Source organism: Campylobacter sp. 2018MI34 (assembly GCF_016598975.1).
GTDB lineage: Bacteria > Campylobacterota > Campylobacteria > Campylobacterales > Campylobacteraceae > Campylobacter_D.
Map to the genome: position 1 here is coordinate 1 of NZ_JAENKS010000011.1, position 51423 is coordinate 51423.

The window sequence follows — 51423 nt, forward strand, 5'->3', positions numbered from 1 at the left end:
AAATATTACAGGACATTATTTGCCTTTGCAAGCAAAATTAACTCTTTTTTTAGAAAATCAAGAATTAAAATATGAACTTAATCCTTTTTCTAAAAACAATGTTTTAAAAGGAATATTAGTGCAAAATATTAGTGATTTTATTATAAAAGATAATGATAAAGGATTTAAAGTAAAGCTTTGTTCATCGCAAGATGATAAGAATTTATGTTTGGAAAAATTTTTATATCAATGAAAAAAGCTTATATATTAATCAGTGTTGTTTTTTTAATTACTTTAGTTTCTTTTCTTATAAATTTAAGTTTTAATATTTCAAGTTATATACCAAGAATGTTAAGAGATGAATATTATTATATTCAAGCTAGAATTTTAAGTCTTAATGCAAAAGAACTTTCTAAATATTTTTTATATAAAGCTAAGCAAGAAGGTAAAGAATGTATTGATTTTGTAAAATTTAATTATCCAAAATATAATGACATAGTAAGAATTGATTATTTTTATCCTATTGCTGAGTGTGATAATTTTAAATTTAAAAATATCAATCAAGATGCCAATCTATCAAAAGATGGAGTTATTATTATAAATATTAGTATTCTTTTAAATTCAAATCAAGCAGTTAATGAGGAAATTTTTATCAATAAAAAAGAGTTAATTTATACAAACCAAGACTTTTGGAAGTCTTGGTAAATATTATAAACCTTCAAAAGGGTTTTCTTTAACTTGTTTTCTATCTACTATATAAGGGATAAGAGCCACGTGTCTTGCACGTTTAATTGCAACTTCAACCATTTCTTGGTATTTTTTGCTTGTTCCAGTTAAACGACGTGGCATAATTTTAAATCTTTCAGATAAAGCGTGTTTTAACATTGCAGTATCTTTATAGTCGATAAATTCAACTTTTGCTTCTGTATATTTACAATATTTACGTGAGTATTTTCTTTTTTCTGCCATAATTTTTTCCTTTAAAATGGTAAATCTGTATCATCGCTTTCGTAAGCGTCAATATCTATTTCTTTAATTTTTTCTTGGTTTTGGCTAGGACTTTGTTTTTGTGGAGCATTTTGTGGAGCATTTTTTCTAAAATTATCACTCATATAAGGATCATAGCTTTGACTCTCATAATTGTTGTTATAATTTCCATTATAGTTACTTGTATTATTGAAATTTCCATTTTGCTGTGGAGCATTTCCACCTAGCATTTCCATATTTTCAACCTGAACACTATGTTTAGAGCGATTTTGACCATTTTGATCACTCCATTGTTCAAATCTCAAACGACCTTCTATAAGAATTTTGCTACCTTTAGAGAGATATTGATTAGCTATTTCAGCCATTCTTCCATAGAAGGTAATATCAATAAAACAAGTTTCTTCTCTTTTTTCTCCATTTGTTGTAAATCTTCTAGTTACAGCAATAGCTGAAGCTCCTATAGCATTACCACTTTGTGCATAACGCATATCTATATCTCTAGTAAGATTTCCTACCAAAACAACTTTATTAAACATTTTTTTCCTTATTGAATTTCTGGAGCCTCTATAGGTTTAATTTCTTTTTTTGATTGCTTAATACCTTGGCTAAGCTTTTCCCATGCTGCAATTTCTTTTTTATTTTCATATTTTACAATTAAAAATCTTATCACTTCTTCAGTAATTCTTAAAACCCTTTCAAGTTCTTTGATTAAATTTGTAGGAGCTTTAAAATAAATTACAAAATAAGTTCCTCTTTCATATTTTTTAATTTTATATGCAAGTTTTCTAGTTCCCATTGGAACAGTTGTTTCGATGCTTGCACCATTTTTTGTAAGGACTTCTTTAATGAATTCCAACTTAGTATTTACTTCCTCTTCTGTTAAAGTAGGCTTTAAAATAAATAAAACCTCATAATGTTTCATTGTTTTCTCCTTGTGGATATTAAGCCTTAAAGATTATCTCTTGTAGGCAAGGAACTTAACATTATATCAAAAAATACTTAATATATACTTTTTAAAATTATTACAAAAAGTTACAAAATTTTAAACATTGATAATAAATTTTTAATATATGATTAATATTGATTTATTTTTAGTTATTATTTATTTCAAATTAATTAAAAAAGGTTTTATTATGTCAAATAATAAACAGCCTATTCGTTGGCTTACTTTTATTGTTTTGGTTATGGGTGGAGGGACTGTATTTAAACTTTCTTCATTAAAAGATGCTTTTTATGTACCTATGCAAGAATTTATGAGTCTTAGTAATACTCAAATTGGTCTTGCTCTATCTGTTTATGGTATAGTTCAAACAATCGGAAATTTTGCTTCTATTTATATTGCTGATAGATTTTCTAAAAAAATTCTTATCCCTTTATCGTTAATTTGTGTTGGACTTATTGGAATTTATATTTCAACCTTTCCTTCTTTTTATGGAATTTTAATTGCTTGGGGATTACTTTCTTTATTTGGAGAAGTGATTTATTGGCCTGTGTTATTAAAAGCTATCCGTTTGCTTGGAGACTCTACACAACAAGGAAGACTTTTTGGATTTTTAGAAGCAGGACGCGGAGTTATTGATACTATAGTTGCTTTTAGTGCTTTAGGAATTTTCTTATTTTTGGGTTCAGGCGCTGGTGGTTTAAGAGCTGCTATACTTTTTTATAGTGCTTGTGTAATTGTAGCTGGAATTTTGGCTTATTTTTTACTTGAAGATGATAAAATAAATACCAAAGATGAAAAAGGTAATGAGATTAGTAAAAATAAAGCTGCTTGGAATGGAGTATTAAAAGCGGTTAAAACACCAGAAATTTGGGTAGTATCATTAACTATTTTTACCATTTATTCAGTTTATTGCGGGCTTACTTATTTTATCCCTTTTTTAAAAGATATTTATGGTATGCCAGTAGCTTTAGTAGGTGCTTATGGAATCATTAATCAATATACTTTAAAATTGGTTGGCGGACCTATTGGGGGATATTTAGCAGATAAAAAATTTCACTCATCTACTAAATATTTACGTTTTGCTCTTATTTTGGCCGTTATTGCAATTTTGATTTTTATTTTTATGCCTCATCACAGTTTAAATATCTATTTTGGAATGAGCTTAACTCTAGGTTTTGCAGCTTTAGTTTTTACAATGAGAGCAACATTTTTTGCTCCAGTAGATGAAATTCAAATCCCAAGAGAAATTAGCGGAGCAGCTATGAGTATAGCTTGTATATTTGGATATTCTCCGCAACTTTTTTGCTTTGCACTTTATGGTTTTATTATTGATAAATTTCAAGGTTTGTTTGGATATCAAATTGTTTTTGGGCTTATGGGATTTTTTGCAATTTGTGGAGTTATTGTAACTTCGATTTTACTTAAAATGATAGCTAAGAAAAAATTACAAGGAGTAATTCAATGAAAATAGGTTTAGAGACAGAAAGTATGCATCTTTGGTTTCAAAATGGTAAAATGGATATATTTTCTTATATAGATTTTGCTAAAAATTTAGGATGTGATGGTGTTATTATAAATATTATTAAAGATTTTGGATTAGATGAAGAGTGGGGATGTTTAGGAAGTGATGATGAAAAACATCTTTTAAAGATAAAGGCTAAGCTTGATGAATATAAAATGTATTGTGAAATTGATGCTAAAGGTTTTGATTTAAACAAATTTGAAAAAATCAGTAAAGTTTGTAAAATTTTAAATGCAGATATTATAAGATCTTATGTGCCTTTAACTGATAACACCAAAAAGGTAAAAAATGCAAGTGATGGGGCTTTTGATGATTCTAAAATTACTGCAAGATTTAATAAAGAAGAATTTTTAAGCGTAGCCAGTGAGATTAAAGCTTTAATTCCACTTCTAGAAAAAAATAACTTAAAACTTGCAATTGAAAATCACGAGTATCAAACATCTACTGAATTGCTTGAGCTTTTAAATTTAATCAATCATCCTAATATCGGCTTTTTGTATGATTTTGGAAATTCGATGATGGCTTATGAAGATCCAATTGTTGCTTGTAAAAATATGGCTAAATATACTTTTAGTACTCATTGTAAAGATCATATTGTTTTTATAGAAGATGATACTGCATATGTTTGTGGAGTTCCTTTGGGTGATGGTAATTTAGATATAAAAACTTGTATTAAGATTTTAAAAGATCAAGGTTTAGAAAGGATAAATATAGAGCAATGTTTTCCATATTGTGCTACTTTTAAAAGAGAAAAAGGTACAGGTGGAGTAAAAGAATTAGGTAGTGGAGCTTTTAAAATAGAACAACCTTTGTTTAATGATTTAAAAGCGATGCAGTATTATTATCCTCAAGAAGTTTCAAATGAATATTTAGAAAAACTTTTAAAACTTCAAAAACAAGGTTGTGAAAAAAGTATTAAATATTTAAAAAGCATTATTTAGACAAAATTTGATTTAAATTTTGTCTAATTTCTTTAAACATAATAAAACGTTTTTTATATATAGAGCGTTTATTGCTAGGTATTTCTTCTAGACTTTTTTGTTCGTGTGAAAGCTCATAATATTTGTGATTATTTATTTTAACGAGCTTTCCTCCATTTTCAAGCCAAATTTTTTTATAATTAACAAAATAACCTTTATCATATCCCTTTTGAGATCTGATTTGGTTTTTTTCATAAACTCCAAGTGTAACGTTAAGTTTTAAACATTTGCAAAGTATTTTAACACATTCTATAAGTAAAGCTATAGGACGTGATCCATGACATTTTTTGGTAAAGATTTTATTTATATCTAAAGCATTAAAATTAGCGTGTTTATAACCTTGAATGCAAGAAATTAAAAGATTGTTTTCCAAAGTAAAACAAAAACAACATTGTTCAATAATATGCTTTTGATATTTAAGAGAAAAAGCCCAAAAACCTTCTTCGTGGACATGATGATTTTTTCCTAAATAAAGTTCAAAATCTTCACCAAAATTAAAGATAAGTTGATCTTTGGGTAAAAATTTAAAATTTTTAAGTCCTTGATTTGCGTCATAGATTAAAGTTTTGACACGCTCATTTGCATTAAAACTTTTATCACAAAATCTTCTTATGGCGTTATAGCAAATTTCTGGTTTATTAAAAAAATTTTTTAAATGTTTGTTTTCTTCTATATTTAGTGTTTTTTCGAGAAATCTAATTTGAGGATAATATAAAAGTTTTCTTAAATAAAAACGTATGCGACGTCTAAAGCTAATCATTTTACTTTTATCATCAAATTTTGGCGTAGGGAATTTAAATTGATTCATTGTATTATTCTTTTAATATCATTAAATGTTGCAAAAAGCATTAAGGCTAATAAAATAGCCATACCACCATAGCTTAAATATTCAAAAACTTTTTGTGGAACCTTACGTTTAAAAATCATTTCATATAAATTAAAAAGTATGTGCCCTCCATCAAGCATAGGTATAGGCAAGAGATTTAAAATTCCAAGATTAATGGAGATTAAAGCTGTAATAATTAAAAGCATCGAAATACCATTATGCGCTGCTTTAGAAGTTATATCGACCATAGTGATAATGCCACCTAAATTTTTTGCATCAATTTCAGAACTTAAAAGTTTTGCTATACCTTTTATGATAAGTGTTGAAGCATTTAAACTTTCATCATAGGCATATTTTAAAGCACTAAAACCTTTATAATATATAGTACTTAGCTCTCCATTTGGTGAAATTCCAATCAATGGCTTTTGAATTGGCTGTAAAAATTCATTATAAGAAGATGCTATTTTTGGTGTTAGTTCTATTTGTATTTTTTCATTATTTCTTTGGATTAAAATTTGTAATTTTTCATTTTTAACTAGTTTAGAAATTTCATCAAAACTTTTAATTTTATGATTATTGATCTCTAAAATTGTATCATTTTTTTGTATTCCTGCGTGAAAAGCAGCAGAATCTAAAGCTACATTTCCAACTATAGGAGAAAATTTTTGTATGCCTAAATTTGCGATTATGATATAAAGTAAAAAAGCTAAAAATATATTAAAAAATGGTCCTGCAAAAAGTATGTAAATTTTTTTTATAGGATTTAAAATGCTATAGCTATCTTTATCTAAATTTTCAACCCCTGGTCTCATATCATCTTGTCCTTTGAGTTTTACATAACCTCCAAGTGGCAAGGTGCTTAATCTATAAATTGTTCCTTTAAAGTTATATTCTAAAAGACTTTTTCCAAATCCTATGCTAAAAATTTCAACCTTTACTCCTAAAGATTTTGCTGCCAAAAAATGTCCAAGTTCGTGGAAAAAAATTAAAAATGAAATAACCAATAAAGTAACAAGAAAATTAATAGAATAAAATTTAAATCCTATTATAAGAATTAAAGCTAAAAATAATAAAGATCTCATTTTCTTCCTTTTATATAAGCATAAATATATTCATAGCCAGAATAAAGAGTAAGGATTAAAGCAATATAAAGCAAAATTTGTGCGAAGGGCCACTGCATTATTAAAAACCCAATAGCTACCATTTGAAATCCGGTTTTTAATTTTCCAGCAAATGATGCACTAATATCTAAATTTTCACTTACCATAACGACGCGAAATCCTGTGATAAAAAATTCTCTTACCAAGATAATATAAATAATCCACTCATTAGCTCTGCCCATCATTAAAAGTCCAATAAATGCTGCTAAAATGAGCATTTTATCAGCTAAAGGATCTAGAATTGATCCAAGTTTTGTTATTTGTCCCCAAGTCCTAGCAATATATCCATCAAAAAAATCACTTAAAGCAGCTAAAGAAAAAGTTAAAGCCGCAAAATAATTAATCCAACTTTGATGAATTTCTTCAAAAGAATGAGTAAGTAGAAAAAATAATAAGGGTGCAAATATAATTCTTAAAGATGCTAAAGCATTTGGCAAATTCATAAAAAACCTTAAAATAATAAAATTAATTATATTTTATAAAAATAAGACAAAAACTTGGTAAAAATTTTTAAAAAATAAGAATAAAATTTTTATAACAATTAAAATTTTCTCAATATTATATATTTTAATTTATTACTTAAAGTAATTTAAATCTTTGTCAATTCTTTTTTAAATACTAGTTATAACATACTATGAAAGTAAAAAAATATTAAAATTCAAAGATTTCTGGTTTTAATTTAAGCATTAAGCAAAAGGCCCCTAAAACTGCTTGTTCTTTTACAAATTCCCTATCTCCTTTAAGATAGAGTATTTCTTGTATATAGGTTCCATCTTTAAACATTGCTCCAATGTAAATTGTTCCTGCTTTATGTTCTTTAATATCTTCTTTATCTGCTATACCACTGATTGCTAAAGCAAAATCTGGTTTAGCAGTTTTAAAAATACCTTTTAACATAAAATAAATACATTTTTCACTATATGCTCCATTATTTTCTAAAATATCTTCGCTTATCCCAAGCCATTCGTGTTTAATACGATTAGAATAGCTTACAATAGAACCTTCAAAGATTTGACTAATTCCTGGAATTTGAGTAATTGTTGATGCACAAAGCCCTCCAGTACAACTTTCAGCGAAAGAAATTTTCATATTTTTTTCTAAGAGTTTTTTACTTATAAATTCAATAGGATCTTTTCCTAGGAAAAATTTTTGTCCGAATAAATTTTGAACACTTTTTAAAAAACTTTCAAGTTTTCCATATTGAGAACTTGAGACTCTAATAAGATTTATATGTTCTAAAAGCTGAGTAACTTTGATTTTTACTTCATAAGATTTTGTTAGAGTTTCAAGCAGTAAGCTTGCACTTTCACTATCTATACCAAAAAGACAAAAATATTTAAAATTTAGTGTTATTTCTCCGATTAAATTTGGGATTGTATGATTTGTTTGAATTTTTAAAACATTAATTTTACAATTTGCAAATTTAATCATAAAGCTATCTTTTTCGTAAAGAGATTTACTTGGAACAAGAGTATTTTCTTCTAAAACAAGATTATCTTCATTTAAAGTTGCAAGAATTTTTGCTACAGTAGGATAATATTCAAAGCTAGAAAATATAGTAATAAAATCGTATTTTTGCATTAAATTTTCAAGTAAAAATGGTAAATCTTTATCAGTTTTATTTTGGATCTTAATTTCATTTATCTCTTTAAATTTTTTTTCATAAACTCTATAAATATAATTTTTATAATTTGTATTGGCAATAATCTCATCTCCTAAAATAAAAAGCAAATGTTTCATTATATATTTCCTTGATATTTATACTAATTTAATATTATATCTAAAAACAAAGGCTAAATTAAAGCTATTTAGAGTAAAATTACATTATTTTTTAGGTGGATTTATGGATTATAAAAATACTTTACTTTTGCCAGATACAAGTTTTCCCATGAGGGCTAATTTAGGTGAAAATGAAAAGCAACGTTTTTATAAATGGTTTGATAAAAATTATGCTTATGAAAAAATAAAACAAAAACGTAAAAATGCAAATAAAAGTTTTACTTTACACGATGGTCCTCCTTATGCAAATGGTCATATCCATATAGGACATGCTTTAAATAAAATTTTAAAAGAAACTATTATAAAACTTCATTATTTTCAAGGCGAAAAAGTTCGTTTTACTCCAGGTTGGGATTGTCACGGACTTCCTATAGAACAACAAGTAGAGATAAAAATTCAAGATAAAAAACATTTGCTTAGTAAAAATCAAATTAGAGAATTATGTCGTGAGCACGCTAAGGAATTTGTTAATATTCAAAAGCAAGAATTTAAAGACTTAGGCATCATTGCTGATTGGGATAAACCTTATCTTACAATGGATTTTACTTTTGAGGCAAATATCTATAGAACTTTATGTCAGATTGCTAAAAAAGGTCTTTTGCTAGAAAGATCTAAGCCTGTTTTTTGGAGTTGGGCTGCAAAGTCTGCTTTAGCGGAAGCTGAGGTAGAGTATCAAGATAAAGAAGATTATTCTGTTTTTGTAAGTTTTGATTTGGATCAAATTTCTTGTGAAAAATTAGGGGTAAAAAAAGCTAGTGCAGTAATTTGGACTACCACACCTTGGACTTTGCTTGCAAATCAAGCTATTGCCTTAAATCCTGATGAAATTTATGTTTTAACAAAAGAAGGATTTATTTTTGCCAAAGCTTTGCTTAAAAACATGGTAGAAAAAAATCTTACAACAGGAGAGATAGAAAAAGAATTTCAGGCTAAAGATTTAGAAAAATTAGAAGCAATCAATCCTTTAAATTCAAGAAAGTCTATTTTAATTCTTGCAAATCATGTTTTAATGGAAGGTGGAAGCGGGCTTGTGCATACAGCTCCAGGACACGGAGAAGATGATTATTATGCTTGTTTGAAATATGATATTGAAACCATAATGCCGGTAGATGATAGTGGTTGTTATGATGAAACTTTAAGACTTAAAAAACTTTTACCACAAGATTTATTAGATGAATTTATCGGACTTCACGTTTTTAAAGCAAATGAAAGAATTTTAGAACTTTTAGGAGAGCATCTTTTGCATTCTTCTAAATTTATACATTCTTATCCATTTTGCTGGAGAACACATAAGCCAGTAATTTATAGAGCGACTAAGCAGTGGTTTATAGTAATGGATGAACTTAAAAATGGAAATACTTTAAGAGAGTGCGCTAAAGAGCAAATTGCTAAAGTAAAATTTTACCCTCAAAGTGGTATTAAAAGAATTGGCTCTATGATTGAAAATCGTCCTGATTGGTGTATATCAAGACAAAGGGTTTGGGGAACTCCTATAGCCTTTTTTAGAGATAAAAATTCAAAAGAAGTAATTTTGGATGATGAAATTTTAGAATTTATTGCAGATATTTTTGAAAAACAGGGTTCTGATGCTTGGTGGAGTCTTGAAATAAAAGATTTATTACCGCCTAATTCAAAATATGAAGCACAAAATTTAGAAAAGATCAATGATATACTTGATGTTTGGTTTGATAGTGGAAGTACTTGGAATGCTGTTTTAAAATCTTGTAATTATGATGCAGGAGAATTACCTGCTGATATGTTTTTAGAAGGAAGCGATCAGCATAGAGGATGGTTTCAAAGCTCTTTGCTTACAAGTGTTGCTATTAATAATCAAAATCCATTTAAGAGTATTTTAACACACGGATTTAGCATTGATGAAAAGGGGCAAAAAATGTCTAAGTCCAAAGGTAATGTAATAGCTCCAAATTATGTTGCTAAAACTTATGGAGTAGAGATTTTAAGATTATGGGTTTTATTAAGTGATTATTCAAGTGATTTAAAAATTTCAGATAATATTCTAAAACAAGTTAGCGAACAATATAGAAAAATTAGAAATACCATAAGATTTTTACTTGCAAATATTAATGATTTAAATGATTTAAATGTTAAAGAATTTTCTTTTATAGATCAATGGATACTTTCTAAAGCTAAAATGGTATTTAAAAATACTAAAGAATCTTTTAAAAATTATGAATTTGCAAAAGGTTTTAACTATCTTCTAAATTTTTTAAGCTCTTATTTAAGTGGAATTTACTTAGATATTAGCAAAGATAGACTTTATTGTGAGCAAAAAGATAGCTTAAAAAGAAGAAGTACTCAGGTAGCTATGGCTTTAATTACTAAAGAATTATTTAATATTTTAGCACCTTTTTTTACTTATACCATTGATGAAGCTTTAGAGCATAGTAATAAAATTATAAAAAATAATGATATAGTAGATGTATTTGATCTTAGTTTTAATGAAGAATTAAATATAGCTTTTGATATAGAAGATAAATTTTTGTTAGAAGCAAGAGAAAAATTCTTTGAAAAAATAGATATTTTGAAAAAAGATAAAATTATTAGATCTACTTTAGAACTTAAGCTTTATACCACTTCATCTTTTATTTTAAATTTAGATAAAGATGAAATGATTGATTGGTTTATAGTAAGTGATATAAGCATAGATGAAAATAATGAAATTCTAAGCGAATTTGAAGTTAATAATGAAAAATTTATTATTTCGAAAGCTAAAGAGTATAAATGCCCAAGATGTTGGAGATTTAAAGCTATAAAAGAAGAATGTTTATGTGATCGTTGCTCTAAGGTATTGGATTTATAATGTTTTTAGAACCTATGCCTTTTAGTATTATAATTGCAACGATTGTTATTGTTTTGCTTTTAAGTGCCTTGGCTGTATTTTTTATAAAATTAACAAAGGATAAGAAATGATTACTTTAAAAGAAGCTTTGACATATTCTAAAGAAGAACTTGCAAATTTAAAAAAAGAATTAAATGAAAAAGCAAAAAAGCAAAAGCAAATTGGTGCCTTTGTTGAACAATTTCTAGATAAAGATTTAACAGATAGTATAAAAGGTATTCCAGTTGCTATTAAAGATAATATTTGTGTAAAAGATTGGGAGCTTACTTGTGCTTCAAAAATTTTACAAGGTTATGTTTCTCCTTATGATGCAAGTGCTATAAAAAAATTAAAAGAAAATGGTTTTTCACCTTTTGGACGCACTAATATGGATGAATTTGCTATGGGAAGTTCTACTGCAAATTCTTATTATGGTAAAACTTTAAATCCTTTAGATTTTAGTAAGGTTCCAGGTGGAAGTAGTGGTGGAAGTGCCGCTGCAGTTTCTAGTGGTTTAGCTTTAGCAAGCTTAGGAACAGATACAGGTGGATCAGTAAGGCAACCCGCTGCTTTTTGTGGATGTGTAGGTTTTAAGCCAAGTTATGGCCGCATTAGTCGTTATGGTTTGGTAACTTATTCTTCAAGTCTTGATCAAATTGGTGTTTTAACTCAAAATGTAGAAGATGCTGCTTTACTTTATGATGCGATCGCAGGATATGATGAATTAGATAGCACGAGTGCTAAAATAGAATTTACCAAAACAGCACCAAATTTAAATTCTGATAAAAAATTAACTATAGCTGTTATACAAAATTATATTGATGAGGCAAGTACTGAAGTAAAACAAACTCTTTTAAAAACTATAGAATTATTAAAATCATATGGACATAATATTATTTATAAAAATTTACTTGATTCTAAATTTGATATAGCAGCGTATTATATTATCGCTGCAGCTGAAGCAAGTACAAATTTAAGTCGTTATGATGGAGTGAGATTTGGGCGAAGAAGTGAAAAACAAGATAGCTTAAATGAAATGTATATCAATACAAGAAATGAAGGATTTGGAGATGAGGTTAAGCGTCGTATTTTATTAGGAACTTTTGTTTTGAGTAGTGGGTATTATGATGCTTATTATATAAAAGCTTTAAAAGCAAGAACTTTTATCAAAAATAAATACAAAGATATTTTACAAGATTGTGATCTTATTTTTATGCCAGTTACCCCAACTACTGCTTTTTCTTTTGATACTCAAAAAACTCCTATGCAAAATTATTTAGAAGATGTTTATACGATTTCAGTGAATTTAGCAGGACTTGGAGGTATTAGTATTCCTGTAGGAAAAGATAAAAATAATCTTAATATTTCGGCTCAGCTAATATGTAAGCAATTTGATGAGCAAACTCTTTTAGATGGTGCATTAAATTTAGAAAAAATTATAAAAAATAAATAGGGATTATTATGAAAATCATTAAACGTGCCTTAACTTTTGAAGATGTGCTTTTGTGTCCAGGATATTCTGAGGTTTTACCTAAAGAGGTAAAAATTGATACAAAATTAACCAAAAATATCACTTTAAATATTCCTTTAGTATCTGCAGCTATGGATACAGTAACTGAACACAGAGCAGCTATTATGATGGCAAGACTTGGCGGTATTGGAGTAATCCATAAAAATATGGATATAGCTTCACAAGCTAGAGAAGTTAAAAGGGTAAAAAAAAGTGAAAGTGGTGTAATTTATGATCCTATTTATATAGGTGCTAAAGCTAGTGTTAAAGAAGCTTTAGAACTTATGGCAGAGTATAGAATTTCTGGCGTTCCTGTTGTTGATGAAAATAAAAAATTAATAGGAATTTTAACTAATCGTGATTTAAGATTTGAAAGTAATTTAGATAATTTAGTTGAAAATGTAATGACTAAACCACCTTTAATCACAGCTCCAAAAGGTTGTACTTTGGATGATGCAGAGAAAATTTTTAGTACTAATAAGGTTGAAAAACTTCCTATAGTAGATGAGAAAGGATATCTTGAAGGTCTTATTACTATAAAAGATCTTAAAAAGAGAAAAGAATATCCTAATGCAAATAAAGATAAATTAGGAAGATTGCGTGTAGCAGCTGCAATTGGAGTGGGTCAAATGGATAGGGCTAAAGCTTTAATTGAAGCAGGTGTTGATGCTATAGTTCTTGATTCAGCTCATGGGCATTCAAAAGGAATTATGGATACTATAAAAGAACTTAAAAAAACTTATTCTAATGTAGATATAATAGCTGGTAATATAGCTACTGCAAAAGCTACTAAAGCTTTATGTGAATTAGGTGTTGATGCTATTAAAGTAGGTATTGGACCTGGGAGTATTTGTACAACAAGGATCGTTTCAGGAGTTGGAGTTCCTCAAATTTCAGCTATTGATGAGTGTGCTTTAGAAGCTGCTAAATTTAATGTTCCTGTTATAGCAGATGGTGGGATAAAATATTCTGGAGATATTGCCAAAGCTTTAGCTGCTGGGGCAAGTTCTGTGATGATAGGTTCATTGCTTGCTGGAACAAATGAAAGCCCAGGAGAGCTTTTTACTTATCAAGGAAGACAATATAAAACTTATAGAGGTATGGGTTCTCTTGGTGCTATGCAAAAAGGGAGCTCTGATAGATACTTTCAAGAAGGAACAGCACAAGAGAAACTAGTTCCAGAAGGTATAGAAGGACGCGTGCCTTATGTTGGAAGTATTAAAGATGTGGTTCATCAGCTTTTAGGGGGTTTGAGATCTTCTATGGGTTATGTAGGAGCAAAGGATATACAAGAATTTAAAGAAAAAGCTGAATTTGTAGAAATTACTAGTGCAGGTTTAAAAGAAAGTCACGTTCATGATGTAACTATCACACACGAAGCACCAAATTATAAGGTAAATAATCAATGAGTTTTGAGGAAAAATTAGAAAAAGCTAATGAAGCTTTAGAGAAATTAAACAATGATGAATTAACTTTAAATGAAAGTGTTAAAATTTACAAAATTGGTTTAGAAAATATCAAAAAAGCTAGAATGGAATTAGATAAAGCAAAATTAGAGGTGGAAAAAATCAATGAGTAAAATAGCTGCTTTACAATTTCCTACTTTGGCTTTAAGTGAGTCAAGACTTGATTATTATTTGCAAGCTTCAAAAGAAAGTGGTGCAAATTTAGTTATACTTGGAGAATATGTTATCAATAGTTTTTTTACAGAATTGCTTTCTATGCCAAAAAGTATGATTAAAGAACAAAGCGAAGTTAAAAAAGAAAGTCTTATAAAACTTTCTAAAAAATATGATTTAGAAATTATTGCACCTTTTATCAGCGTGGAAACTAAGGGATATAAAAAAACCTGTCTTAAAGTTTCACCTAAGATGATTAAAATTTATGAACAACAAATTTTAATGCCCTATACTCATTGGAATGAAAAGGCTTTTTTTAACAATAAAGAACAAGACGAGCTTAAACTTTTTCATTTTAGCTATGAAGGATTAAAGTGTGCATTAATTTTTGGTTTTGAGGCTCATTTTGATATTTTTTGGAAAAAAATTATGGAAAAAAAGATTGATCTTGTTATTATTCCTACTGCTTCTACATTTGAAAGTAAAAAACGTTGGGAAGAGCTTTTAAAAATAAGAGCCTTTTTAAATCATACTAGTGTTTTAAGGGTTAATCGTATAGGGACTTCAAAACATAGTGAAGAATGGAATTTTTATGGCGATACTATGTTTATTAATGCTTTTGGGGAGATAGAAGAAAAGCTTGGAAATGAAGAAGAAATGCTTATTGTAGAACCAAAAAAAGCTAACGAAGCAAGAAATTTATGGGGATTTGATAAAATTATAAAAAATAAAATTTGATATTTCTTAGGATTAAATGTGGATATTTTTTTTAAAAATATAGAAAGTTTAAAGATCTCAAATTATGATCTTGCTTCAAAAATCTTAACCTTTTTAAATGAGTCGAAATTAAGCTTTAGAATAGATGAAAATTTAAATATTTATGATTCTCAAAAAAGGTATTTATATGAAAATAAGGAGCAAATGAATCAATTTATCAGTTCTATTTTCAATGAAAGTAAAAATTATCCTTTTATTTTTATCTATGGTATAGCTAATGGGGAATTGATTAAAAATTTAAGTTATAAATATAAACATATTTTTGTTTTTGAAAGTGAAATTGAACTTTTAATTTTAGCTTTAAATATTGTAGATATCAGCGAAGAATTAAAAAATTATAAAATTATTTTATTTGATCCTAATGCTTTTGATTTTGAAATTCAAGTTGCTATGTTTTTCGATCATCAAGATATACTTGAATATTTAAGTTTATATAAGCTTTTTATTAGTTCTTTATATTATAAAGATTTTTTTAATAACGAGATATTAAAAGTTAATGAGATATGTATAAAAACAGCTGATGTAGCTATAAGAAATGCTGATAGAACTTGCTATCTTCCTCTTTTAACTTATAAACAATTTCTTTGTAATATCCCTACAATGTTAGAAAATATTCCTTTTCAAAGACTTATAGCTCAAAGAAAAAATGCTTTTGATACAGCTATAGTAGTTTCAGCAGGACCTTCACTTGCCAAGCAATTACCTTTACTTAAAAAATATCAAAATAAAGCTTTTATTTTTTGCGCTGATGGAGCTTTAAACATCTTGCTTAAAGAAGATATCAAGCCTGATTATGTAACAAATTTAGATTATAATGATTATCCAATTAAATTTTTTGAAAATAAATCTAGTTTAAATAATACATTAATAATGCTTGAATGTGCAACATCGCCAAATGTTGTTGATTTTTTAAAAAAAGAAAAAATTATTCTTTGTATTAGAAATAAATCTTTGTATATGCGTTATCATTTAAATGATTTTGGCTATATAGATACAGGAACTCACGTAAGTCATTTCTCTTATACTCTAGCTCTTGCCTTAGGATTTAAAAATATCATTATGATAGGACAAGATTTAGCCTATGATGAGAAAGGAAATTCTCATTCAAAAAATTTTGCTTATGGGGTAGATTGTGATAGTGTAGATAATATTCAAAAGTTAAAATGTTTTACTTATGGAGGAAAAGGTGAGGTTTTAACTCACGTGCTTTGGAATGATTATCGTATCAAATTAGAATACCTTTTTGCTTGCAATAAAGAAGTAAATTTTTATAATGCTACAGAGGGTGGAGCAAGGATAAATTTTACCAAAGAAGTATCTTTTAAAAATGCTTGCGAAACTTTACTTCATAAAGAAAAACCTAAATTTGAAAATTTAAAACCCTTAACTAAAAATAGAAGTGCTAAACTCATTGCTAAATTCTTTGAAAAATTAAAACAAGATAAAGAAACTTGTGAAAATTTATTAAATGATGCTAAAGCTTTAAAAGATGCATTAGACAATATTTTAAGTAAAGATATCATCTTGCCACAAGAATTTTTACAAAATGTTTATCAAAATATAAGTAACTTTAATAATATTTTGGCAAATGATGAGTTTGTACAAGATGAAACCTTAAGAGGTAATTTTGTTTATCGTGGCTATTTGATTTCTTGCGCTATAAGAGATAAGAATGATGAGAGAGAATATTTGTTTGCTTATATAAAAGCTTATAAAGAATGGTTGCAAGAATTTTTAGAAAAATTAAATACTAAGTATGAAAATATCCTTGAAGCTTTAAGTATAAAGCAATATAAATAAATTTTAATTTTATAAAGTGATTTTTATCTAAGAAATTTAAAATTTTTTTAGATATTTTTTATCAAGATTTTTAGGGGTATTTTAGTGAAAAAGTGTTAGAATTTTTACTTTTGATTTCTTAAGATATTTGAGGCAAAGATGCAAAAAATTCATTTTATAGGTATAGGTGGCATAGGTATTTCAGCATTAGCAAGATTTTTAAAAGAGAAAGGTTTTATAATCAGCGGGAGTGATTTAAAAGAGAGTAAAATCACTAAAAAGCTTGAGAGTGAAGGTGTATGCGTATCAATCCCACACAATAAAGAAAATATTATCGGAAAAGATTTAATAATCTATTCAGCTGCTATAAAAGAAGAAAATCCTGAATTTAAATATGCTAAAGAATTAGGTATAAAAACTCTTTCGCGTAAAGAAGCTCTACCTTTGATTTTGCAAGATAAACGTGTTTTTGCAGTTGCTGGAGCGCATGGAAAAAGCACTACTTCAAGTATTTTAGCTTCTTTAATACCAAATTCATCAGTTATTATCGGTGCTATTTTAAAAGAATTTGGATCAAATATGATTTATAAAGAAAGCGAGAATCTTATTTTTGAGGCTGATGAAAGTGATAGTTCATTTTTAAATTCAAACCCTCATTTAGCCATAGTTACAAATGCAGAAGCAGAGCATTTAGATCATTATGGTAATGAAATTTCAAGGCTTCATCACGCTTATACTAGTTTTTTAGAAAATGCTAAGATTCGCGTTATTAATGCAGAAGATGAATTTTTAAAAGATTATAAAGGTGAAGCTTTGCGTCTTTATCCTAGTAAGGATATTAAAAATTGTGTTATGGAGATTGAAAATTTTAGACCTAAAACAAGTTTTGAGCTTAAAAATTTAGGACGTTTTAGTGTATTTGGTATGGGTTATCATCTAGCCATTGATGCTTCTTTAGCAATTTTAGCGGCATTAAATTATGAAAATATAGAGCAAATTAGATTAAATTTAAAAAAATATCAAGGTATTAAAAAAAGATTTGATATTTTATATGCTGATGAGGATTTAGCTTTAATTGATGATTATGGTCATCATCCAACAGAGATTAAAGCTACTTTAAATGCTGCTAGAGAATATACAAAATTAGCAGGATATAAAAAAATTACTGCCATTTTTGAACCCCATCGTTATACGCGTTTGGCTGCAAATTTAAAAGAATTTGTTTTAGCATTTGATGATATAGATGAACTTGTGATTTTACCTGTTTATGCCGCAGGAGAAGAAAAAATCGAAATTGACTTAAAAAAGTATTTTGATAAGGCTTTATTTATTAATGATATTAAAAGAGAAGGTAAATTTTTAGTCACAGATAAAGGAAGAGTCTTTGATAAAGGTTTGATTATAGGTTTTGGAGCAGGAGATATTAGCAATAAATTAAGGCAAAATAATGAGTAAAATTTTATTTTATCTTTTAATTATTTTAATTTTACTTTTAATCACTCTTATGTTGCGTAAAAAACTAGGATCTAAAACCAAACCTTTTTTTGTAATTTTACTTTTAGCTACTATTATTTTTTCTGTATTTTTTGAAATACAAAATATTAAAAAAGCAGAAAAAAATCGTGAAATTCTTACAGCTTTTAATCAAGGTAAAAGCATCATTTGTAAAGATTTAAATATTTCTAATGATTATTTTAATTATGAATTTGGCACAGCGAGTTTTATTTCTAAGGATAACAATCTTAGCTTTAAATCTTTAATTATTGATATCAATCATTGCAGGTTAAAAAATGATTGAAAGCAAAGAAGAGCTTATATCAAAACTTGATTTAGGCAGTTATTTAGAAGAATTTAAAGCTCTTTTTTCAAGAGATAAAGATATATTTTTACAAGGTGATTCTTCGCTTCATCTAAAACGAATCGATGAGCTTTGTAAAATCAACTTTCCACAAATTCCAGAAGTTTTAAATTTGGATAAAGCTTTAATGCATTTAAGTAAGCAAGGAATTTTGCATTTAGATGAAATTTATGAGTTTGTAAAAATTATTTGCTATTTTGAAAAGCTTAAAAAAATTAATTTTGGATCCAATCTAAACTCTTGGCTTGAAAAAATTCAACTTTCAAAAGAAATTTTAGAACTTACTTTAAAATTTAACGATAAAGGAGAGCTAAAAGAAAGTTTAGATGAAAGACTTATAAATTTAAATACAGCTTTAAAACTTAAAAATGAAGCCATAAGAGCTGAATTCAAAAAGCTTATTTATACTAAATCGCTTAGCCCTTATTTAATCGATACGCAAATTCATTTTATAAATGGCTTTGAAGCATTACTTGTAAGAGGAGGGTTTAATCACACTTTAAAAGCTAAAATTATAGCTAGAAGTAGTGGAGGGGGTTTTTATATCATTCCTTTAAATGTTGAAAATTTGCAAGATGATATAGAAAAAATTAAAAATCAAAAAGAAGAGATTTACTATGAATATGCTAAAAATTTTTCTATTTTCTTAGCTAAAAATATACCTTTTTTAAAATTTATTAATAATGCTTTTGATTTATTTGATCATTATAGTGCTAGGGTTTTGCTTGCAAAAAAGAAAGATTATGGATTTATTTTATGTGAGAATTCAAATGAAATTATACTTAAAGATTTTGCTCATCCAGCTCTTGATAATCCAAAAAGCATTTCTCTTGATTTTAAAAAGCAAGTTTTAATCATCACAGGAGTAAATGCAGGCGGAAAATCTATGCTATTAAAATCTTTACTCGCTGCTGCTTTTTTAGCCAAACATCTTTTACCTATGAAAATAAAAGCAAATGAAAGCAAAATAGGCTCTTTTAAAGAATTTGATGCTATTATTGAAGATCCTCAAAATGTTAAAAACAATATCTCAACCTTTGCAGGCAGGATGCTTCAAATCTCCAAACTTTTTACTAAAAAGAATTTATTATTAGGAATTGATGAGATAGAACTTGGAACAGATTTTGAAGAAGCTGCTTGTTTATATAGTGTTATTATTTCTCATCTTATAAAAAATAAACTTAAAATCATCATTACAACACACCATAAGCGTCTTGCTATGCTTTTAGCACAAAATGAAGAAGTTGAACTTATCGCTGCTTTATATGATGAAGAAATTTCAAAACCAAAGTATGAATTTCTAAAAGGTACTATAGGAAAATCTTATGCTTTTGAAACAGCTTTGCGTTATCAAATTCCAGCTAATTTAGTAGGAGAGGCCAAAAAGCTTTATGGCGAAGATAAAGAGAATTTAGAAGTAATGGTGAGTAAAAATATCAATCTTGAACTAGAGCTTAAATCTAAGCTTCAAAATATACATAAAAAAGAGCAAATTGCTGATGAGATTTTACAAAATCTAAAAGAACAAAGGCAAAAACAAGAAGAAAAATTTAAAAATACTCTAAGAGAATTAGAATTTAAATTTTATAAAGCCATAGAAGAAGCTAAAAAAACTATAAATTTAAAAGATATTAAAGAAAAACAAAGAAGTTTAAATAAAGCCAATGAGCTAAAAAAAGAAATTATCTTACCAAGCATAAAACAAAATGAAGAGCTAAGGGTAGGGGATTTTGTAAAATATGAAAAAATTAAAGGAGTGATTAAAGCTATTTCTAAAAATGAAGCTTTAATAGAATGTGAAGGTCTTAATCTAAGAGTAGGACTTAATTTGCTTAAAAAAAGCGTAGCGCTTCCTAAAAAAAGTCCTAAAACAAATATAAGTATTACTAAGCCAAGCAATTTAAATATCACTTTAGATTTACACGGACTTAGAAGCGATGAAGCCATTTCTAGGCTTGATAAATTTATTTCAGATGCCTTGCTTGCTGGATTTGATGAAGTTTTAATATATCATGGCATAGGAACAGGAAAGCTTGCTTTTGCGGTAAAAGAATTTTTAAAAGCACATAAAAGTGTAAAAAGTTTTAGTGATGCACCGATCAATCAAGGTGGTTTTGGCGCTAAGGTAGTGAGGTTTTAAGGATAGAGATGATCACAAAAGATAATTTAAAGGAAATTTTAGAGAGTTTAAATTTTTTAGAGCAAGATGGAATTTATATAAAAAGAATTGGCAAATATACACTTTCTATAGATTTTAAAAATAAAAATATTATTTACCCAAAAGAAATTAAGATTCACGATAAAACTACTTCTAATTTTTCACACCCTGAAAATTTTGTAGTTTTTGAATGTGTGCATAGACTTTTAGAAAAAGGCTACAAGGCTGAACATTTAGAGTTAGAGCCAAAATGGAATATTGGCAGGGATAAAAAAGGTGGTAAGGCTGATATTTTAGTAAAGGATAATGAAAACAATCCTTATTTAATTATAGAATGTAAAACCACAGATTTTAAAAATAGTGAGTTTATAAAAGAATGGAATAGAATGCAAGAAGATGGTGGGCAGCTTTTTTCTTATTTTCAGCAAGAAAAAGGTGTAAAATATCTTTGTCTTTATACAAGTGATTTTAGCGATAAGTTAGAATATAAAAATTACATCATACAAGCTTACGATAACGAAGAATATCTAAAAGAAAAAGAATTACAAAATTCTTATAAAAAATCTAATAACAATATAGAACTTTTTAAAGCTTGGAAAGAAAGTTATGAACTGCAATATTTTAAACAAGGTATTTTTGAAGCAAATGTCAATGCTTATAAAATTTTAGAAATTACTCCAACTTTTGATAATCTTAAAGAACTTAAAGAAGAAGGCAAATATCACGAATTTGCAAAAATTTTACGCAAGCATAATATATCAGGCAAGGAAAATGCATTTGATAAACTTGTAAATATTTTTCTTTGCAAAATTTATGATGAAACTTTTAATAAAAACAATCTCAAATTTGGATATTTTGGTGTAATGGCAGATACTTATGCAAATATGCAAGATAGATTAATGTGGCTTTATAAAGAAGCTATGAAAGAATTCTTAGGAGAAAAAATTACCTTTGTATCTAATGAAGATATAGAAAAAGACTTTAAACAATTAAAGATAAAAACTTTAAAAGAGGTAATGCAAAATTACATCAAAGAATTGAAATTTTATTCAAATAATGATTTTGCATTTTTAGAAGTGCATAATAAAGAATTATTCTTAAAAAACGCACTTGTATTAAAAGAAATAGTAGAGCTTTTTGCAAATTATAAGCTTACTCAAAATTCTACCAATCAATTTTTAGGCAATCTTTTTGAACTTTTTTTGCAAAAAGGTATGAAGCAAGATGAGGGCCAGTTTTTTACGCCTATACAAATTTGTGAATTTATCGTGTATTCTTTACCACTTCAAACAATGTTAAGCGAAAATTCTAAAGCTTTAAAAGTGATTGATTATGCTTGTGGTGCTGGACATTTTTTAAATACCTATGCTAATGAGCTTAAGCGATATTTAACAGAAGAAGAATTAAAAGAGCATTATAAAAATATTTATGGTATTGAAAAAGAATATCGTTTAAGTAAGGTTTCTAAGGTTTCAAGTGCAATGTATGGACAAAATGAAATTAATATTTTATACGCTGATGCACTTGCTTCTTTTGAACTAGCAAATACGAACAACCTAGAAGGAGAAAAAGCAAAACCGCAAATAGAATCAAATAGTTTTGATTTACTTATAGCAAATCCACCTTATTCTGTAAAAGGATTTTTAGAAACCTTAAGTAATAAATCTAAAAACACTTATAAACTTTTTAATGATGATATAAACATAGAAACAAATAATGCTATTGAATGTTTTTTCATAGAAAGAGCAAATCAAATTTTAAAAGATAATGCAAAAGCTGCAATTATTTTGCCAAGCTCTATTTTAAATAAGGATTCTATTTATAAAAATACAAGAGAAATATTGTTTCAAAATTTTGATTTTATTGCTATTGTTGAGCTTGGAAGCTGTACTTTTGGAGCGACTGGGACAAATACAATTATTTTATTTTTACGTAAAAAAGAAACTTTTAAGCAAGAAAACGAATCAATTTCTCAAGATTATAGCTTAATCAAAGAGCGTATAGAAGCTGAAAATTTAAAAGACAATGAAAACTTTTCTCAAAATTATCTAGCTGCGTATTGTGATTTTAGAAAATTTAATAAAGAGCTTTATAACAATTTTTTAAATGGCAGCTTAGATTCTAATCTTGCAGAGTTAGAAGTCTTTAAAGATTATCGCAATGCATTTAGGCAAACAAGTGATTATAAAAAACTTAAAGAATCTAAAATTTATAAAGAAAGTAAAGATAAGCAAGATTTAGAAGATAAAGCCTTTTTAGCTTATGCTCAGGCAATTGAAAAGGATAAATTGCTTTATTTTTGCTTAAGTCTTAATCAAGAAGTCTTAATCATAAAATCCCCAAGTGATATAAAAGAACAAAAGAAATTTTTAGGTTATGAGTGGAGCAATAGAAAAGGCGATGAAGGTTTAAAAGAATTGCATGAGCCTTATCTTAGCCCACTTTTTGAAAGAGATAATCCGCAAAATGAGACTAAGCTTAATACTTTAATCTACAAATCTTTTTTAAATACGCTTGATGTTATCCCGCAAGAATTACAGACTTATGCTACAAAAGCAAGGCTTGTTGATATGATGGATTTTGAAAAAGTGGAATTTAATAAAGCTATAAATTTAAACGTAAAATCAAGAGATGAGTTAAATCCTTTTAAGAATTCTAAGTATGAGTTGGTGAGATTAGGGGAAGTGTGCGATTTATTTAATGGCTATGCATTTAAGAAAACAGATTATGTTGAAAAGTCAAACACACTGCTCATTAGAATGGGAAATATAAGACCAAATGGTGAATTTGATGCGGAACACAAAATTCAATATTTACCCGACAATTTTAATAATAAATATAAAGACTACCTACTTAATGACGGCGATGTTATTATAGCTATGACTGATATGGGTAATGCTATGAATATTTTAGGTGTTCCTACTATTGTAAAAAATAAAAATAATAGAAATTTTTTGTTAAATCAGAGAGTGGGTAAACTTTTTAATTTTAGTGAAAAAATAATAGTTCAATATTTAAAATATGCATTATCAAGCAATGAAGTAAAAAAACAATTTAAATTACAGGGATATGGTGGCTTGCAGATTAATTTAGGTAAGACACAAATATTAAATACTAAAATCCCGCTTCCACCGCTTGAAATTCAAAAACAAATCGTAGCAGAGTGTGAAAAGGTAGAAGAGCAGTATAACACAATAAGAATGAGTATAGAAGAGTATCAAAACCTAATCAAAGCAATGCTTCAAAAATGCGGTATTATAGAGGATAATGGAGAATATGAGTTAAATTCTATTTTGAGTAAAATTAATAACTTGTGTGAAATAAATTTAGATAATGAATTTTTATTAGCATTTAACAAAACAATTAAAGAGTATTCTTTATCAAATCCAATTTTTAAATTAAGCATTGGAAAAAGAATTTTAAATAGTGATTTACTTGAAAATGGGAAAATTCCTGTTTATAGTGCGAATGTGTTAGAGGTATTTGGGTTTATTGATAAAGAAATCTTGCCAGATTATGATAGTGATTCTGTTTTATGGGGTATAGATGGAGATTGGATGGTGGGTTTTATGCCAAAAAATAGAAAGTTTTATCCAACTGATCATTGTGGGGTATTAAGGGTTGATGATACAAAAATAAATGTTAAATACATAAGTTTTGTTTTAAATGAAGCTGGTAAAAAACAAGGATTTTCAAGAAAACTTAGAGCTTCAATAGATAGAATAAGAGCATTAAGAGTTAAACTCCCTTCTCTAGATTTTCAAGATCAAATAGCAGATATAATTGATAAGATTGAGAAAAAAGTCAATGAAGATAAAATAGAGCTTAGTAGATTAGAAAAAGAAAAAGAAAAAATCTTGCAAAAATATTTATTTTCTTAAAGCATTTTTCGCTAAACTTCATAAATTTTATAAGGTTTAGCGATGAAAAACATTATGATATTAAGCGGAGCAGGGCTATCTGCTCCAAGTGGGCTTAAAACTTTTAGAGACAATGGCGGGCTTTGGGATGAGTATGATGTGATGGAAATTTGCTCTGCAACAGGCTTTAGAAAAAATCCCAAAAAAGTGCTTGATTTTTATGATGCAAGACGCCTAGAGCTTGCAAATGTAAAACCAAATTATGCCCATAAACAAATTGCTAAATTAAAAGAAAAATGGGGTAAAAATCTTTTTGTTTTAACGCAAAATGTTGATGATTTGCTCGAGCGTGCAGGGTGTAAAGAAGTCATTCATTTACATGGCTTTTTGCCTGAACTTCGTTGTTTAAAATGTGGTGAAATTTTTAATATAGCTTATAATTTAATGGCAAATAAAAAATGCCCTAAATGCAAAAGTGAAAATTTAAGACACAATATCGTTATGTTTGAGGAAGCAGCCCCAGCTTATAACACACTTTATTCTCTTTTAAGTCAAACTTCACTTTTTATAAGCATAGGGACAAGTGGAGCTGTTTTGCCCGTGGGTGAGTATGCAAGAATGTGTGAAAAAAGTATTTTAAATATCTATGAAAAGGATGAAAATTTAGAGTTATTTTTTGATAAAATTTATATAGAAAATATTTTAAGTGCCATTGAGAAAATAGCACAAGATATAGATGAATTTATGAAAGATAGCTAATGTTTGATTCTTTGTTAAATGGGATGATTTTGGGTTTTGGGGTAAGTGTTCCTTTTGGACCTGTAAATATTTTGATCTTAACTTATGCTCTTAGAGTTTTTAAAAATTCTTTAGCTGTAGGCCTTGGTGCTTTTAGTGTTGATATGCTTTATTTCTTTCTTTTAAAATTTGGACTTATTGGCTTTTTAGATAATGCAATATTTATGAAGGTTTTAGCTGTATTTGGATTTGTTTTTTTAAGCTATATGGCTTTTTTGATGCTTGTGAAAAAAAATAAAGATTTAAATTTAAAAAATGTAGAATTTAAAGAAAATTTGTTTAAAAGTTATTTAAAGGGTGTATTTTTAAATGGTTTAAATCCTTTTGTAATAGGATTTTGGCTTAGTGTTGCAGGTATTGCCATAAAAGAAAGTCATCCTAATGCTATGGTAATTGGTCTTATTGTGGCTATACTTTCTTGGATCTTTGCTCTATCTTTTTTTGTGGCAAGATATAAGGATTTTTTTAGTGCAAAGATTATTAAAATTATTAATATTATTTCAGCTTTAATCATAGAGTATTTTGCTATAAATTTACTTTATAAAACTTTTATAGGATGAAAAATGAATGCAAAAGAATTTTTAATAGAGCTTTTAAAATTTAAATCTATTACACCAAAAGATGATGGAGCTTTAAATTTTATTGCCTTAGAATTAAGTGAGTTTGAAGCTTTTTTTATAGAAAAAGAAGGCATCAAAAATCTTTTGCTTACAAAAAAATTTAAAGATGAAGGTGAGCATTTAGCTTTTTGTGGGCATATAGATGTAGTTCCTGCAGGAGAAGGTTGGCAAAGCGATCCTTTTAAACCTATAGAAAAAGATGGTTTTATCTATGCAAGAGGAGCACAAGATATGAAAAGTGGCGTGGCTGCTTTTGTATATGCTTTAAAAGAAGCTAGATTTAATGGTTCAAGACTTTCTTTAATGCTTACAAGCGATGAAGAAGGTGAAGCAAAATATGGCACTTTAGAGCTTCTTAACTTTATGAAGGAGAAAAATCTTTTGCCTGATTTTGCTTTAGTGGGTGAGCCAACAAGTGATAAACATTTTGGCGATACTATTAAAATAGGGCGTCGTGGATCCATTAATGCGACACTTATTATAAAAGGCAAACAAGGACATGTAGCTTACCCTGAAAAATGTATTAATCCTATACACGATTTTGCTCCAGTTTTAAAATTTTTAGCCGGATTTGATCTGGATCCTGGAAGTGCTGAATTTGATCCTTCAAAGATTGTTATTACAGATATTAGAGGGGGGCTAGAAGTTAGTAATGTAACGGCTAATGATTTAAAAATTATGTTTAATGTTAGAAATTCATTAGATACAAGCATAGATGATGTTAAAGCTTATGTAGAAAAAATTTGTGAAGGGTTAAACTATGAGCTTAAGATAAGTCAAAGCTCTAAACCTTTTTTAACCAAAAGTGATAATAAAATAGTTCAAAAAATTAATCAAAGCGTTCAAAAAATCACTTCTCAAGTTCCAAAATTTAATACCAAAGGTGGTACAAGTGATGCGAGATTTTTAGCTGAGTTTGGTGTAAGCGTATGTGAATTTGGCGTGTGTAATGATACAATCCATGCTGTAAATGAAAGAGTAAGTGTAGAAGAATTTGAAAAGCTTTGTTTAGTTTATAAAGATTTCGTAGAAAATTTTTAAATAATATTTATTTTTTAATATTAAGAATTAAAAGAGTTAAAATGATTATAAATGGACAAAAATTTGATCTTAAAGAGCTTAAATTTATAGATTTTTTAAAAGAAAAAAATTTAAAAATAGAATTTATTGCCTTAGAATTAAATGGAAGAATAGTATCCAAAAGCGAATTTGAAAATTTAATTTTAAAAGAAAATGATAAAGCTGAAATTGTAAGCTTTGTAGGGGGAGGTTGATGAGAGTAAAATTTAATGGTGAGTTTTTGGAAACAGAGTATAAAAATACTTTAGATTTTTTTCAAAGTGTGAGTAAAAATGAAAGTGATGTATGGATAGTAAATGGCTTTGCAACAAAGGAAAATATAAATTTAAATGAAAATGATGAGCTTTTTTGTATAGAAAAAAATGTTATGCCACCTAAAGATGCTTTAGACGCCATGATGAGATCACGCCATACTCCAAAGCTTCATGATAAACTTAAAAAAGCAAGTGTAGCAGTATGTGGGCTTGGCGGACTTGGATCACATATAGCTATAATGCTTGCACGTAGTGGTATAGGGCATTTAAAACTTATAGATTTTGATGTAGTAGAACCTAGCAATCTTAATCGTCAAGCTTATCGTGTAAGTGATCTGGGTAAATTTAAGACCGAAGCTTTAAAAGAGCAAATTAATGAGATAAATCCTTATATTAGTATTGAAATTTGCACTTTGAAGATAGATGAAAATAATTTAAAGCTTTTATTTAAAGATATAAATATAGTTTGTGAGGCTTTTGATACTGCACTTGCAAAAGCTATGATAGCACAAAATTTTCATAAATATTTTCCAGATAAAACTTTAATTTGTGCTTCAGGTCTTGCAGGATATGGAGATAGTAATAGCATACAAACAAGAAAAATAGCACAAAATTTCTATGTTTGTGGAGATTTGATAAATGGGGCAAAAGTAGGAAATGGACTTATGGCTCCACGTGTAAATATTTGCGCAGCTCATCAGGCTAATTTAGTTTTAGAACTTCTAGCGAGAAATAATGATGAATGATATTTTAAAGATAGGAAAATATGAATTTCAAAGTCGTTTTATATTAGGCTCAGGTAAATTTTCACTCGATCTTATAAAATCAGCTATTGATGAGGCAAAAGTAGAAATTATTACCTTAGCTTTAAGAAGAGCTTATACAGGGAATGTTGAAAATATACTTGATTTTATTCCTAAAAATATCACGCTTTTACCCAATACCTCAGGCGCAAGAAACGCTAATGAAGCTTTGCGTATAGCAAGACTTTCAAGAGAACTTGGTTGTGGAGAGCTTATAAAGATAGAAGTAATAAGTGATAGTAAGTATTTATTGCCTGATAATTATGAAACAATTAAAGCTTGCGAGCTTTTAGCTAAAGAGGGTTTTACACCTTTACCTTATATGCATGCTGATCTTTATGCGGCTAGAGCTATGAGAGATGCAGGAGCTGCGGCTATTATGCCTTTAGCTGCACCTATTGGGAGTAATAAAGGCCTGTGTGCTAAGGAATTTATACAAATTTTACTTAATGAGATTGATTTACCAATTATTGTTGATGCAGGCATTGGAACCCCTGCACAAGCTTGTGAAGCCATGCAAATGGGAGTAAGTGCAGTGATGATAAATACAGCCATAGCTGAAGCAAAAGATATCGCTTTAATGGCAAAAGCTTTTTCTTTGGCAACTCAGGCAGGAAGAGTGGGATATTTAGCAGGCTTAGTAAGTGTAAGTGAAGCTAAAGCAAGTTCTCCATTAACAGGCTTTTTAAGGGATTGATTGATGCAAGATTGTATGGAGTACTTACCTCATATGCGAAAGATAGAAAGTGAAATTTTAACCAAGGTTTTAAGCGAGGTTCAAGCTTATGATGAGAATAAATATAGTGCTAAAGATGTTAAAAATGCATTAAATTCCGTGCATTTAAGCATAGAAAATCTAAAAGCCTTGTTTTCAAGTGCAGCAGAAGACTTTATAGAGGAGCTTGCTTTAAAATCTGCCAAAATTAAGCAAAAATATTTTGGAAATGCGATTTCGCTTTTTACTCCACTTTATTTGTCAAATTATTGTAATTCAAAATGTGTTTATTGTGGTTTTCAAAAAGGAAATAAAATTACAAGAGCAAAACTTAATGAAGATGAAATTCATAAAGAAATGCAAGCAATTGCTAAAAGTGGATTACAAGAAATTTTATTATTAACAGGTGAAGGCAGAGAATTTGCAAGCGTAGAATATATTGCTCGTGCTTGTAAAATAGCTAGAGAATATTTTAAGGTTGTAGGAGTTGAAATTTATGCTTTAAATGAAGATGAGTATAAAATTTTACATGAAAATGGCTGTGATTATGTAACTATTTTTCAAGAAACTTATAATCCTTTAAAATATTCTAAAATTCATTTAGATGGTGAAAAACGTATTTTTCCTTATCGTTTTAATGCACAAGAAAGAGCTTTAAGAGCAGGTATGAGAGGAGTTGCTTTTGGGGCACTTTTAGGAATTGATGATTTTAGAAAAGATGCACTTGCTACAGCTCTCCATGCACATTTTTTACAACAAAGATATCCGTGGGCTGAAATTTCTCTTTCGATTCCGCGTTTAAGACCTATAATTAATAATGCTAAAATAGATTCAAAAGATGTCAGCGAAAAAAGACTTTTTCAAGTTCTTTGTGCTTATAGGATTTTTTTGCCTTATGCAACAATTGTTATTTCAAGTCGTGAAAGAAAAGGCTTTAGAGATGAGGTAGTGAAATTTGGAGCAAACAAAATGAGTGCTGGAGTAAGCGTGGGGATAGGTGAGCATCAGGGTAATAAAAAAGGAGATGAGCAATTTGAGATTTCAGATAAAAGAAGTATAAATGAAATTTTAACTATGCTTAAAAAATCAAATTTACAGGCTGTGATGAGTGATAGTATCTATGTGGGATAAAAAAATTATTGCTATTAGTGATAGAAAATGTATTGAGGGTGATTTTTTAAAATATATCGAAAAACTTGCAAAAGCTAAAATTGATGCCATAGTTTTAAGAGAAAAAGATCTTAGTGAATTTGAGTATTACGATTTAGCTAAAGAAGTTTTAGCTATTTGTGCTAAAGAAAAAGTTACTTGTTTTTTGCATTTTTTTGATAGAGAGTGTTTAAAATTAGGGCATAGATATTTTCATACCCCGCTTAGCTTATTAAGAAAAGATCCAAAAATTGTAAGATATTTTCATATTTTAGGAACTTCTGTGCATAGTAAAGAAGAACTTTTAGAGGCTATGAATTTTAAAGTAAATTATGCCTTTGTAGGACATATTTTTGAAAGTTCTTGTAAAATCGAACTTGCTCCTAGGGGCTTGGAATTTTTAAAAGATTTGCTTGAATTTAGTAAAATTCCTCTTTATGCTATAGGAGGTATTAATCTTAATAATATTTCTGAATTTAAGAATTTAAATATAGCTGGTATTTGTATGAGAGAAGCTCTTATAAAAGAAGATAATCTTAAAAAATATATAAAAGAATGTAGAGAAAAACTATCAATTAGATAAATGATTTTATTTGATTTATAAAAATAAAATGAAGTTAAAATTAATCTTTATATTTAGATATTAAAATACTTATTTTATAGTTTATTTTTTAAAAATTTATTTTATATTTTTTAAAAATTTAACTTTATTTAAGCATTATTACTATAATATTGATATCAATTATCATTTATATAGGAAGTCATTATGAATCTTAATGAGTTAAAAGATGGTCAAAAGGCTATTGTCAAAAATATAAATGCCGATAAAGAGTTATTAAATAGACTTTTGAGTTTTGGATTTACAAAAAATAAGAATCTTACTAAGATACGATCTTCTTTGAAGAATGCTACTATTATGATAGAACTTGAAACAACTTGTGTAATTTTACGTTCAAGTGAAGCAGAAACAATCGAGGTACAATTAGCATGAAACAAATAAAAGTTGCTTTGGTAGGACAACCAAATGTTGGAAAAAGTTTGCTTATTAATAAGCTTTGTAAAGCAAATATGAAGGTGGCAAATTTTAGTGGAGTTACTATAGAAAAGGCGAGTGCAAAAACTTTCTATAAAGATTATGAAATTGAAATTATAGATTTGCCTGGTACTTATGCTCTTGATGGTTATAGTGAAGAAGAAAAAATTACACGCTATTTTTTAGATCATGAGCAATATGATATTATAATAAATGTTTTAGATGCTACAAATTTGGAAAGAAATCTTATTTTAAGTTCTGAGCTTTTATTGTTAAATAAAAAAATGCTTCTTGCATTAAATATGTGCGATGAAGCAAAAAAAGAAGGCATTGAGATTGATATTAAAAAACTTAATTTATTATTTAAAATACCAGCTTTACAAGTAAGTGCTAAAACTAAGGAAAATTTAGATCTTTTACTTGAAAAAGTTGTATTGCTTTATGAGAGTAAATTTAGAGTTAAGAGTGATTTTTATTCACATTTTTGTCAAAATGGCATACAAAAAGAAAATTTAATACAATATGCAAGTAATGTATATTCTCAAATTATAGTAAAATCTTCAAATTTTAGTCCTTTAAGTAAAAAAATAGATAAAATTTTAATTCATCACTTTTTTGGATTACCTATATTTTTATTTTTAATGTGGTTTTTATTTCAACTTACATTTACTTTAGGGCAAATTCCTATGGATTATATTGAAGAAGGTTTTGGTATGTTGGGTGATTTTTGTAAAGAACATATATCCAATCCTTTACTCGCTTCAGCTTTAAGTGATGGAGTTATAAATGGAGTAGGCGCTGTTGTATTATTTTTACCTAATATTATTATTTTATTTTTAGGAATTGGACTTTTAGAAACAACTGGTTATATGGCTAGAGTTGCTTTTTTACTTGATGGTATTTTGTATAAATTTGGCTTACATGGAAAAAGTTTTATTCCGCTTATCACAGGTTTTGGTTGTTCTGTGCCCGCTTTTATGGCAACTAGAACATTAAAAAATAAAAAAGATAGACTTTTAACTCTTTTTGTTATTAATTTTATGAGTTGCGGGGCACGTTTGCCTGTATATGTTTTATTTATAGGAGCCTTTTTTTCAAGTGATAAGGCTGGAAATTATTTATTTGGAATTTATATTTTGGGTGCTATTTTAGGTCTTTTTGCAGCAAAACTTTTAAGAATTACCGCTTTTAAAGGATTAAATGAACCTTTTGTTATGGAAGTACCAAAATATCGTATGCCAAATTGGAGTTTGGTTGCTTTTATGGTTATTAATAAAGCTAAAGCTTATCTTAAAAAAGCAGGAACCTTTATACTTTTGGCATCTTTATTTATATGGTTTGCTAGTAATTTTCCAAGAGAAAGGGTTCAAGGTTTAGATGAAGAACGAAATGAAGCAGTTGTTGAGCAAAGTTATCTTGGTCAATTTGGTAAAGCAATAGAGCCTGTTTTTACTCCTTTAGATTTTGATTGGAGACTTAGTGTTGCTCTAGTGAGTGGTTTAGCTGCTAAAGAAACTATGATTTCTACAATGGGAGTTCTTTATTCTTTAGGGGATGATATTGATGAAAATAGTCAAGATTTAAGAAGTATTATTTCTAAAAGTGTCTCTTTTCCTAGTGCTGTAGCTTTTATTTTATTTGTAATGATTTACAATCCTTGTTTTGCTGCAACTATAGTATTTTCAAAAGAAAGTGGAAAAACAAAATATACAATTTATTTATTTCTCTTTACTTGTATAAGTGCTTATATAGTAGCTTTAATAGGATTAAATATAGCAAAACTATTATGAAATTTTATCTTTGCTTAAAATAAGCAAAGATAAATTATTTTATTTCTTTTAAAATTTTAATATTTATAATCTTATCTCCTTGTTTAATAGAGTCTAAGACTTTTAAACTTTCTTTATCATCTTTATCAATTTGTCCAAAAATAGTATGTACTCCATCTAAATGAGGTTGTGGGCTATGGCAAATAAAAAATTGTGATCCACCTGTATCACGCCCAGCGTGAGCCATAGATAAGCTCCCTCTTTCGTGTTTATGTTTTTGATTATCGCATTCGCAAGCTATCTCATATCCAGGTCCGCCTGTACCTGTACCATTAGGACAACCCCCCTGTATAACAAAATCTGATATTACGCGATGAAAAGTTAAATCTTTATAAAAATTTTCATTTGCTAAATTTGCAAAATTACAAACTGTTTGAGGAGTCTCATCTCCAAAAAGCTTAAGTTTCATTACCCCTTTTTCGGTTTTTATAAGAGCAAATTTATATTCTTCAACTTTGCTTGTATCTATTGTTTTAAGCATTTTCTCTCCTTATTCTATATTTGTATATACAGCTTGAACATCATCATCATCATCAAGTTTATCAAGAAGTTTTTCTATATCTAAAAGTTGTTCTTCGCTAAAAGCTATAGGATTATTTGGGATATACTCAAGTCCTGCTTTTTTAAGAGTTAAACCTTTAGCTTCTATAGCAGTACTTAACTCTCCAAAAGAGGTGTAATCTCCACTGATTACTAATTCTTCATCATTTTGTTCAAGTTCTTCAAGTCCAGAATCTATTAAATCAAGTTCAAGTTCTTCCAAATCACCACTAAATTTTTCAAGATGAAATACTGCTTTTCTAGAAAACATAAAACCTAAAGACCCATTTTGTAAAATTTCTCCACCATTTTTACTAAAAATTGCTTTAACATTTGCAACCGTTCTAGTAGGATTATCACTCATACATTCAACTATAACTAAAGCCCCGTGAGGAGCTTTGCCTTCATAGTGGATATTTTTAATATCAGCGCTATCTTTACCGCTCGCTCTTTTAATTGCTGCATCAATATTATCTTTTGGCATATTATTGGCTTTTGCTGTAGCAATAGCACTTCTTAATTTAGGATTCATATCAGGATCTATTCCACCTTCTTTTGCGGCAACTTGTATTGCTTTTGCTAACTTAGGAAAAAGTTTGCTCATTTTATCCCATCTTGCTTCTTTTGAAGCTCTGCGGTATTCAAATGCTCGTCCCATAATTCTCGCTTTCTTATATTTTTTTAAAGATAAAAGTATAAACTAATATCTCTAAATTTGTTTTTAAAAGGTTAAGAATGATTCGCAAGGCTAAAAAAGAAGAGGCAAGAAAAGTTATAATTTTATTAGCAAAAGCTATGGATGATATGATATATCATTTAAGTGGTTGTAATGATTATGATCAAGCTATTAATACGCTTTGTAAATTTTATGAGAAAGAAAATAATCGTTTAAGCTATAAAAATATTTATATATATGAGCTAAATAAAGAAATTTTAGCAGCACTTTGTTGCTATGATGGAGCTTTAGCCGATGAACTTGATAAACCTTTAAATGAGAATTTAAATCCTTTAAATAAAAAGGTCTTAAAAGAATGTGAAAATGAATTTTATCTTGATAGTATAAGCGTAGAAGAAAAAGCAAGAGGCAGGGGTATAGCTAAAGAACTTATAGAATACGCTTATAAGAAAGCTTTAGAAAAAAATAAAAAACTTTCTTTAATTGTTGAAGAACATAATAAAAAGGCAAAAAGTCTTTATGAAAAAATGGGTTTTAAGACTATAAAAGTTAAAACTTTATATGGTCATATTTATAATTATATGGAAAAATAAGGAGAAAAATGAAAGAATATCTTTTACATAAGCCATTATTAAAAACAAATTTTTGTTCTCACACTCACGAGCATAATCATGAGCATCACTCTCATTTTGATGCAAGAAATACAGATAAAAAAATTTTAATGATTTCTTTGTTTATGACAGGTTCTATGATGATTGTGCAATTTATCTATTCGTTGCTTTCAAATTCTTTAGCACTTTTAAGCGATACTTTGCATATGTTTTCTGATGTTTTTGCTTTATTTCTTAGTTATATAGCTATCATTGCTGTTCAAAATTTTAAAAACAAGCAAAAAACATTTGGATATTTTAGACTTGAAATTTTAGTAGCATTTATTAATGCTTTAAGTATTATTTTTTCAGCAATTTTTATTATATATGAAGCTATAAATAAACTTTTAAATCCAGTAGAAATTGATGCAAAAACTATGATTATAGTAGCATTTATTGGACTTTTGGTCAATGCGATTAATGGTTTTATGATGTTTAAATACGCAAATTTGGATAATATCAATATGAAATCAGCTTTTTTGCATATGCTAAGTGATTTATTTGGGTCTTTATGTGTTGTAATCGGTGGAATTATAGTTTATTTTACAGGGATTGTTTATATTGATACGATTTTGGCTATAATATTATCTTTATTGCTTTTAAAATGGTCTATTTCCTTATTAAAACAAAGTATTAATATTTTGCTTGAAAGCTCTCCTGTAGATATAAAAGATGTTGAAACAACTTTATTAGAATATAATGAAATTTTAGAAGTGGTAGATTTGCATATTATAGAAATTACAAATGAAATGTTTGTTGCTTTTATGCATTTAAAACTTTCTATAAATAATTTAGATGAATTTGAAGAAATTTATAAAAAAATATCTAAAATTCTTTTAGAAAAATTTAAAATAGGACATATTACTATACAACCATTAAGGAGTTAAAATGAAATTTAAAGTTGCTAATATCAATTGTCAAAATTGTGCAAATTTAATTAAAAATTCTTTAGAGGATGAATTTGGAAAAATAGAAGTTGATTTAAATGTTACACCAAGAGTTGTTGTAGTTAATATCAATAAAGAAAAAATAGAAGATTTTAAAAAAGAAATGAAAGATTTAGGTTTTGAGATTTTAGAGGAGCTTTAATGCAAGAATTAAAAATCAAAATAGGAAAAATGACTTGTGTTAATTGTGCTAATTCTATTGAAAAGATAAGTAAAAAAATCGAAGGTATTAAAGATGCAAGTATTTCTTATGTAAATTCAAGTGGTGTTTTTCTGATTGAAAATGAAAAAGTAAAAAATGAACTTTTTAAAAAAATAAAAAATTTAGGATATGAAATTTTAGATGAAGAACAAGATTTAGAGAAATATAAACTTAAGCAATTTTCTAAAATGAAACTTAATTTCTTTTTAAGTGCAATTTTGAGTATTTTGATTATGTATTTTGAAATGTTTGTAAAGAATTCTTTTTTTAAAGATATGCAATTGTTAATTAGTATTTTTGCTATTTTTTATTGCGGGAGAGTTTTTTTTATCAATGCCATTAAAGGATTAAAATATAAAAATTTAGATATGAATACTTTAGTAGCTTTGGGTTCTTTTATGGCATTTGTGTATTCTTTGCTCGTATATTTTAAGATTTTTGAAAAAGATGAACATCTGTATTTTAGTGGTGCAAGCATGATTATAAGTTTTGTTTTGTTTGGAAAACTTTTAGAAGAATATGTAAAATTTAAAGCTCAAGATTATCAAAAAAAAATTAATAGTCTCAGTATAAAAAAAGCTAAAATTTTAATTAATGATGAACTTAAAGAAATTTCAAGTTCTTTTGTTAAAGTTGATGATATTCTTATAGTAAAAGAAGGTGAAAGTATAGTTGCTGATGGTGTAGTTATAGAAGGTAAAGCTGAGCTTGATGCAAGTTTTTTAACAGGAGAATTTTTACCAGTTTTAAAACAAAAAGATAGCGAAGTTAGTGCAGGAAGTATAGTTTTAAATGGTTTTTTAAAAATTAGGGTAAGCAAAAAGGCTATGGATAGCACTTTAGAACAAATTAAAGATCTTATTTTTAAAGCAGGCAATATTAAAACACCTATTGCGACTTTAGTTGATAAAATTTCAGCTTATTTTGTGGGTTTTATTATAATTATCGCAAGTATAGTTTTTATTTTTTGGAGTTTAAAATCAGGTTTTAATGAAGCTTTTTTATATGCTTGTGCTGTTATTTTAATCTCTTGTCCTTGTGCTTTAGGACTTGCAACACCTATTGCTATAGTGGTAGCTTTAGCAAATGCTGCTAAAAAATCTATTTTGATTAAAAATCCTAGTGCTTTAGAGAATTTAAATCAAATTAAAGAGATAGTTTTTGATAAAACAGGCACTTTAACTGAAGATAAACTTAAAATTTATAAGCATAATCTTAGTGAAGAAAATTTTAATTTACTTGCACAAATAGAAAGTTTTAGTTCTCATCCTATAGCAAAAGCTATTTCTAAAAATTTAAATTTAAACACTTGCTTAAAAGGTGAAGTTAAAATGCATATTGGAAAAGGTTTAGAGTATCAAGGAGAAGATGCTATTTATTTCGCAGGAAATGAAGAATTTTTACAAGAAAAGGGTGTTGATATATCTAAAACTAAAGAATTTTTTGAAAAATTTTTAGATAAAGCACCTGTTTATGTGTATTTTGCTAAAGATAAAGAATGTTTAGGCGGAGTGTGTTTAAGCAACACTTTAAAACAGGAGGCAAAAGAACTTATATTATCTTTAAAACAGAAAAAAATTCATAGCATTATTTTAAGTGGGGATAATGAAAAAAGTGTTAAACAAATAGCTAAAGAATTAAGCATTGACGAATTTTATGCAAGTTTAAAACCAGATGAAAAGCTTAATTTTATACAAAAAAAACAAAACAAAAATCCTATAGTTTTTGTTGGAGATGGTATAAATGATGCTCCATCTTTAAATTTAGCGGATATTGGCATTAGTTTTGCTAAAGCAAATGATTTGGCAAAAGAATCAGGAGATTTTATTTTAATAAAAGATGATTTAAGATTAATTAATTATTGTTTTAAAATTTCTCATAAAACTAGAAATATAATCAAACTTAATCTTTTTTGGGCCTTTTTTTATAATTCTCTTTGTATTCCTATAGCAGCTGGTTTTGTGCCTTATATCACTTTAAACCCTCATCTTGCAGCTCTTGCTATGTGCTTTAGTTCTATAGCTGTTGTTTTAAACTCTTTAAGATTAAAAAATATTTAGCTTTAAGGCTAAATATAAATTTTATTATTTTTTATTTTTGAGAAAATTTAAATAATATAAGAGATTTTTTTATTGTAAAATATAAATTAATTCTCTATTTTAGGTTCTCCAAAACAATCTCTTAAAGCATTTTTAGTATCCTCTAAAGGATCAAATTTTTTAGCGTCTTTTTTAAATTCATCAAATTGCGAATTAATATCTATTTTTTTATTTTGTGAATTTGATAAATCTTGAGTAATAGGTTGAAGCTTGCTTTCATCTATAAAAATTTCTTTTTGTACAGAAATCTTAGCATTTGCTCCAAATTTAGTTTTAAAAAGCTCTTGTATAAGTTTAAAACCCTTATTAAGCTTATCTCTATCTTCTCCTTGTGCGTTTGAAGTAATGGCTAAAATTTCATTTTCATAATTTATAAATTTCGTATTTTTTTTAAAGCATTCTCCAAGATCATAATCTCTATCATAGATAAGATCGGTTAATATTTCATAAGGGTTTTTATGATTGTTGTCTTGTTCTATAGAGCTTTTATTTTCTTGCATGGAACTTTTTAAGTAATTATTTTCTTCTTTTTTATTATCAATTTTAAATTCATTAATTTTTTCATCAATTTCTTTTAAATAGCTTGCTTCCATCATCATAAAAGCCATAACACAAAGTGTAAATCCATCATCATCACTAGTTATACTTTTAGCACGTGAGAGTATCCTAAAGAATCTTTCATAAATTAAAGTAGAAAATTCAGTGCTTTTTGAAAAAAAACTTTCCTTAAGATAAAAAAGCATTTCATCAATAACATTTGAGGCTTCATAATCTTGAAATTCTTTTAAAAATTCAAAAACTTTTCCTTCATCTTTTTTCAAAATGCTATTATAAAATTCTTTTATTTTTAAAGGATCCAAAAGACCTAGCATATCAGTAATTTTAGTAACACTGATATTATTTTCACAAAAGATAATAGCTTGATCAAGTAAAGTTAAAGTATCTCTCAAAGAACCATTACCACTTCTTGCTATAAATTTTAAAGCTTCATCTTCGTAATTTACATTTTCCTTCATAAGAATTTCTTTAAGATGATTAAAGATATCATTTTGAGAAATTTGTTTAAAGCGAAAATGTTGAGTTCTTGAAAGAACAGTTGCTGGTAATTTTAAAGGATCCGTTGTTGCTAAAATAAATTTTATATAGCTTGGAGGTTCTTCTAGGGTTTTTAGTAGTGCATTTGCAGCTTGAGAAGTAAGCATATGAACTTCATCGATAATGAAAATCTTAAACCTTGCCATTGACGGGGTGTATTTAGTTTGTTCAATTAAAGCTTGAATATCTTCTAAGCCACGATTGCTTGCTGCATCCATTTCTATAATATCAATATGCTTACCCTCAAGTGCAGCTAAACATTGCTTACAAATTCCACAAGGATTTGAACTTGGCCCTTGATCACAAACTAAAGCACGCGAAAAAATTCTTGCACTTGAAGTTTTTCCACTTCCACGTAAGCCGGAAAATAGATAAGCGTGAGCAAGTCTTTGATTGTCAAGTGCGTATTTTAAACTAGTGCTAACAGTTTTTTGCCCTATAAGTTCATCAAAAGTTTTTGGTCTATATTTAATAGCTAAAGCTTGAAGCATTTTTCTCTCTTTATAAAACCTTTTTTTGCTATCATATTATGTATTATTTTTTGATTTATAATAAAATTTTGTTTCTTTTTTAAAGCTAAAAATTTATAATTTATTTTAATATTAAATAAAAAAATAAGATAGGCATATAATAAATACATATTTGACTTAAAAAATACCTATTTTTTTCATTACTTGTTTTTCTTTTAAACTATTCATTCATTATAGATAAAAGTTCAATGTTATTTTTTGTTTTTAACATTTTAGAATATAAAAATTTAAGAGCTTCAATATCATCCATTTGTGAAATAGCGGAACGAATAGCCCAAATTTTTTGTAAATCACTTGGATTTTGTAGTAATTCTTCTTTTCTTGTTCCTGATTTTATAATATTAATTGCTGGATAAATTCTTCTATCTGAAATATTTCTATCTAATACAATTTCACTATTTCCTGTTCCTTTAAATTCTTCAAAAATTACATCATCCATTCTTGAACCCGTATCGATTAAAGCAGTAGCTACTATAGTTAAAGATCCTCCTTTTTCTATATTTCTAGCTGCTCCAAAAAAACGTTTTGGTTTATGTAAAGCATTGGCATCAACTCCTCCGCTTAAAACTTTTCCTGAGCTAGGAGTAGCAGTATTGTAAGCTCTTGCAAGTCTTGTAATGCTATCAAGTAAAATGATCACATCCCTACCCATTTCAACCATTCTTTTAGCTTTTTCTATCACAAGTTCAGCTACGCGTACGTGATTATAAGCAGGTAAATCAAAAGTAGAGCTAAAAACTTCTCCTTTTACGCATCTTTGCATATCAGTTACTTCTTCAGGTCTTTCATCAACTAGTAAAACAATTAAATGCATATCGGGATGATTTTTAGCAATAGCTGCTGCTAATTCTTTCATAAGTTCTGTTTTACCTGTTCTAGGAGGTGCTACTATAAGTCCGCGTTGTCCTTTTCCTATCGGGGTAAAAAGATCTAAAACACGCCCTGTTAATTTCATACTATCGTATTCTAATTTTATTTTTTCTGTTGGAAAAATAGGAGTAAGATTATCAAAAAGAGGTCTTTCTTTAGCCTCTTGTAAAGGCATATAGTTTATAGCTTCAATTTTTAATAAAGCATAATACTTTTCTTGATCTTTAGGTTCTCTTACCTGTCCTGTAACTATATCTCCAACACGAAGAGCGAATTTGCGAATTTGTGAATTTGAAACATAAGCATCATTAACACTATCACTTAGATCTCCATCCATTCCACGTAAAAAACCATAACCTTCAGAAGATATTTCTAAAATACCTGTAAAAAGAATAAAACCACCTTTTTTGGTTTGTGCTTTTAAAATTTCAAACATAAGTTCTTGACGACGAAATTCGCGTGGATTTTCTATTTCGCATTCATTGGCTATTTTAACAAGACTTTCAAGATCAAGTAGTTTTAGATCTTCAATTTTATATCCTTCTACAGGAATATGCGTTCTTTGATGCTGTTTTTTTTCTTTTTCCATAAGCCCTCGTAGATTTTAAGAAGAATTTTTGTAAAGCATGATTTTAATAAAAAAATATACTTTTTGTCAAATTTGTTTATAATAACAAAACTAAATTTTATGAAAGAATAGCTATGAAATGTGCACATTGTAGATTAAATTTTCAAGAAAATCAAATGATAAAAAAAAACGATCTCTTTTTTTGCTGCAAAGGTTGTCAAAGTGTTTATGAAATTTTATATGAGAATGGTTTAGATGAATTTTATAAAAAATTAGGAGATAAAACTTTAAAACCAGTTTCAAATCAAAATGGCTTTAAAAGTTATGATGAGTTTATTAATAAAACCAAAGAAGGTTTTAGCGAGGTTTATCTTGTATTATATGGAATAGAATGTGCAGCTTGCATTTGGCTTAATGAAAAAATTTTAATTAAGCAACAAGGAATTTTAGAACTTGATATTAATCATTTTACTCATAAGGCTAGAATTGTTTTTGATCAAGATATTATTAATTTAAAAGATATTTTAAATTTAATAGAAAGTATAGGTTATAAAGCAAGTACTTACGATCCTACTAAAACAGAACAAAAAGCAAATTTAATAAAGAGGGAATTTTATTCTAAACTTATTGTGGCTATTGCTTGTGTTATGAATATTATGTGGATAGCTATAGCAAAATATGCAGGATTTTTTACAGGAATGGATAAGGATATAAAAGATATTTTAAATTTTGCTGAGTTTATTCTTTGTTTTCCTGTTCTTTTTTATACAGGTTCAAGTTTTTATCAAAATGCTTTTAGAGCAATTAAAAATAAAAAAGTTAATATGGATACTTTAGTAATTAGTGGAGCAAGTTTAGCTTTTTTGTATTCATTGTGGGCTATGTTTTTTAGAGTGGGCGAGGTTTATTTTGATTCTGTTGCTATGATTGTTTGTTTTGTTTTTATTGGGAAATATCTTCAAGTATTGAGTAAAAAAATAGCCTTAGATACTATAGATGGTTTAAATGCATTTTTGAAAAATGAAGTTTTAGTTTTTAATGGTAAAGAGTTTAAACCAAAATCAGCCAATGAGGTTAAACTTAATGATATTATTTTGATTAGAAGCGGTGATAAAATTTTAATTGATGGTGTTTGCATTAGAGGTGAAGCAAGTCTTGATACTTCTTCTTTAAATGGTGAAAATACTCCTTTGCTAATAAGACAAAATGATGAGTTAAATTCTGCTTGTATAGTGCTTGATGGTAGCATAGAATATAGAGCAACTAAACTTTATAAAGATTCTAAGCTTGCAATTATTATAAAACTTCTTGAATTAGCTAGTACTAAAAAGGCTAAACTTGAAAGCTTAGTGTCTAAAATTTCTGGATATTTTTCACCTGTTATTTTGTTTTTTTCTTTTGCTTGTTTTTGTTTTTGGTTTTTTTTAAAAGATACTAATATAGAGTTAAGCCTTGTAAATGCTATATCAGTTTTAATTATAGCTTGCCCTTGTGCTTTGGCTTTAGCAACTCCTGTTAGCACACTTGTTGCTTTAGGAAAATCTTTAAAAGAGCATATTATTTTTAAACATTCTAGCACTATTGAAGATCTTAGTAAAATTAATATGGCTGTTTTTGATAAAACAGGAACTTTAACAAATAATGAATTAAAAATTAGTAATTTTTATTTAGATGATAAAATAGATAAAGAGGAATTTTATAGCTTTATAAAGCTTTCTAATCATCCTGTATCAAAAAGTATTGCTAAATTTTTTGAAGCTCAAGGTATTGTTTATAAAAAATTAGATTTTAAAGAACTTTTTAATATCCAAGCAAGAGGATTAAAAGCAAATTTGAATAATGATTTATTTTTAGGGGGAAATTATTATTTTTTAAGAGAAAATGGTATTGAAGTTAAAGAGTTTAAAAATACTCATTTTATTTTTGCTAAAAATCAAAAAATATTTGCTTATTTTGAATTTGAAAATATTTTAAGAGAAGGGACTAAAGAACTTATAGCTTATTTATATGATCATAAGATTGAAACGATGATATTAAGTGGAGATAATCATTATGCAGTGGAAAAAATCGCCAAAGAGCTTAAAATAACTAATTACAAAGCTTCTTGTTTGCCTGAAGATAAAATGAAAGTTATTGAAAATTTAAATCAAAAATATAAAGTTTTATTTGTTGGAGATGGTATTAACGATGCTTTAGCATTAAAAAACGCTAGTGTTTCTATTGCTTTAAAACAAGGAAGTGATTTAGCAATTCAAAGCAGTGATGTGCTTTTATTAAAAAATGATTTATTTTCCTTAATAAAAGCCTTAAAGCTTTCTAAAAATACCTATAAAATTATAAAACAAAATCTATTTTTTTCTTTATTTTATAATGCTTTAACTATTCCTTTAGCTTTTTTAGGGCTTATTAATCCTTTAATCGCAGCACTTTCTATGTCTTTTAGTAGTATAATAGTTATATTAAATGCTTTAAGGATTAAATAATGAGTAATGTAATAACATTAATGATAGGAGTCTCTTTGCTAACCTTTTTTATAATTCTTGCCACTTTTTTATGGGCAATAAAAAATAAACAATTTGACGATGAGTATAAATTTATTACTTTAAACGATGATGAAGAAGCTTTAAACGATATAATAAATTTACAAAAAAGAAAAGAAGAAGCTTTAAGAAAGCAAAAAAAGCTTTCTTAAAAAATTATGCAGATTATTTTAAAGTATCAATATATTTATCAATAGCTTCAAGATCAGCTTCACTTAAACCTTTTAATTGAAGCTTCATAATAGCACCTTGTCCAAATTTATTTCTTGTTCCTGCTTGATATTCTTTTAAAGCTTGTGATCTTTCCTCATAGCTTAAAGATGTAAGAGCTGGAACTTTTCCTAAGTAAACTTTATCAGCTTTTGCTCCGTGACAAACAGCACATTTTTTAAAGAGTGTAGCACCATCAGCTGCATAAGCAGAAACCCCAAGACACACTAAAGTAGAAATTGCTAGCAATTTTTTCATTTTAACTCCTTGTTATTTTAGGTAAGGAATATTATATCTTTAATTTTTAATAAATTTCTTAAAGATTTTATAAAATAAATGTTTATTTTAAAAAAGCTATATTATAATGCTTTTTATGAAAAGAAAAGCGTTGTTTTTAGATAGAGATGGTGTTATTAATGTAGATAAAAAATATGTTCATAAGATAGAAGATTTTGAATTTTATAATGAAATTTTTGATCTTTGTAAGTATTTTTTTTTAAAGGATTATTTAATTTTTATAATAACTAATCAATCAGGTATTGCAAGGGGTTATTATAAGGAAGAAGATTTTTTAAAGCTTTGTAATTTTGTTTTAGAGGAATTCATTAAGCAAGATATAAAAATTTCAAAAATATATTATTGTCCACATTTGGAAAATTGCGAATGTAGAAAACCAAAACCAGGTATGCTTTTAAAAGCTAAAGATGAATTTGATATAGATATGGAAAATTCCATTTTTATAGGAGATAATCTTAGCGATATGCAAGCGGGAGTAAATGCAGGAGTTAAAAATTTATTTCTTGTAAATGAACATATATTAAAACAAGATTATTTTAAAAGTTTTTTTTCTTTAAAAGAACTTTTAAATTTTTTAAAACAAAATTTCTAAGGATAAATTAATGAAAATAGTTATTACAGGTGGAGCAGGATTTATTGGTTCAGCATTGGCTCTTTTTTTACAAGAAAATCACGAAGTTTTAATTATAGATAAAATGAGAAGTAATGCTGTTTTTGAAAATGGAAATTTAGAATGTTTGGGACATTTTAAAAATTTGTTAGGTTTTAAGGGCGAGTTATATGTCGCAGATATAAATGAAGAAAAAACTTTAAAAATAATAAAAGATTTTAAACCAGAAGTTATATTTCATAAAGCAGCTATTTCTGATACTACAATTTATGATCAAAATAAGGTTTTAAGTGTAAATTTAAATACTTTTAAAGAATTTATAAAACTTAGTATTGAACTTAATGCAAAACTAATTTATGCAAGTTCTGCTTCTGTTTATGGTGATGCTCCTAGTCCTCAGATTGTAGGAGTTAATGAAAATCCTAAGAATCCTTATGCTTTTTCAAAACTTATGATGGATAATTTAGCACAAAAATACTACAATAAAGCTCATTTAATAGGACTTAGGTACTTCAATGTTTATGGAAAAGGTGAATTTTATAAAGGTAAAACTTCTTCTATGATTATACAATTTGCTCATCAAATTTTAGCAGGGAAAAATCCTTGTTTATTTGAAGGAAGTGATAAAATTTATAGAGATTTTGTTTATATAAAAGATTGTTTGGAAGCTAATATTAAAGCTATAGAAGCAAAAAATGGGGTTTATAATGTAGGTAGTGGAAAAGCAAGAACTTTTCAAGATATTGTAGATATATTACAAAAAGAACTAAATACAAATTTATCTTGCAAATATATTAAAAATCCTTATGAAAAATTTTATCAATTTCATACACAAGCAAAATTAGATGAAAATTTTGCCTATTGTCCAAAGTATAGTCTTGAAGAAGGTATAAAAGATTATTTGCCAGAAATTTTAAGACTATTTGAAAAGGAAGTAAATGTTTAATTTTTTAGCAAAACAAAAGCCTAAAATTCTTGTCATAGGTGATTTTATGGTAGATTGTTATATTTGGTGCAATAGTACACGTATTAGTCCTGAAGCACCTGTTATGATAATGAAATCTAATGAACAAGAAAAACGTTTAGGCGGTGGTGCTAATGTTTATGCAAATTTAAAAGCTTTAGGAGCAGATGTTTTTGCGCTTGGCGTTGTTGGAGATGATGAAAATGGAATTTTCTTAAAAGAAAAATTAAATTCTTGTTTTTTAGTGCAAAAAGGGCGCAAAACTTCTCTTAAAAGTCGTATTATTGCTCATAATCAACAAGTTTTAAGATTAGATGATGAAGATGATGAAGATATTAAACTTGAGCAAGAATTAATCACAGAATTTAAAAAAATTTTTAGGAATTTTAATGCTATTTTACTCAGTGATTATGCAAAAGGAGTTTTAACTCCAAAAATTTGTCAAAATATTATTCAAAGTGCAAATGAATTTAATATACCTGTTTTAGTGGATCCTAAAGGAGATGATTTTAGTAAGTATAAGGGTGCTACTTTATTAACTCCAAATAAGCAAGAGGCTTTAAAAGCTTTAAAAATTAATAATTTAGAAGGAGAAAATCTTCAATATGGTATAGAGAAGCTTAAAAATGATTTTAATTTAAAATATTCTATTATCACTCTTTCTGAAGATGGTATAGCACTTTTTGATGAAAAATTGCATATTATTCCTGCTAAAGCATTAGAGGTTTATGATGTAACAGGAGCAGGGGATAGTGTAATTGCAACTTTAGCCTTTTCTTTAGCTTGTAATATACCTATTTTAAAAGCTTGTGAATTAGCTAATGAAGCTGCAGCTGTAGTTGTAGGAAAAATAGGAAGTGTGAGTGTTAGCTTAGATGAGATTAAAAATTTTAATAAAAACAATTTTGAAAATAAGATAAAAAGCAAAGAAGAGCTTTTAAAGATGCTTAAAATGAAAAATAAAAAAATAGTTTTTACTAATGGCTGTTTTGATATAGTGCATTTTGGACATATTAAGTATCTAGAAAAAGCTAAAAAATTAGGTGATATTTTAATCGTTGGATTAAATTCTGACGCGAGTATAAAAAGACTTAAAGGTAAAAATCGTCCTATAAATTCAGAATTTCATAGAGCTTGTATGTTAGCAGCTTTTTATTTTGTAGATTTTGTTGTGATTTTTGATGAGGATACACCTTTAGAATTGATATCATTTTTAAAGCCTGATGTTTTAGTTAAGGGAGCTGATTATCAAAATAAAGAAGTTATAGGAGAAAAATTAGTTTCAAAAGTTGAGTTAATTGATTTTGAAGAAGGTTTTAGCACAAGCAATATAATAAATAAAATCAACAATCAAGTTTTAAATTAGTATGCAAAAGCTCTTCTAAAACAGTTGTAGCATAAGATCCTTTTTGAAGAAAAAATTCTAAAACAATATGAGCTTTTTCTTCATTATAATGAAATTTTGCATTTTCCATATAACTCCACATAAAACGTCTAGATCCTTGCAATTGCTGTTTAAATTCTAAAAGTTCTTTGAAAATTTCATCTTCTAATTCTTTAACAAAACCTAAGCTTTCAAAAGCTTTTTTACCTACCAATAAACCTAAGGCAGAAATATCTCTTTTTAAAAATCTTTCCTGCTCTTGAATTAAATCTTCGCAAATAAAGCATTTTCCATAAGGATAATGTCCCAGTACATCTCCTTTTAAAATTTTAAAAAAATTTTTTTGTTTTTTAAGAATTTGCAATTCTTCTTTACTTAAAGGATAAAGTTGCATTAATTCTTTAATATTAAAATCTTTAATAAAATGAGAGAATTCTATTCTTTTGCTAAGATAACGATTGAAAAATTCACTTTGAAGAGCTGAAATTAAAAAATTTTTAAGTTTTGGATTTTTTACTTTTTTGCCTTTTAAAATTTCAATTCCTTCTAAATAATTATCTCCAAATTTTCCAAAGCGTTGATAACCAAAATAATTTGCAAAACCTTGTGAATTTAGTGTAGTAAAAACTTCTTTGAGTTTTAAAGCATTGCTAGGAGAAACTTTTTTTAAACGTATAAAAAAAGAATTACCTTTTAAATGACCTATTTTTAATTTATTATGATGAGTGAAATATTCTAAAATTTTTAATTTTGGATGAGAAAAATTATTAAAGCGTTCTTGAAATTTTTTAAGTACAGAAACATATTGAAAAGTAAAGCCTTGTTTATCCTTAAGGCCTGCGTAGCCGAAATCTCTTATTTTAATCCCGCTTGTTTCACTTAAAATTTGCAAAGCCTCATTTGTGCTTAAATCTTTTTTGCAAATGTGCATAATTAAATGTTCACCTTGATTGGAAAATTCATAAAGAGGTTTTTCTCTTACAACAAAATCATCGCTATTTTTACTAAAATAAACATTAATTGCACTATGTTTTAAACTATAAAGAGGTTTAAAAGTGGTGTTCTTTTCCAATAAATTCATATTTTCCTTTCACAGCTTTACCAAAAATATTAAGCTTTACTTTATGTTTTTTAGCGCTTTGTTTTATAAAGTTTTCATCTTTTGGATTAAAGGCAAATAAAATTTCATACTCTTCTCCACTATATAACTCATAAAAATTAAGATTTTTATACCAAGAAATTCCTAGATTATTGATCTTAAGCAAGCGTGATAAATCTTTGCTTAATCCATCTGAAATATCCATAGCACAACTAAGCTTTTGAGCAATTTCATAAAAAAAATCTTTTCTTATTTTAGGCTTAATAAAGCGATGATTAGGGCTTAATTTTTTACCTTGTTTTAAAAGTTCTAAGCCTTTTAAGCTTTGGCCTAAATTTCCACTAAAGGCTATCAAATCCCCTAATTTTAAACCTTTTCTTAAAACAGGTTTTTTATAAATTTTAGAAATAAGAGTAATGCTTATATCAATTTTATGATTGCTTATTGTATCGCCACCTATAATTTTTATATTAAATTTTTTAGCAGTATTTAAAAATCCTTTTTGCAAAGCTTTAATTTCAATATCACTTAAATTTTTTGGTAAAGCAAGTCCTAAAAGAGCATATTTTGGTTTAGCATTCATTACTATAGCATCAGAAATATTTACAAGCATAGCTTTGCTAGCAATTTGCTCTAGACTCATCCAAGATCTTTTAAAATGAATATCTTCAAAAAATAAATCTTTACTAAAACACCAATTATCAATTATAGCGCCATCATCACCATTTATAGAATTTAAAAAGGCTTTGATGATAAATTGCTCTTTATCCATAAAATTATTTTATAAAATTTCATTTTAAATAACACTTTGTTTTATAGATATTTTTAAGAAATTTTTATATAATTTAAAAAAGGAAATTAAAATGAAAGATTTAGAACTTAGAATTTTTAGATTTGACAATAGACAAGATTATGAGGCATATTATAAACCTTATGTTTATAATAATTATGAAAATTTTGCTTCTCTTTATGATTTGCTTTTACAAGTTAATGATGATGATATATATTTTGAATTTGAAAAAAATGAGAATGCTTTTGTATTAATTAACAATAAACCTTTTAGATTGAACACTTCTTTAAGTCAAATTTTACAAGATGAGGGTTATGAGCTAAAGATAGAACCATTAAGCACCAAAAGGGCTATAAAAGATCTTATTATTAATAAAGATGATTTTTATGATCGTTTTAAGCTCATTTCACATTTAGTTAGTGAAGAGGATAAAAAAATTTATGAAAAATATGATTATTTGTATTATACAAGCAAAATTTTAAAGTATTTACCTAATTATCTTGGAGATTCTTTTTTTTATTTTGTAGGTCAAATGATAGAAAAATATCCTAACAAAAAAGAAAATTTTTTAAAAATTATTAAAGATGAAAGCAGGGGAATTTTCTATCATATAAAAACTAAAAATTTACTTTTGGAACAGACAATTGATTTTTTAAAACAAGAAATTTTAAAAGCAAAACTTTTTAATGAAACTTTATTAAATGATAAAAATCCAATTTTAGAATCTTTTCGTAATGAATTCAAAGAACCAAGCGATATTAAATATAATTTTAAAGATTTTAATATAGGGCTATTTACGCGTAAGGATATTAAATTTAGTGATAAACTTGAGGCAAAATTTGTATCCTTTTTAGATAGTGAAAAAAGTACAGGTTTTGAATTTTTAAATTTAGATGAAAAGCTTTCTTATAGAATGGCAGCAGATATTATACTTCAAGCTTATGATGCTGGTTGTGATTTTTTAATAGTTGATACTCCAAGTGATTTTTATATGCTTGATTCTTGTTCTAAGAAGTTAATGCAAATAAGTGGTAGAGAATTTGATGATTTTTATATTTTAAGTCATTATGAATTTTTTGCTCTTATGGCTGGTATTAAGATGGAATCTTTGAAAAACCATTCTTTACAGGTTACTTTAATATGAAAATTTCTCTTGAATGTAAAGATCTTATTATAGAAAAAGCTTTAGAGCTTTTTTTAAAAGATTATTTGGTTATGAAAAAAGATTGTGATTTTATTATTTGTGATGAAAAAATTCCAAGTTCTAAACCTCTGTTTATCATTAGCGAGAATTCTCCTTTTTTAACTATTCCTTTTAGTAAAGAGGAGCTTTTTGCTTCTTTAAAAGAATTTGATGAGGCATTAAAACTTGCAGCACAAAAAATTGCAGATGAACAAAGAAGAATTTTAGAAGCTAAAATTGATTCAATAGCTAATGAATTTAAAAAAAGTTATCAATTAGAAATTGATAAATCTATTATAAATTTAAAAAATAAGTTAATCCAAGTTTTAAATGATGGATAGTATTTATTTAAAAAAAGGAAATTTCAAAATAAAAAATTCTAAAAAACTTTATACTCTCATTGAGAGTGGTAAATTTAAAGGTAAAAAAATTCTTTTACCAAGTTTTGATACTACAAGAAGTACAAAAAGCATAGTAAAAGCTTGTGTATTTAATGTTTTAAGAGATATTTTAAGAGAAAAAATTTTTATAGAAGTTTTTGGAGGAAGTGCCTTAATGGCTGCTGAAGCCTTAAGCAATGAAGCTTTAAAAGCTTATGCTATAGAACTTGATAATAAAGCTTATCAAATAGCTTTACAAAATGCTAAAAATATAAGCAATGAAATGATAATTTTGCAAGGTGATAGTTTTAAAATTTTACCGCGCTTGGTTTGTGATTTAAATAAAGAAGAATTAATACTTTATTTTGATCCTCCTTTTAATATCAGAGATGGTTTTGATGGAATTTATGAAAAAGTTTATAAATTAATTGAAAACTTAAATGACTTAAATATTATTTATATTGTAATTGAGCATTATTCTTTAATTAAAACTCCACAAAATTTAGGTATTTTTGATTTAAGAAAAGTGAAGAAATTTGGCTCTACAAGCCTTAGTTTTTATCAGAAAAATTAAAAATTTTTTACATTATTGTTTAATTTAAATATTTTTTATAATTATAAAATTTTTGTATTTAAAATTATCAAAGTTGTTATTTTTAAAAAATTGAGCAAAGTTTTAAATCTTAATAATCTTTAATTATTAGTTTGTTTATTTAATTTTTAAGAAATATATTTATAATTTTAAAAACTTAAAAAGGATTTGATGTGTTTAAAATAATTATTTTTTTAATTTTTTTTAGTTTAAGTTTTTTAAATGCTTTTAATCAAAATCAAAGCCCTATAAATATTGATAAAAATTTGACCAAAAGAACATACAATGCTTTAGATATTATTTATAATGGTGGAATTAAAAATATTGTTAATAATAAAAA

General features: G+C 27.1%; 49 protein-coding genes and 1 pseudogene. 36 read left to right on the forward strand and 14 right to left on the reverse strand.

Features of this window, described 5'->3' with window-relative positions:
* Nucleotides 1-232: pseudogene (locus JG676_RS04225) on the forward strand (hypothetical protein); the annotation flags it as partial.
* Nucleotides 229-684, forward strand: coding sequence for a hypothetical protein (locus tag JG676_RS04230; protein ID WP_200169732.1), 456 nt, complete (start codon nucleotides 229-231; stop codon nucleotides 682-684). The pseudogene JG676_RS04225 and the gene JG676_RS04230, both read left to right, overlap by 4 nt.
* A gap of 3 nt (nucleotides 685-687) precedes the next feature.
* Here the strand turns inward: JG676_RS04230 and rpsR are convergent, their stop codons facing one another.
* Genes rpsR through rpsF form a run of 3 tightly spaced genes read right to left on the reverse strand, consistent with a single transcriptional unit; the run spans nucleotide 688 to nucleotide 1888 of the window.
* Entirely contained in the window at nucleotides 688-948 is a 261-nt protein-coding gene (gene rpsR, locus JG676_RS04235; protein WP_131162951.1) for a 30S ribosomal protein S18, read from the reverse strand.
* Between the two features lie 11 nt (nucleotides 949-959).
* On the reverse strand, nucleotides 960-1502 hold the full coding sequence (locus JG676_RS04240; protein WP_200169561.1) for a single-stranded DNA-binding protein: 543 nt from the start codon (nucleotides 1500-1502) through the stop codon (nucleotides 960-962).
* 8 nt (nucleotides 1503-1510) lie between these two features.
* Nucleotides 1511-1888, reverse strand: a complete 378-nt coding sequence (rpsF, locus tag JG676_RS04245) for a 30S ribosomal protein S6 (protein WP_200169562.1) — start codon at nucleotides 1886-1888, stop codon at nucleotides 1511-1513.
* Nucleotides 1889-2099: 211 nt separating this feature from the next.
* Between rpsF and JG676_RS04250 the strand changes: the two genes are divergently transcribed.
* Both JG676_RS04250 and JG676_RS04255 read left to right on the forward strand, forming a co-directional pair.
* On the forward strand, nucleotides 2100-3374 hold the full coding sequence (locus JG676_RS04250; RefSeq protein WP_200217401.1) for an MFS transporter: 1275 nt from the start codon (nucleotides 2100-2102) through the stop codon (nucleotides 3372-3374).
* Nucleotides 3371-4372, forward strand: coding sequence for a sugar phosphate isomerase/epimerase (locus JG676_RS04255; RefSeq protein ID WP_200217402.1), 1002 nt, complete (start codon nucleotides 3371-3373; stop codon nucleotides 4370-4372). Before JG676_RS04250 ends, JG676_RS04255 begins: the two co-directional genes overlap by 4 nt.
* On the opposite strand, the gene JG676_RS04260 is transcribed toward JG676_RS04255, so the two are convergent.
* The 4 genes from JG676_RS04260 to JG676_RS04275 all read right to left on the reverse strand — a co-directional run bounded on the left by JG676_RS04260 (nucleotide 4365) and on the right by JG676_RS04275 (nucleotide 8137).
* Entirely contained in the window at nucleotides 4365-5219 is an 855-nt protein-coding gene (locus JG676_RS04260; RefSeq protein ID WP_200217403.1) for a VirK family antimicrobial peptide resistance protein, read from the reverse strand. The genes JG676_RS04255 and JG676_RS04260 overlap by 8 nt on opposite strands.
* Nucleotides 5216-6319, reverse strand: a complete 1104-nt coding sequence (gene rseP / locus JG676_RS04265; RefSeq protein ID WP_200217404.1) for an RIP metalloprotease RseP — start codon at nucleotides 6317-6319, stop codon at nucleotides 5216-5218. The genes JG676_RS04260 and rseP overlap by 4 nt, the downstream gene beginning before the upstream one ends.
* Nucleotides 6316-6840 carry a CDP-diacylglycerol--glycerol-3-phosphate 3-phosphatidyltransferase gene (pgsA, locus tag JG676_RS04270; RefSeq protein WP_200169567.1) on the reverse strand — a complete coding sequence of 175 codons (525 nt, stop codon included), beginning with the start codon at nucleotides 6838-6840 and terminating at the stop codon, nucleotides 6316-6318. Before pgsA ends, rseP begins: the two co-directional genes overlap by 4 nt.
* 208 nt (nucleotides 6841-7048) lie before the next feature.
* Nucleotides 7049-8137, reverse strand: a complete 1089-nt coding sequence (locus JG676_RS04275; RefSeq protein WP_200217405.1) for a CinA family protein — start codon at nucleotides 8135-8137, stop codon at nucleotides 7049-7051.
* Nucleotides 8138-8240: 103 nt separating this feature from the next.
* Here JG676_RS04275 and ileS point away from each other — a divergent pair, with 103 nt between their 5' ends.
* The 20 genes from ileS (at nucleotide 8241) to feoB (ending at nucleotide 32818) form a co-directional block, all read left to right on the forward strand.
* On the forward strand, nucleotides 8241-10997 hold the full coding sequence (gene ileS / locus JG676_RS04280) for an isoleucine--tRNA ligase (RefSeq protein WP_200217406.1): 2757 nt from the start codon (nucleotides 8241-8243) through the stop codon (nucleotides 10995-10997).
* 106 nt (nucleotides 10998-11103) lie between these two features.
* The gene (gatA, locus tag JG676_RS04285) at nucleotides 11104-12468 is read left to right on the forward strand and encodes an Asp-tRNA(Asn)/Glu-tRNA(Gln) amidotransferase subunit GatA (protein ID WP_200217407.1); all 1365 of its coding nucleotides are present in this window, start codon (nucleotides 11104-11106) and stop codon (nucleotides 12466-12468) included.
* 8 nt (nucleotides 12469-12476) lie between these two features.
* On the forward strand, nucleotides 12477-13934 hold the full coding sequence (gene guaB / locus JG676_RS04290) for an IMP dehydrogenase (RefSeq protein ID WP_200217408.1): 1458 nt from the start codon (nucleotides 12477-12479) through the stop codon (nucleotides 13932-13934).
* On the forward strand, nucleotides 13931-14104 hold the full coding sequence (xseB, locus tag JG676_RS04295) for an exodeoxyribonuclease VII small subunit (protein ID WP_200217409.1): 174 nt from the start codon (nucleotides 13931-13933) through the stop codon (nucleotides 14102-14104). Before guaB ends, xseB begins: the two co-directional genes overlap by 4 nt.
* Nucleotides 14097-14882 carry a carbon-nitrogen hydrolase family protein gene (locus tag JG676_RS04300; protein WP_200217410.1) on the forward strand — a complete coding sequence of 262 codons (786 nt, stop codon included), beginning with the start codon at nucleotides 14097-14099 and terminating at the stop codon, nucleotides 14880-14882. Before xseB ends, JG676_RS04300 begins: the two co-directional genes overlap by 8 nt.
* A gap of 18 nt (nucleotides 14883-14900) precedes the next feature.
* Nucleotides 14901-16721, forward strand: coding sequence for a motility associated factor glycosyltransferase family protein (locus tag JG676_RS04305; RefSeq protein ID WP_200217411.1), 1821 nt, complete (start codon nucleotides 14901-14903; stop codon nucleotides 16719-16721).
* Between the two features lie 138 nt (nucleotides 16722-16859).
* Complete coding sequence (murC, locus tag JG676_RS04310) at nucleotides 16860-18155, forward strand: UDP-N-acetylmuramate--L-alanine ligase (RefSeq protein WP_200217412.1); 1296 nt, start codon at nucleotides 16860-16862, stop codon at nucleotides 18153-18155.
* Nucleotides 18148-18498, forward strand: coding sequence for a hypothetical protein (locus JG676_RS04315; RefSeq protein ID WP_200217413.1), 351 nt, complete (start codon nucleotides 18148-18150; stop codon nucleotides 18496-18498). Before murC ends, JG676_RS04315 begins: the two co-directional genes overlap by 8 nt.
* A complete protein-coding gene (locus tag JG676_RS04320) occupies nucleotides 18491-20698 on the forward strand; it encodes an endonuclease MutS2 (RefSeq protein ID WP_200217414.1) in 2208 nt (735 codons plus the stop codon). Before JG676_RS04315 ends, JG676_RS04320 begins: the two co-directional genes overlap by 8 nt.
* An 8-nt stretch (nucleotides 20699-20706) precedes the next feature.
* Nucleotides 20707-24597: an N-6 DNA methylase gene (locus tag JG676_RS04325; RefSeq protein ID WP_200217415.1), complete on the forward strand. Its 3891-nt coding sequence runs from the start codon at nucleotides 20707-20709 to the stop codon at nucleotides 24595-24597.
* Between the two features lie 42 nt (nucleotides 24598-24639).
* Nucleotides 24640-25335, forward strand: a complete 696-nt coding sequence (locus JG676_RS04330) for an NAD-dependent deacetylase (RefSeq protein ID WP_200169579.1) — start codon at nucleotides 24640-24642, stop codon at nucleotides 25333-25335.
* Complete coding sequence (locus JG676_RS04335) at nucleotides 25335-25934, forward strand: LysE family transporter (protein WP_200169580.1); 600 nt, start codon at nucleotides 25335-25337, stop codon at nucleotides 25932-25934. Before JG676_RS04330 ends, JG676_RS04335 begins: the two co-directional genes overlap by 1 nt.
* 3 nt (nucleotides 25935-25937) lie before the next feature.
* On the forward strand, nucleotides 25938-27035 hold the full coding sequence (gene dapE, locus JG676_RS04340; RefSeq protein WP_200217416.1) for a succinyl-diaminopimelate desuccinylase: 1098 nt from the start codon (nucleotides 25938-25940) through the stop codon (nucleotides 27033-27035).
* Nucleotides 27036-27076: 41 nt separating this feature from the next.
* Nucleotides 27077-27268 (forward strand): sulfur carrier protein ThiS, encoded by a 192-nt coding sequence (gene thiS, locus JG676_RS04345; protein ID WP_200217417.1) that lies wholly within the window; start codon nucleotides 27077-27079, stop codon nucleotides 27266-27268.
* Nucleotides 27265-28074 carry a thiamine biosynthesis protein ThiF gene (thiF, locus tag JG676_RS04350; RefSeq protein ID WP_200217418.1) on the forward strand — a complete coding sequence of 270 codons (810 nt, stop codon included), beginning with the start codon at nucleotides 27265-27267 and terminating at the stop codon, nucleotides 28072-28074. The genes thiS and thiF overlap by 4 nt, the downstream gene beginning before the upstream one ends.
* On the forward strand, nucleotides 28064-28828 hold the full coding sequence (locus JG676_RS04355) for a thiazole synthase (RefSeq protein WP_200217419.1): 765 nt from the start codon (nucleotides 28064-28066) through the stop codon (nucleotides 28826-28828). Before thiF ends, JG676_RS04355 begins: the two co-directional genes overlap by 11 nt.
* A gap of 3 nt (nucleotides 28829-28831) precedes the next feature.
* The gene (gene thiH / locus JG676_RS04360) at nucleotides 28832-29977 is read left to right on the forward strand and encodes a 2-iminoacetate synthase ThiH (protein ID WP_200217420.1); all 1146 of its coding nucleotides are present in this window, start codon (nucleotides 28832-28834) and stop codon (nucleotides 29975-29977) included.
* Entirely contained in the window at nucleotides 29967-30578 is a 612-nt protein-coding gene (locus tag JG676_RS04365; protein ID WP_200217421.1) for a thiamine phosphate synthase, read from the forward strand. The genes thiH and JG676_RS04365 overlap by 11 nt, the downstream gene beginning before the upstream one ends.
* Before the next feature lie 183 nt (nucleotides 30579-30761).
* Entirely contained in the window at nucleotides 30762-30986 is a 225-nt protein-coding gene (locus JG676_RS04370; protein WP_200217422.1) for a FeoA family protein, read from the forward strand.
* Nucleotides 30983-32818 (forward strand): ferrous iron transport protein B, encoded by a 1836-nt coding sequence (feoB, locus tag JG676_RS04375; protein WP_200217423.1) that lies wholly within the window; start codon nucleotides 30983-30985, stop codon nucleotides 32816-32818. The genes JG676_RS04370 and feoB overlap by 4 nt, the downstream gene beginning before the upstream one ends.
* Before the next feature lie 34 nt (nucleotides 32819-32852).
* On the opposite strand, the gene JG676_RS04380 is transcribed toward feoB, so the two are convergent.
* Nucleotides 32853-33338, reverse strand: coding sequence for a peptidylprolyl isomerase (locus tag JG676_RS04380; protein WP_200169589.1), 486 nt, complete (start codon nucleotides 33336-33338; stop codon nucleotides 32853-32855).
* Between the two features lie 9 nt (nucleotides 33339-33347).
* Nucleotides 33348-34055, reverse strand: a complete 708-nt coding sequence (locus tag JG676_RS04385; RefSeq protein ID WP_200169590.1) for a YebC/PmpR family DNA-binding transcriptional regulator — start codon at nucleotides 34053-34055, stop codon at nucleotides 33348-33350.
* A 77-nt stretch (nucleotides 34056-34132) separates the two neighbouring features.
* On the opposite strand from JG676_RS04385, the gene JG676_RS04390 reads away from it, so the two are divergent.
* Genes JG676_RS04390 through JG676_RS04405 form a run of 4 tightly spaced genes read left to right on the forward strand, consistent with a single transcriptional unit; the run spans nucleotide 34133 to nucleotide 37932 of the window.
* Nucleotides 34133-34666, forward strand: coding sequence for an N-acetyltransferase (locus tag JG676_RS04390; protein ID WP_200217424.1), 534 nt, complete (start codon nucleotides 34133-34135; stop codon nucleotides 34664-34666).
* 8 nt (nucleotides 34667-34674) lie between these two features.
* Nucleotides 34675-35610, forward strand: coding sequence for a cation diffusion facilitator family transporter (locus JG676_RS04395; RefSeq protein ID WP_200217425.1), 936 nt, complete (start codon nucleotides 34675-34677; stop codon nucleotides 35608-35610).
* Nucleotide 35611: 1 nt separating this feature from the next.
* Nucleotides 35612-35812: a heavy-metal-associated domain-containing protein gene (locus JG676_RS04400; RefSeq protein ID WP_200217426.1), complete on the forward strand. Its 201-nt coding sequence runs from the start codon at nucleotides 35612-35614 to the stop codon at nucleotides 35810-35812.
* Nucleotides 35812-37932 (forward strand): cation-translocating P-type ATPase, encoded by a 2121-nt coding sequence (locus JG676_RS04405; protein WP_200217427.1) that lies wholly within the window; start codon nucleotides 35812-35814, stop codon nucleotides 37930-37932. The genes JG676_RS04400 and JG676_RS04405 overlap by 1 nt, the downstream gene beginning before the upstream one ends.
* An 86-nt stretch (nucleotides 37933-38018) precedes the next feature.
* Here JG676_RS04405 and JG676_RS04410 read toward each other — a convergent pair whose 3' ends face one another.
* Together JG676_RS04410 and rho are read right to left on the reverse strand one after the other, a co-directional pair.
* On the reverse strand, nucleotides 38019-39557 hold the full coding sequence (locus JG676_RS04410; protein WP_200217428.1) for a DNA polymerase III subunit gamma/tau: 1539 nt from the start codon (nucleotides 39555-39557) through the stop codon (nucleotides 38019-38021).
* A gap of 199 nt (nucleotides 39558-39756) precedes the next feature.
* Nucleotides 39757-41055, reverse strand: a complete 1299-nt coding sequence (gene rho, locus JG676_RS04415) for a transcription termination factor Rho (RefSeq protein WP_200217429.1) — start codon at nucleotides 41053-41055, stop codon at nucleotides 39757-39759.
* A gap of 113 nt (nucleotides 41056-41168) precedes the next feature.
* Here rho and JG676_RS04420 point away from each other — a divergent pair, with 113 nt between their 5' ends.
* Together JG676_RS04420 and ccoS are read left to right on the forward strand one after the other, a co-directional pair.
* Nucleotides 41169-43517, forward strand: coding sequence for a heavy metal translocating P-type ATPase (locus JG676_RS04420; RefSeq protein ID WP_200217430.1), 2349 nt, complete (start codon nucleotides 41169-41171; stop codon nucleotides 43515-43517).
* Nucleotides 43517-43726, forward strand: a complete 210-nt coding sequence (ccoS, locus tag JG676_RS04425; RefSeq protein WP_200217431.1) for a cbb3-type cytochrome oxidase assembly protein CcoS — start codon at nucleotides 43517-43519, stop codon at nucleotides 43724-43726. Before JG676_RS04420 ends, ccoS begins: the two co-directional genes overlap by 1 nt.
* Before the next feature lie 13 nt (nucleotides 43727-43739).
* Here the strand turns inward: ccoS and JG676_RS04430 are convergent, their stop codons facing one another.
* Nucleotides 43740-44042 carry a c-type cytochrome gene (locus tag JG676_RS04430; RefSeq protein WP_200169605.1) on the reverse strand — a complete coding sequence of 101 codons (303 nt, stop codon included), beginning with the start codon at nucleotides 44040-44042 and terminating at the stop codon, nucleotides 43740-43742.
* A 106-nt stretch (nucleotides 44043-44148) separates the two neighbouring features.
* Between JG676_RS04430 and JG676_RS04435 the strand changes: the two genes are divergently transcribed.
* The 3 genes from JG676_RS04435 to rfaE1 are packed head-to-tail and all read left to right on the forward strand — an operon-like array spanning nucleotide 44149 to nucleotide 47021.
* The gene (locus tag JG676_RS04435; RefSeq protein ID WP_306464878.1) at nucleotides 44149-44673 is read left to right on the forward strand and encodes an HAD family hydrolase; all 525 of its coding nucleotides are present in this window, start codon (nucleotides 44149-44151) and stop codon (nucleotides 44671-44673) included.
* Nucleotides 44674-44683: 10 nt separating this feature from the next.
* Nucleotides 44684-45637: an ADP-glyceromanno-heptose 6-epimerase gene (gene rfaD / locus JG676_RS04440; RefSeq protein WP_200217433.1), complete on the forward strand. Its 954-nt coding sequence runs from the start codon at nucleotides 44684-44686 to the stop codon at nucleotides 45635-45637.
* Nucleotides 45630-47021 (forward strand): D-glycero-beta-D-manno-heptose-7-phosphate kinase, encoded by a 1392-nt coding sequence (gene rfaE1, locus JG676_RS04445; RefSeq protein WP_200217434.1) that lies wholly within the window; start codon nucleotides 45630-45632, stop codon nucleotides 47019-47021. Before rfaD ends, rfaE1 begins: the two co-directional genes overlap by 8 nt.
* Here the strand turns inward: rfaE1 and truD are convergent.
* On the reverse strand, nucleotides 46999-48120 hold the full coding sequence (gene truD / locus JG676_RS04450) for a tRNA pseudouridine(13) synthase TruD (RefSeq protein ID WP_200217435.1): 1122 nt from the start codon (nucleotides 48118-48120) through the stop codon (nucleotides 46999-47001). The genes rfaE1 and truD overlap by 23 nt on opposite strands.
* On the reverse strand, nucleotides 48089-48910 hold the full coding sequence (locus JG676_RS04455; protein ID WP_200169611.1) for a thiamine-phosphate kinase: 822 nt from the start codon (nucleotides 48908-48910) through the stop codon (nucleotides 48089-48091). Before JG676_RS04455 ends, truD begins: the two co-directional genes overlap by 32 nt.
* Before the next feature lie 91 nt (nucleotides 48911-49001).
* Here JG676_RS04455 and JG676_RS04460 point away from each other — a divergent pair, with 91 nt between their 5' ends.
* From JG676_RS04460 to JG676_RS04470, 3 genes are read left to right on the forward strand one after another with little or no spacing between them, the layout of a single operon-like run.
* Nucleotides 49002-50072 carry a DUF5644 domain-containing protein gene (locus JG676_RS04460; RefSeq protein ID WP_200217436.1) on the forward strand — a complete coding sequence of 357 codons (1071 nt, stop codon included), beginning with the start codon at nucleotides 49002-49004 and terminating at the stop codon, nucleotides 50070-50072.
* Entirely contained in the window at nucleotides 50069-50452 is a 384-nt protein-coding gene (locus tag JG676_RS04465; RefSeq protein WP_200169615.1) for an ornithine carbamoyltransferase, read from the forward strand. Before JG676_RS04460 ends, JG676_RS04465 begins: the two co-directional genes overlap by 4 nt.
* On the forward strand, nucleotides 50442-51065 hold the full coding sequence (locus JG676_RS04470) for an RsmD family RNA methyltransferase (protein WP_200169617.1): 624 nt from the start codon (nucleotides 50442-50444) through the stop codon (nucleotides 51063-51065). The genes JG676_RS04465 and JG676_RS04470 overlap by 11 nt, the downstream gene beginning before the upstream one ends.
* The last annotated feature ends 358 nt before the right edge of the window (nucleotides 51066-51423 follow it).

Excerpts from the sequence above, each read along its gene's own strand:
- JG676_RS04230 (WP_200169732.1), top strand. The coding sequence starts at position 229 with ATGAAAAAAGCTTATATATTAATCAGTGTTGTTTTTTTAATTACTTTA.
- rpsR (WP_131162951.1), bottom strand. The coding sequence starts at position 948 with ATGGCAGAAAAAAGAAAATACTCACGTAAATATTGTAAATATACAGAA.
- JG676_RS04240 (WP_200169561.1), bottom strand. The coding sequence starts at position 1,502 with ATGTTTAATAAAGTTGTTTTGGTAGGAAATCTTACTAGAGATATAGAT.
- rpsF (WP_200169562.1), bottom strand. The coding sequence starts at position 1,888 with ATGAAACATTATGAGGTTTTATTTATTTTAAAGCCTACTTTAACAGAA.
- JG676_RS04250 (WP_200217401.1), top strand. The coding sequence starts at position 2,100 with ATGTCAAATAATAAACAGCCTATTCGTTGGCTTACTTTTATTGTTTTG.
- JG676_RS04255 (WP_200217402.1), top strand. The coding sequence starts at position 3,371 with ATGAAAATAGGTTTAGAGACAGAAAGTATGCATCTTTGGTTTCAAAAT.
- JG676_RS04260 (WP_200217403.1), bottom strand. The coding sequence starts at position 5,219 with ATGAATCAATTTAAATTCCCTACGCCAAAATTTGATGATAAAAGTAAA.
- rseP (WP_200217404.1), bottom strand. The coding sequence starts at position 6,319 with ATGAGATCTTTATTATTTTTAGCTTTAATTCTTATAATAGGATTTAAA.
- pgsA (WP_200169567.1), bottom strand. The coding sequence starts at position 6,840 with ATGAATTTGCCAAATGCTTTAGCATCTTTAAGAATTATATTTGCACCC.
- JG676_RS04275 (WP_200217405.1), bottom strand. The coding sequence starts at position 8,137 with ATGAAACATTTGCTTTTTATTTTAGGAGATGAGATTATTGCCAATACA.
- ileS (WP_200217406.1), top strand. The coding sequence starts at position 8,241 with ATGGATTATAAAAATACTTTACTTTTGCCAGATACAAGTTTTCCCATG.
- gatA (WP_200217407.1), top strand. The coding sequence starts at position 11,104 with ATGATTACTTTAAAAGAAGCTTTGACATATTCTAAAGAAGAACTTGCA.
- guaB (WP_200217408.1), top strand. The coding sequence starts at position 12,477 with ATGAAAATCATTAAACGTGCCTTAACTTTTGAAGATGTGCTTTTGTGT.
- xseB (WP_200217409.1), top strand. The coding sequence starts at position 13,931 with ATGAGTTTTGAGGAAAAATTAGAAAAAGCTAATGAAGCTTTAGAGAAA.
- JG676_RS04300 (WP_200217410.1), top strand. The coding sequence starts at position 14,097 with ATGAGTAAAATAGCTGCTTTACAATTTCCTACTTTGGCTTTAAGTGAG.
- murC (WP_200217412.1), top strand. The coding sequence starts at position 16,860 with ATGCAAAAAATTCATTTTATAGGTATAGGTGGCATAGGTATTTCAGCA.
- JG676_RS04315 (WP_200217413.1), top strand. The coding sequence starts at position 18,148 with ATGAGTAAAATTTTATTTTATCTTTTAATTATTTTAATTTTACTTTTA.
- JG676_RS04320 (WP_200217414.1), top strand. The coding sequence starts at position 18,491 with ATGATTGAAAGCAAAGAAGAGCTTATATCAAAACTTGATTTAGGCAGT.
- JG676_RS04325 (WP_200217415.1), top strand. The coding sequence starts at position 20,707 with ATGATCACAAAAGATAATTTAAAGGAAATTTTAGAGAGTTTAAATTTT.
- JG676_RS04330 (WP_200169579.1), top strand. The coding sequence starts at position 24,640 with ATGAAAAACATTATGATATTAAGCGGAGCAGGGCTATCTGCTCCAAGT.
- JG676_RS04335 (WP_200169580.1), top strand. The coding sequence starts at position 25,335 with ATGTTTGATTCTTTGTTAAATGGGATGATTTTGGGTTTTGGGGTAAGT.
- dapE (WP_200217416.1), top strand. The coding sequence starts at position 25,938 with ATGAATGCAAAAGAATTTTTAATAGAGCTTTTAAAATTTAAATCTATT.
- thiS (WP_200217417.1), top strand. The coding sequence starts at position 27,077 with ATGATTATAAATGGACAAAAATTTGATCTTAAAGAGCTTAAATTTATA.
- JG676_RS04355 (WP_200217419.1), top strand. The coding sequence starts at position 28,064 with ATGATGAATGATATTTTAAAGATAGGAAAATATGAATTTCAAAGTCGT.
- thiH (WP_200217420.1), top strand. The coding sequence starts at position 28,832 with ATGCAAGATTGTATGGAGTACTTACCTCATATGCGAAAGATAGAAAGT.
- JG676_RS04365 (WP_200217421.1), top strand. The coding sequence starts at position 29,967 with ATGTGGGATAAAAAAATTATTGCTATTAGTGATAGAAAATGTATTGAG.
- JG676_RS04370 (WP_200217422.1), top strand. The coding sequence starts at position 30,762 with ATGAATCTTAATGAGTTAAAAGATGGTCAAAAGGCTATTGTCAAAAAT.
- feoB (WP_200217423.1), top strand. The coding sequence starts at position 30,983 with ATGAAACAAATAAAAGTTGCTTTGGTAGGACAACCAAATGTTGGAAAA.
- JG676_RS04380 (WP_200169589.1), bottom strand. The coding sequence starts at position 33,338 with ATGCTTAAAACAATAGATACAAGCAAAGTTGAAGAATATAAATTTGCT.
- JG676_RS04385 (WP_200169590.1), bottom strand. The coding sequence starts at position 34,055 with ATGGGACGAGCATTTGAATACCGCAGAGCTTCAAAAGAAGCAAGATGG.
- JG676_RS04390 (WP_200217424.1), top strand. The coding sequence starts at position 34,133 with ATGATTCGCAAGGCTAAAAAAGAAGAGGCAAGAAAAGTTATAATTTTA.
- JG676_RS04395 (WP_200217425.1), top strand. The coding sequence starts at position 34,675 with ATGAAAGAATATCTTTTACATAAGCCATTATTAAAAACAAATTTTTGT.
- JG676_RS04400 (WP_200217426.1), top strand. The coding sequence starts at position 35,612 with ATGAAATTTAAAGTTGCTAATATCAATTGTCAAAATTGTGCAAATTTA.
- JG676_RS04405 (WP_200217427.1), top strand. The coding sequence starts at position 35,812 with ATGCAAGAATTAAAAATCAAAATAGGAAAAATGACTTGTGTTAATTGT.
- JG676_RS04410 (WP_200217428.1), bottom strand. The coding sequence starts at position 39,557 with ATGCTTCAAGCTTTAGCTATTAAATATAGACCAAAAACTTTTGATGAA.
- rho (WP_200217429.1), bottom strand. The coding sequence starts at position 41,055 with ATGGAAAAAGAAAAAAAACAGCATCAAAGAACGCATATTCCTGTAGAA.
- JG676_RS04420 (WP_200217430.1), top strand. The coding sequence starts at position 41,169 with ATGAAATGTGCACATTGTAGATTAAATTTTCAAGAAAATCAAATGATA.
- ccoS (WP_200217431.1), top strand. The coding sequence starts at position 43,517 with ATGAGTAATGTAATAACATTAATGATAGGAGTCTCTTTGCTAACCTTT.
- JG676_RS04430 (WP_200169605.1), bottom strand. The coding sequence starts at position 44,042 with ATGAAAAAATTGCTAGCAATTTCTACTTTAGTGTGTCTTGGGGTTTCT.
- JG676_RS04435 (WP_306464878.1), top strand. The coding sequence starts at position 44,149 with ATGCTTTTTATGAAAAGAAAAGCGTTGTTTTTAGATAGAGATGGTGTT.
- rfaD (WP_200217433.1), top strand. The coding sequence starts at position 44,684 with ATGAAAATAGTTATTACAGGTGGAGCAGGATTTATTGGTTCAGCATTG.
- rfaE1 (WP_200217434.1), top strand. The coding sequence starts at position 45,630 with ATGTTTAATTTTTTAGCAAAACAAAAGCCTAAAATTCTTGTCATAGGT.
- truD (WP_200217435.1), bottom strand. The coding sequence starts at position 48,120 with ATGAATTTATTGGAAAAGAACACCACTTTTAAACCTCTTTATAGTTTA.
- JG676_RS04455 (WP_200169611.1), bottom strand. The coding sequence starts at position 48,910 with ATGGATAAAGAGCAATTTATCATCAAAGCCTTTTTAAATTCTATAAAT.
- JG676_RS04460 (WP_200217436.1), top strand. The coding sequence starts at position 49,002 with ATGAAAGATTTAGAACTTAGAATTTTTAGATTTGACAATAGACAAGAT.
- JG676_RS04465 (WP_200169615.1), top strand. The coding sequence starts at position 50,069 with ATGAAAATTTCTCTTGAATGTAAAGATCTTATTATAGAAAAAGCTTTA.
- JG676_RS04470 (WP_200169617.1), top strand. The coding sequence starts at position 50,442 with ATGATGGATAGTATTTATTTAAAAAAAGGAAATTTCAAAATAAAAAAT.